This is a genomic window from Acidovorax sp. T1 (assembly GCF_002176815.1).
Classification (GTDB): domain Bacteria; phylum Pseudomonadota; class Gammaproteobacteria; order Burkholderiales; family Burkholderiaceae_C; genus Acidovorax.
The window spans coordinates 1-56,955 of the sequence record NZ_CP021648.1 but is presented as its reverse complement, the minus strand read 5'-3'; the positions used below and the strand labels follow the sequence as shown (position 1 = coordinate 56,955).

Sequence of the window (56,955 nt, the reverse complement as noted above, 5' to 3'; positions counted from 1 at the left end):
CGCCGGCCATGCTGCTGATCGCTCCGGTGGTCATCATTCTGGTGGCCGAGAACCTGGGCCACATCAAGGCCGTCACGGCCATGACCGGCAAGAACCTGGACCAGTACATGGGCCGCGCCTTCATTGGCGACGGCATTGCCACCATGGTCAGCGGCAGCGCCGGCGGCACCGGGGTGACCACCTATGCCGAGAACATCGGCGTGATGGCGGCCACCAAGATCTATTCCACCGCCGTGTTCCTGGTGGCGGCGCTGATCGCCATCGTGCTGGGTTTCAGCCCCAAGTTCGGTGCCGTGATCCAGGCCATTCCGTTACCAGTGATGGGCGGCGTCTCCATCGTGGTGTTCGGCCTGATTGCCGTGGCCGGCGCCAAGATCTGGGTGGACAACAAGGTCGATTTTTCGCAGAACAAGAACCTGATCGTGGCCGCGATCACGCTCATCCTGGGCACGGGCGACTTCACGCTGAAGTTCGGCCAGTTCGCGCTGGGCGGCATCGGCACCGCCACGTTTGGCGCCATCCTGCTGTACGCGCTGCTCAACCGCAAGGGCTGATGGCACAAGGCCGGCACCACGGGTAAACCCTGATAATCCGAGACGGCCCGGCTAAAATCAGCGGGTTTACCTGGCGCGCCGTGCGCGCCGGCGCCCATTCACCGTTGCGGAGTTTCCCCCATGTCCCTGGCCGATCGGGTACGCCACCCTGCCTTTCTTCAACGTGTCATGTCGGCCGAAGAGGCGGCGGCGCTGATTCCCACGGGTGCCAACGTCGGCATGAGCGGCTTCACCGGCGCCGGCTACCCCAAGGCAGTGCCCCAGGCCATTGCGACCCGTGCCAAGGCCGAGCACGCGGCCGGAAAGCCCTACAAGATCAACGTCTGGACGGGCGCCTCGACCGCCCCCGAGCTCGACGGAGCCCTGGCCGAGTCTCAGGCCATCGGCCAGCGCCTGCCTTTCAACACCGACCCCATCGCGCGCAAGGCCATCAACGCGGGTGAGATCGACTTCATCGACATGCACCTGTCACATGTTGCCCAGCATGCATGGTTTGGCTTTCTCGGCCCACTGCACATTGCGGTGATCGAGGTGCTGGGCGTGACGGCCGACGGCCTGCTGATCCCCGCAGCGGCCGTGGGCAACAACAAGACCTGGCTGGAGATTGCCGACCAGGTGATCCTCGAAGTCAACACCAAGCCCTCGGCCAAGATGGAAGGCATGCACGACATCTACTACGGCACGGCCATTCCGCCGCGCCGCGTGCCCATCAACATGACCCATGCGGACGACCGCATCGGCCAGCCCTACCTGCGCGTGGACCCGGCCAAGGTGATTGCCGTGGTGGAAACCCACAAGGGCGACCGCGACAACGTGTTTGCCACGCCGGACGAGAGCTCCAACAAGATTGCCAGCTACATCATCGACTTTCTCGCGCACGAGATGAAGATGGGCCGCTTACCGAAGGAAATGCTGCCCATCCAGTCGGGCGTGGGCAACGTGGCCAACGCCGTGCTGGCCGGCCTGCTGCATGGGCCGTTCGAGAACCTGCTGGGCTTTACCGAGGTGCTGCAGGACGGCATGCTAGACCTGCTGCGCGCCGGCAAGATGAGCAAGGCATCGGCCACCGCGATCTCGCTGTCCAAAGGCGCCTATGAGGACTTCGAGAAGAACATCGATTTTTACCGCGAGCGCATCATCCTGCGCCCGCAAGAAATCAGCAACCACCCCGAGCTGGTGCGCCGCCTGGGCATCATCGCCATGAACTCGATGATCGAGGCAGACATCTACGGCAACATCAACTCCACCCACCTGATGGGCACGGGCATGATGAACGGCATTGGCGGCTCGGGCGACTTTGCGCGCAACGGCTACCTGTCGTTCTTTGTGACGCCCTCGGTGGCCAAGGACGGTGCCATCAGCTGCATCGTGCCCATGGTCTCGCATGTGGACCACACCGAGCACGACACACAGATCATCGTCACCGAACAAGGCCTGGCCGACCTGCGCGGCCTGTCGCCGCGCCAGCGCGCAAAGGTCATCATCGACCGCTGCGCGCACCCCGATTTCCGCGCGCAGCTGCAGGACTACTTCGACCGCGCACGCGCCCAGGGGCCGCAGCACACGCCGCACATCCTCAGCGAGGCACTGTCGTGGCATGAACGCTTCGTCCAAACCGGTAGCATGCACCCGGCCTGACCCTGGGGCGGCAGGCGGCGCCAGACCCCTGGAACTTGTTTACGCTCGCTCTACGGAATCACACCCGCGCCACCCCCGCATCAAGGAGCCCCATGTCCATCTGGAAAAAACCCATTTCGCTGTCTCTGCTCAACGAGACCAACGCCAACACCGCCGCCACGCACCCGGGCATCGAAATCACCGCGGTGGGCGACGATTACCTGTGCGGCCGCGTGCCGGTGGACGAGCGCACGCGCCAGCCCTTTGGCATCCTGCACGGCGGCGTGAGCGTGGTGCTGGCGGAAACGCTGGGGTCGATTGGCGCCTTTTATGCCTGCCCCGAAGGCCACCGCGGCGTGGGGCTGGACATCAATGCCAACCATATCCGCGCAGCCAGCAGCGGCTGGGTCACCGGCACAGCGCGTGCCGTGCACATTGGCCGCACCACGCAGGTGTGGCAGATCGACATGGTCAACGACGCGGGTGAGCTGACCTGCGTGTCCCGCATCACCATGGCCATCCTGGCGCCACGCTGAGCGGCGGACTGACTGGCGCGCTGCCGCGTTAACCCTATTCAGTGGCAGCGCGCGCGAGGCGCTCGCTCTTCCAGTACACGTCGTCGCCACCATCCATGCGGTTGAGCACGCGCGACAGCACGAACAGCAAATCGGACAGCCGGTTGAGGTAGTGGCGCGGGGTTTCGCGCACGGCCTCCTGCTTGCCCAGCGCCACCACGGCGCGCTCGGCGCGGCGTGCCACGGTGCGGCACACATGGGCCTGGGCGGCGGCGCGCGTGCCGGCAGGCAGGATGAATTCCTGCAGGCGCGGCAACGCGGCGTTGTAGTGCGCCAGCGCCTCATCGAGCTGCAGCACGGCCTCGTCCTTGAGCAGCTCGAAGCCCGGAATCGACAGCTCGCCCCCGAGGTTGAACAGCTGGTGCTGCACATCGATCAGCAGCTCGCGCACATCCTGCGGCATCGGCTCGCACAGCAGCAGGCCCAGGTGCGAGTTGAGTTCGTCCACATCCCCCATGGCATGCGGACGTGGGCTGTCTTTGGACACGCGCGTGTTGTCGCCCAGGCCCGTCGAGCCGTCGTCGCCGGTGCGCGTGGCGATCTGTGTAAGTCGGTTGCCCATAGGTGCTCCTTGTTCTCCAGCGCGCATTGTCCATGAGAGCCTGTTTACGCTCTTACACCAGGCTGGCAAATGTTGGCTGGGGCAACAGCAGGCAAAACTGCTGGCCACGCCCGGCGTGCTGCGGTGCAATGAAACCCTGTTCAACTTTGACGGAGTTCTACATCCCATGAAAGCCATTCAACGCCGCACCTTTGCCTTTGAAGCCCGCAGCGTCATGCTGTTCACAGCACTCACGCTGGGCGGCGCCGCTGCCCTGCAGGCCCAGACCGCACCGGCCGCAGCGCCCAAGGCACAAGGGGGGCCCTCCTACGGACCCGCCACGTCTTCCCTCAACCCCGGCACGCCCACCGCCACGGGCTCTGCCGCCGCCGCAGCCTTTGACCGCGCCGACGCCAATCGCGACGGCAAACTCAGCGCCGATGAAGCCGCCATGCTGCCGGCCATTGGCAACCGCTTCGAGCAGCTCGACACCGACCGTGACGGCAGCCTGTCGCGCACCGAGTTCGACAAGGGCGCCAGGTAACGGATAACGGCCCGAGAAACGCCGGCGGCGCGATCGCCGCCACTCCCTTCGATAGCGTGAAAGCGTAGCGCCGTGGTGAGGCTTCCTGCCCCATCACGGCGCCCGGACGGGTGCCCGGTGGTATTCTTTTGCGTTACCCGGAGATCGCCCATGAACGCCCCCACCGCCGCCTCGCACCTGCTGCCCACCATCCATCTGCGCGACGTGCCGCAAGCGCTGATTGACGCGCTGCAAAGCCGCTTTGGCGCGCAGTGCTCGCTGGCCCAGGCCGTGCGCGAGCAGCATGGGCGCGACGAAGGCTCGCTGCAGGCCCCACCGCCCTCGGCCGTGGTGTTTGCCGAAAGCACGCGCGACGTGCAGGACGCCGTGGCGCTGGCCAGCCAGTACGAAGTGCCGGTGATTCCCTACGGCGCGGGCTCGTCGCTCGAAGGCCACCTGCTGGCCGTGCAGGGCGGCATCAGCATCGACCTGGGCCGCATGAACCGGGTGCTCAGCGTCAACGCCGACGACCTTACCGTGACGGTGCAGCCTGGCATCACGCGCAAAGCATTGAACGAGGCCATCAAGGACACCGGCCTGTTCTTCCCCATCGACCCCGGCGCCGACGCCAGCATTGGCGGCATGTGCGCCACGCGCGCCAGCGGCACCAACGCCGTGCGCTACGGCACCATGCGCGAAAACGTGCTGGCGCTCGAAGTGGTCACCGCCAGCGGCGAAGTCATCCGCACCGGCACGCGCGCCAAGAAAAGCGCCGCCGGCTACGACCTCACGCGCCTGATGGTGGGCAGCGAAGGCACGCTGGGCGTGATCACCGAAGTGACGGTGCGCCTGTACCCGCTGCCCGAGGCCGTCAGCGCCGCGATCTGCTCGTTCCCGAGCATCGAGGCCGCCGTGCGCACCACCATCCAGACCATCCAGCTCGGTGTGCCGATTGCGCGCGTGGAGCTTATCGACCGCCACAGCGTGCGCATGGTCAACGCGCACAGCAAGCTCAGCCTGCGCGAAGAGCCCATGCTGCTGATGGAGTTCCACGGCTCGCCCGCCAGCGTGAAAGAACAGGCCGAAACCGTGCAGGAGATCGCCGCGGAATGGGGTGGCAATGCCTTTGAATGGGCCAGCACGCCCGAAGAGCGCACGCGCCTGTGGACCGCGCGGCACAACGCGCTGTTTGCCGCCCTGCAAAGCCGGCCCGGCTGCAAGGCCCTCAGCACCGACACCTGCGTGCCCATCAGCCGCCTGGCCGACTGCCTGCTCGACTCGGTGGCAGAAGCCGAGGCCAGCGGCATCCCCTACTTTCTCGTCGGCCATGTGGGCGACGGCAACTTCCACTTCGGCTACCTGCTCGACCCCAACATCCCACAAGAGCGCGTCACCGCCGAGGCCCTGAACCACCAGCTGGTGGCGCGCGCGCTCAGCATGGGCGGCACCTGCACCGGCGAGCACGGCGTGGGCCTGCACAAAATGGGCTTTCTGCTCGACGAAACCGGCGCCGGCGCGGTGGACATGATGCGCGCCATCAAACGCGCGCTGGACCCGAAGAACATCCTGAATCCGGGCAAGATTTTTGCGCTGTGAGCGCAAGCCAAAGCATCCGCCGGTTACTCATCTTTTGATAGCTATTAGCGCTTTATACACAAGCGTTTCAGTCACTTTTGGCACTTAAAATCAGGCATTACCAAGGCGCACGATGGCCCTGCGGTCCTTGCGCCATGCTGGCCCCCGTTTGCAGCGCCCAACGCAGTCAAAACCATGCCAGAAACAAAAACCGTTCTGCTCTTTCTTGTGACTGCGCTGGCAGAAATTGTGGGCTGCTATCTGCCCGGCCTTTGGCTCAGCCACGGCAAAAGCGCATGGTTGCTCGTGCCTGGCGCGTTGAGCCTGGCGGCCTTCGCCTGGCTTTTGTCGCTGCACCCCACGGCGTCCGGGCGGGTGTATGCAGCCTATGGCGGCGTCTATGTCTTCGTGGCCATTGTCTGGCTGTGGGTGGTGGACGGAGTTCGCCCCACGCCATGGGACATTGCCGGCGCGGCACTGGCGCTTGCGGGCATGGGGGTCATCATGTTCGCCCCCCGAGGCGCCTGAACATCGAGGGCCATCTGTGGGGTGGCGCCACGGCGGCCAAACCCGCGACAATCACCGGCCCATCGGCCCCACATTCTGGAAACCCCCATGACCTGTTCTTCTCCTTCGACCCGCACCTTCATCAAAGCAGTGCTGGCCGGCGCCGCCATGGCCCTGGCCGGCCTGGCGCAGGCCCAGGCGGTGTTCAAGATCACGGCGATTCCCGACGAATCGCCCACCGAGCTGGCGCGCAAGGCCGCGCCGCTGGTGAAATACCTGGAGCAGAAACTGGGCACCAAGGTGGAGTTCACCCCGGTGTCCGACTACGCCGCCGCCGTGGAGGCGCTGGCCAACAAACAGGTGGACATGGCCTGGTACGGTGGCTTCACCTTTGTGCAGGCCAGCATCCGCTCGGGCGGCAAGGTGGTGCCGCTGGTGCAGCGCGAAGAGGATGAAAAATTCCGTTCGGTCTTCATCACCAGCGACCCGGCCATCCAGTCGCTGGCCGACCTGAAGGGCAAGACCGTGAGCTTTGGCTCGCAGTCCAGCACCTCGGGCCACCTGATGCCGCGCAGCTATCTGCTGCAGGCCCAGATCGACGCCGACAAGGACTTCCGGCGCGTGGCCTACTCGGGCGCGCACGACGCCACCATTGCCGCCGTCGCCTCGGGCAAGGTGGACGCGGGGGCGCTCAACATCTCGGTGTGGGAAAAGTTCGTGGCCGACAAGAAGGTGGACACCGGCAAGGTGAAGGTGATCTTCACCACCCCGGCCTACTTTGACTACAACTGGACCGTGCACAGCGACATGCCCGCGGCTCAGCGCGAAAAGCTCACCAAGGCGTTTCTGGACCTGAACCGCAACACCCCCGAAGGCAAGGACATTCTGGACCTGCAGCGCGCCACGCGCTTCATTCCCACCCAGGCCAGCAACTACAAGGGCATCGAAACCGCAGCGCGCAGCGCGGGCCTGATCAAGTGAAGGTGATTGCTCTGCTTTTGATAGCTACTAGCGCTTATCAATCAAGCGCTACAGCCTGATTTGACTATGAAACTGGTGCTGCACAACTCCACCGTGCGCCACCCGGCCGCACGCGCCGGTGCACCAGCAGCGCTGCGCGGCCTGGATCTGGTGGTGGCGCAGGGCGAGCAACTGGCCGTGATCGGCCCTTCGGGCGCGGGCAAGACCACGCTGCTGCAGCTGCTGGCCTGCGCACAGCGGCCCGATCAGGGCAGCTTGCAGCTCGATGGGATCGACCCCTGGGCATTGCCGCGCCGCGCATTGCAGCGCCTGCGCGGCCGCCTGTTTCTCGCGCCCCAGGTGCCGCCGCTGCCACCCCGGCAGCGCGTCGTCACGGCGGTGCTGGCGGGGCGCCTGCCGCATGAGAGCCTGTGGGCCAGTGTGCGCAGCCTGGTCTATCCCACCGGCATCGCGCTGGCCGAGGCTGCGCTGGCGCATTTTGACGTGGCCGACAAGCTGTTCGACCGGGTGGACCGGCTCTCGGGCGGCGAGCGCCAGCGGGTGGGCCTGGCCCGGGCGCTGGCCTCGCAGGCCAGCCTGTTGCTGGTGGACGAGCCCCTGTCCGCGCTCGACCCGGCGCGCGCGCAGCAGGCGCTGGCCTCGCTCACGCAGGCGGCCCATGAGCGCGGGGCCACGCTGGTCGCCACGCTGCACCATGTGGACATGGCCTTGGCGCATTTCCCGCGCGTGATCGGGCTGCGCGACGGCGCGCTGGCCTTTGACCTGCCTGCAGCGCAGGTGACGCCCGCGCACCTGCACCAGCTGTATGCGCAGCACCTGGACGAGCTGGCAGCAACGGCGCCGCCCGCCCCGGATGCGCCCGTGCCTGCGGCACCCGTGCCCATGCAGTGCCGCTAGCGCATGGTGCATTTCGTCTGCCATGTCGTCTGATCTGCCTGCACCCCACGGCACAAGCCGCCCGCCCGAACGGCGTGACCCGGCCTGGCGCGGCCGCGTGGCCGGGGCCGTGGTGGCGCTGGTGCTGCTGTGGCCGATGCTGGTGCTCACCGAGTTCAAGCCCTGGCTGCTGCTGGCGCCGGATGCGCTGAAACCCTCGTTGCGCTTTCTGGCCGATTTCGTGCCGCCCCGGTGGGACGCCGAGTTTCTGGCCCTGGTGGCGCGCGAGACCTGGCGCACCGTGGCCATTGCCACCGCAGGCCTCACGCTGGCGCTGGTGCTGGCCGTGCCGCTGGCGCTGCTGTCGGTTCGGGTGCTGTCCCTCTCGGCGCTGACCGGCCCCATGGCGCCGCTGCCGGCGCTGGTGCGGCTGTTGGTGCGCTGGCTGCTGGTGGTGCTGCGCAGCGTGCCCGAGCTGATCTGGGCCCTGGTGTTTGTGCGCGTGGTGGGGCTGGGCCCCACGGCTGGCGTGCTGGCCATTGCGCTCACCTTTGCCGGCATGCTGGGCAAGGTGTATGCCGAAATTCTGGACAGTGCCGAGCCCCATGCCGCCGCCAGCCTGCTGCGCAATGGCAGCGGCCGGCTGCAGGCCTTTTTGTATGCACTGCTGCCGCAAAACGCCGCCGAGCTGACCAGCTACACGGTGTACCGCTGGGAATGCGCGATCCGCTCGTCGGCCGTGCTGGGCTTTGTGGGCGCGGGCGGGCTGGGCCAGCAGATGGATGCCTCGATGAAGATGTTCGAGGGCGCCGAGGTGGCCACCATGCTGCTGGTGTTCATGGCGCTGGTCTGGCTGGCAGACCGCATCAGCGCCTGGTTGCGGCAAAGGCTGGCATGAACACGCACCGCGCTCCAGCGCCCCGGCCCTTCGCCAACCGCTGCCTGGCCTGCTGGTGCGTGGCCGCCGCGGCGCTGGCGCTGGTGGGCCTGAGTTTTTGGTCACTCGATCTGCAGTGGGCGCAGTTTGTATCCGCCCCGGCGCTGGCCAAGATGGGCCGGTTTCTGGCCGAGCTGCTTCAGCCCGAAACCAGCCCGGTGTTTCTGCAAAAACTGCTGTGGGCCACGCTGGAGACGCTGGCCATGTCGGCGCTGGGCACCTTGCTGGCGGTGCTGCTGGGCCTGGGGCTGGCCCTGCCCGCCAGCAAGACGTTTGAGGGTGACCCGGCACGCTGGCGCGGCCCCACGCGGCTCGTGCTCAACGCCCTGCGCAGCATTCCCGAACTGGTGTGGGCCACATTGCTGCTGATCGCGGCCGGGCTGGGGCCGTTTGCCGGCACACTGGCGCTGGCGCTGCACACCTCGGGCGTGCTGGGCCGCCTGTTTGCCGAAGCCATCGAAAACGCCCCGCCGGGCCCGGGCTTTGCCCTGCGCGTGCGCGGGGTGGCCAGCAGCCGCGTGTTCCTGTACGCCACCCTGCCCCAGGTGCTGCCGCAGTTGCTGAGTTACACGCTGTACCGCTGGGAAAACAACATCCGCGCCGCCGCCGTGCTGGGCGTGGTGGGGGCCGGCGGGCTGGGGCAGATGCTGGCGTTCCACATGGGGCTGTTCCAGATGGGTGAAACCAGCAGCGTGCTGGTCGCCATGCTGGCGCTGGTGGCGCTGGTGGATGCACTGAGCTTTGCCAGCCGGCGCTGGCTGGCTATCTGACACAAATTTGCTATTATTTTAATAGCTTGTTGCGCTTGATGGGCGTGCGCCAGAGCCACTTTTCATTCAAATCCCTGCCGGTACGGTTTGCGTTCAATCGGATAACCAGGCGGGGCGCCGCAGACAGTGCTGTCGTACGTGCAGCACGGCAAGGCGACCCAACGACTTTAGACGTTTGAAGGCCCTACCGCATCAGGCCGCCACTGCGGCAGAGCGCCGCAGCCGTGCCGCCACGCCCACGCCCACCAGCGCGGCAGACACCACGCTCAGCGCCAGCGTGATGGCCGAGCCGTAAAAGATGCCCGAGGTCATGCCCCGGTCGAGCAGGGCGCCAAACACCGGCGCGGCCAGGCAAAAGCCCAGGTCCAGCCCCGAATACACCGTGCCATACACGCGGCCGGTGGCGCCCGGCGGGGCGGCGCGCTTGATGAGCATGTCGCGCGACGGGCTTGCCAGGCCGGTGCCGACGCCGGCCAGCGCCGCCACCACCACCGCCGCCATGCCGGGCAGCCAGCCCGTGCCCACCAGCACCAGCAGGGCGGCCGAGGCCAGCAGGCACACCGAGATCACCTTCTCCAGCCGCTGCACGCGGCCCACCAGAAAGCCGCCCACCACCATGCCCGCCGCGCCGCACAGCATGTAGCCGGTGACCACCAGGGCCGTCACGCTCAGCGGCAGGCCATACATGCTCTGCAGCGCGGGGCTGGCAAAGCTCTGGATGGCGCTCAGCGCGCAGGTGCTCCAGAAAAAGAACGAAAAGCACAGCCACACCGAGGGCAGCTTGAGGAAGGCCATCGGATGCTCGTCGGCCACGGCCTTGGCGCCGGGGGCCTGGTGCGCCCAGCTGCCCTGGCGGTCGTCCAGCGCGTCGCGCTGCCACACCATGACGGCCAGCACCACCAGCGCCAGCAGCGCGCCGCACAGGCAGGCCGCCCGCCACGAGCCCGTGGCCGTGGCAATGCCGGCCATGAACACCGGCGCCGTGGCCCAGCCCAGGTTGCCGCTGATGCCGTGCACCGAAAAACCATGGCCCAGGCGCTGCGGCGACACGCGCTTGTTGAGGATGGTGAAGTCCACCGGGTGGAACGGCGCATTGCCCAGCCCCGCCAGCGCCGCCGCCAGCAGCAGCCCCGCATAGCCCTGCGCCGTGCCCGCCGCCAGGCCGGCGGCGGCAAAGCTCGACAGCGCAAAAAACAGCACCGGGCGCGCGCCCACGCGGTCCACCAGAAAGCCCGACAGCGCCTGGCCCACGCCCGAGATCACAAAAAACACCGACACCAGCAGGCCCAGCTCGGAATAGCTGTAGCCAAACTCGCCAATCAGCCACGGAAACAGCGGCGGCAGCAGCATGTGAAAAAAATGCGAACTGCCATGCGCCAGGCCAATCAGGCCGATGGTGCGGGCGTCCTGCCGCAGGGGAACGGCGCTGGGTGCGCCAGGGGATGCTTGGGTCATGGCTGTGATCTTAGGCAAGCCGGCCACGGCAGGTTTACGATAGCCTGCCAACTTCTATCGCCAACATGCCAAAAGCAGCCCCGCCCGCAGACACCGCACCGCCATCGCGCCCCCGGCGGGCGCTGTCGTATGTGGATTCGCTCACGCCGCACCTGTTTGTGCCCAGCGCCGAGCGCCCGGTGCGCGCCAAGGTGCGCCAGCTGGCGGCCGACACGCAGGTGATGCCGCACAGCCACCCGTGGGCGCAGGTGGCCATCTCGACCACGGGCGTGATCCGGCTCACGGTGGACCGCGGCACCTACATCGTTCCGCCCTCGCGCGCGCTGTGGATTCCGCCCGGCGTGGAACATGCCGTGACCATGGTGGAAGACGCCGATCTGCGCACGCTGTATTTCCACCAGCCGCGCGGCCGCTGCGGGCCGGACGTGCCGCGCCACGAAGAGGCCGCCTGGCGCCAGTGCCGCGTGCTGGAGGTGTCCGACCTGCTGCGCGCCCTGGTGCGCGAACTGCCCACCACGCCCGACGATGGCCCCGCCCCCAGCGCCGACGAACGCACGCGCGAACGCCACCTCAACGCCCTGGTGCTGGGCGAGTTGCGCCGCGCCGCCGCCGTGAAGCTGGGCGTGGACCTGCCCCACGACAAGCGCCTGCGCCACCTGTGCGAGGCGGTGCTGGCCGACCCCACGCGCCACGCCACCTTGAGCGCGTGGGCGCAAGACACCGGCGCCAGCCCGCGCACCGTGGCGCGCCTGTTTCGCACCGAGCTCTCGAGCACCTTCACGCAGTGGCGCCAGCAGGTGATATTGGCCAAGGCCGTGTCGCTGGCCGCCGGCCGCATGCCCATGGGGCAAATCGCCGCCGAGCTGGGCTACAGCGCGAGCGCCTTCAGCGCCATGGTGCGCAAATCAGTGGGCCAGCCGCCAGGGCGATTTCTGGGGGCGGCGCGCTGATGCGTATGGCGCAGCTGGCCGGCATCACCCGGCCATGCTGCGCAGGCAATTCGGTGCTTTTTGCCCTTTAGCGCTTATGAATAAAGCGCCAACAGCTATCTAATTAATAGCAAACCATTCTCCGCATCCGGCGCTGCTGCAGAGTTTCCGGCGCCCGGGTATCGTCACCCCCTGCCCCCAACCAACGCCTCTGGCCCATGACCGCTGAAATCCACACCTACGACCCCCGCTTGGGCCACGGCCTGCCGCACGATCCGTTCAATGCCATCGTCGGCCCGCGCCCCATTGGCTGGATCTCCACGCAAGATGCCACCGGCGCGCTGAACCTGGCGCCCTACAGCTTCTTCAACGCCTTCAACTACGTGCCGCCCATCGTGGGCTTTGCCAGCATCGGCTACAAAGACACGCTGCGCAACATCGAGGCCACGGGCGAGTTTGTGTGGAACCTGGCCACGCGCGACCTGGCCGAAGCCATGAACCAGAGCTGCGCCGCCGTGCCGCCCGAGGTGAGCGAGTTCGCGCTGGCGGGGCTCACGCCCCTGCCCTCCGACAAAGTACGCCCGCCGCGCGTGGCCGAAAGCCCGGTCACCTTTGAATGCCGCAGCACGCAGATCCTGCAGCTGCAGGGCATCGACGGCGAAAAGGTGCCCACCTGGCTGGTGCTGGGCGAGGTGGTGGCCGTGCACATCGCCCGGGCGCTGCTGAAAGACGGCGTGTACGACACGGCGGGCGCCGGGCATATCCTGCGCGGCGGCGGACTGGCGGACTATTTCGCGGTGGGGCCGGAGCAGTTGTTCAAGATGTACCGGCCGCGCTGAGCGGCTGCCCCGCCCCGGCGGGGGCCGCAGGCATGCGGTACACCCACACCGGCCGGCCATCCGGTGCGTGCATTTGCGCATGGGGCAGCACGCCGGGCACGGCGAATTCCAGGCTCACCAGCCATGCGCCGGGTGCCATCTCGGCCTGGGCCTTGGCGGCGGCGCGGGCCATGCTCTCGGGGCGCTGGAACAGGTAAACCAGCTGGTAGCCGCTCCAGTCGGCCCGCCAGATATCGCCCTGCGCTACCCGCGCCCAGGGGCAGCGGCGGGCGCACAGCCAGCGCAGCGGGCGGCTCCACTCCAGCCCCTCCAGTCGGGCCAGGGGGTAGGCCTGGCGCAGCGCAATCAGGCCATCGCCCAGGCCGCAGCCCGCGTCGAGCACGCGCGCGCCAGGCGCCAGCGGGGCACTGTCGGGCAGGTCATTGAGCGCGTCGGGCGGGGTGGGGAACAGCGGGGCGTCGCGCCAGGCATTCAGGGGATAAACCAGCAGCAGCAGGGTCAGCGGCACCAGCCAGGCCCAGGCGGGCAGGCCCGCCGCCCCCGTGAGGGCCAGCGACAGCGGAAACCCCGCCGCAATCAACCCCCGCCGCCACCAGGTGTCGCCCAGCAGGCTGGCCGCCGTGCCCAGGCCGCAGGCCAGCACCAGCGCCCATGCCGCAGGCAGGTGCGCGCGCTGCAAGGCCCCAAACAGCAGCCACGCCGCCGCCCAGGCCGCCAGTGCGGGCAAGGGCCAGGGGAAAAACCGGCGAGCCATCGGAGGCACGGGCCCTGCGCCGGGCCGGTCAGGCGTTGTTGCCGCGCAGCCGGTCGATGAGGCCGTTCAGGGCCTCCAGCGAGCCGAACTGGATGGACAGCTCGCCCATGTCTTCCATGCGGCCATTGCGTTTCACGCGTTTTTTCACGCGCACCTCGACCTCGGCCATGAGCAGGTCGGACAGCTCCTCTTCCACCCGCTTGAGGTCGCGCGATTTTTCCTGCTTGGGCCGCGTGGCAACCAGGTTGAACTCGGCGCCGATCTTTTTGACCAGGGCCTCGGCCTCGCGCACCGAGAGTTTTTTCGCCGCAATCTGGTTGCCCGCCGTGATCTGCGCGGCGCGGTCCAGCGCCAGCAGCGCGCGGGCGTGGCCCATGTCGATATCGCCGGCCATCAGCATGGTCTGCACGGGATCGGCCAGGTTCAAGAGGCGCAGCAGGTTGCTGGCGGCGCTGCGCGAGCGGCCCACGGCCTGCGCGGCCTGCTCGTGGGTGAGGCCGAACTCGCGCACCAGGCGCTGCAGGCCCTGGGCTTCTTCGAGCGGGTTGAGGTCTTCGCGCTGGATGTTCTCGATGAGCGCCATGGCGGCGGCCGACTCGTCGGGCACGTCGCGCACCAGCACCGGAACGGCATCGAGGCCCGCCAGCCGCGACGCCCGAAAACGCCGCTCGCCCGCGATGATTTCGTACAACGGCCCGTCTGGGCTGAGGGCGCCCAGCGCCGGCGATGGCCCCTGCGCTGCCCGCTCCTGGCGGCGCAGCAGGGCTTGTTCGTCGCTCAGGCGCCGAACCAAAATGGGCTGCATGATGCCCTGCGCCTTGATGCTTTCGGCCAGCTCGTACAACGCACCCTCGTCCATGCGCGTGCGCGGCTGGTAGGCGCCGGGCACCAGCGCGCTCAGGGGCAGGCTGCTGGGCAGGCCGGCATCGGCCGCCTGGGCCTTTTCAACCACTTCGGCAACCTTGGGGCCCAGCAGGGCTTCGAGTCCGCGGCCGAGGCCCTTGGGTTTTTTGGTGACCATGTTCGTCAATCTTTCAAAAGGGTGCGCAGCAGGTGGTGGCCCTCGGGCCAGTCGCCCAGGCCGGATTCGGCGTTGAGGTGGCCCCGCTCGCCGCAATCGACAAAGCGCGCGCCCCAGGCCTGTGCCAGGCCTTGCGCGCGCTCAAAGCTGCAATACGGGTCGTTGCGGCTGCCGACCAGCACGGTGGGGAACGGCAGCGCCTGGCGCGCGATGGGCGACCAGCCGTGGATTTGCGCGGCCAGGTCGGGCCGCTCCACATCGCCAGGGGCCACCAGCAGCGCGCCCTGCACGCGGTGGGCGTTGGGCGAATGCGCCGCCCACCAGGCGGTGAGAATGCAGCCCAGGCTGTGCGCCACCAGCACCACGGGGCCGTCAGCATCGACCACGGTTTCTTCGAGCCGCGCCGACCAGTCGCCACGCAGCGGGCGCATCCAGTCGTGCTGCTCCACGCGGTGGTAGCCGTGGCAGGCCTCCCACAGGCTTTGCCAATGGTCGGGGCCGGAGTTCTGCCAGCCGGGCAGCAGCAGGATGTTGGAGGACTTCATTACTATTGATTTGATAGCTTCTAGCGCTTATCCATCAAGCTCTAGGCGTCGTTTTGGCTATGGAAGTTGTCGCAGCAGGCATGGTCCGCGCACGCTCGACCATCTCTTGCGCAAATTCGACAAACGCCTGGCTGCCCTTGGCCGCCGGGTCAAACACCACGCCCGGCAGGCCGTAGCTGGGCGCCTCGGCCAGGCGCACGTTGCGCGGGATCACGCTGTTGAACACCTTGTCGCCAAAGTGGCCCTTGAGCTGCTCGCTGACCTGCTGCTGCAGCGTGATGCGCGGGTCGAACATCACGCGCAGCAGGCCGATGATCTGCAGATCGGTGTTGAGGTTGGCGTGCACCTGCTTGATGGTGTTGACCAGATCGGTCAGGCCTTCGAGCGCGAAGTATTCGCACTGCATGGGCACGACCACGCCATGCGCGCTGCACAGGCCGTTGAGGGTGAGCATCGACAGAGACGGCGGGCAGTCGATGAGCACGAAGTCGTAGTCGGCATCCACCTCGGCCAGCGCGGCCTTGAGGCGCTTTTCGCGGTGCTCCAGCGCCACCAGCTCCACCTCGGCGCCGGCCAGCTCGCGGTTGGCGCCCAGCACCCAGTAACCGCATTTTTCCGCCAGCACCGCCGCCTCTTTGACCGAGGCGGATTCGAGCAGCACGTCGTACACCGAAAGCTCCAGGCTGCGCTTGTCCACGCCCGAACCCATGGTGGCATTGCCCTGGGGGTCCAGGTCCACCATCAGCACGCGCTGGCCGATCTTGGCCAAGCCGGCGGCGAGGTTGACGGTGGTGGTGGTCTTGCCAACGCCACCCTTCTGGTTGGCAACGCAAAAAATCTTGGCCATGTGGATGCTGTGGTGGTGGGGGTTGATGTGGAAATGGCCCGTTCGAAGCCCAAGCCGGCGCGCAAGGCGCTTGCCACATTCCAGCCTCAGTGCAATGGCTGCGGCGGCGGCGCCTCCCGGAGAACGATGCGGCGAGTTTAAGCCACGGGCGCTGTGGCCGGTTGCATCCAGACGATGCAGCGCTCGGCATCCAGCCCCGGCACGGTAAGCTGTTCCACGTGAAACACCTGCACGGCGGCGGGCAAGGCGGCGATTTCATCCGAAGGGTGCTTGCCCTTCATGGCCAGCCAGACACCGTGCGGCGCCATCAGCGCAGCCCGCGACCAGCCCACGAAGTCGGGCAGCGAAGCAAAGGCGCGGCAGCTGATGATGTCGAACGGTGTGGTCAAGGTCTCGACCCGAGCGTGCAGGCCGTGCAGGTTGCGCAGCTTCAGCGCCACCGCCGCCTGCTGGATGAACGCAGCTTTCTTGCCCACGGTATCCACACAGCTCACATCCACATCCGGGCAGCAGATGGAAAACACCACGCCGGGCAGGCCGCCACCCGAGCCCACGTCGAGCAAGCGCACGGGAGCAGGTGTGGGCACGCCGCCCTGCCGCAATGCCGCCACCTGGCGGCGCAGCGGCGCCACCGCCGCCAGGCTGTCGAGCAAATGGTGCGTCAGCATCTCCTGCGGGTCGCGCACGGCCGTCAGGTTGTAGACCTTGTTCCACTTTTGCAGCAGGGCCAGAAAGTCGAGCAGCTGGGTGATTTGCGCCTCGGCCAGGCCCAAGCCCAGCGCGTCCGCGCCCGCCTGCAGTTGCTGGCGCAAGGCATCGTTGTGCACTGCCATCGTCATGCCGCTATTTCCCCTTCTGCCTTCGCAGGGGTGTCCGGGACAACTGGGGCCACCGCAAACTCCTTGAACCCACCTTTCTTCAAATGCACCATCAGCAGCGAGATCGCCGCCGGCGTGATGCCCGTGATGCGGGAGGCATGGCCCAGGGTTTCGGGGCGGTGTCGGCTGAGCACCTGGCGCGCCTCGATGCTCAGCGCCGTGACCTGCATGTAGTCCAGCTCGGCCGGCAGGCGCAGTTTCTCGAAATGCGCGGCGCGCTCCACCTCGCCCTTCTGGCGGTCGATGTAACCCGCATACTTGGCGGCGATTTCCACCTGCTCCACCACCGGCTCGCTCAGGTCACCCAGCGTTTCACGTGAAACGTCCTTGGTCGCGTACTTGCCGCCATCCATCGACACCAGGTTGGCATAGTTCACATCGGGGCGGCGCAGCAACTCGAACAGGTTGTATTCATGCTCGATGCGCTTGCCCAGCACGCGCTCGGATTCCGCCGCTGGCAGGTTGCGCGGGTTCACCCAGGTGGCCTTGAGGCGCTCTGTTTCACGTGAAACCGCATCGCGTTTGCGGCTGAAGGCGTCCCAACGCGCATCGTCCACCAGCCCCATGCGGCGCCCCGCTTCGGTCAGGCGCATGTCGGCGTTGTCCTCGCGCAGCTGCAGGCGAAACTCGGCCCGGCTGGTGAACATGCGATAGGGCTCAGTCACGCCCTTGGTGATCAGGTCGTCCGCCAGCACACCCAGGTAGGCCTCGTCGCGGCCGGGCAGCCAGGCGCCGCCGAACGCATTGGGTTCGCCCTTGATCTCCCGGCACTGCAGCGCGGCGTTGATGCCGGCGAACAAGCCCTGGGCCGCCGCCTCTTCATAGCCTGTGGTGCCGTTGATCTGGCCGGCAAAGAACAGGCCCTGGATCTGGCGCGTCTCGAAGCTGCTCTTGAGCGAGCGCGGGTCGAAGTAGTCGTATTCGATGGCGTAGCCGGGGCGCAGGATGTGCGCATTCTCCAGCCCGGGCATGCTGCGCACCAGGTCGTACTGGATGTCGAACGGCAGGCTGGTGCTGATGCCATTGGGGTAGAACTCGTGCGTGGTCAGCCCCTCGGGCTCCAGAAAGATCTGGTGGCTGTCCTTGTCGGCAAAGCGGTTGATCTTGTCTTCCACGCTGGGGCAATAGCGCGGGCCCACGCCCTCGATCTTGCCGGTGAACATGGGGCTGCGGTCAAAGCCGCTGCGGATGATGTCGTGCGTGCGCTCGTTGGTGTGGGTCACCCAGCAAGGCACCTGCTTCGGATGCATCTGCGAATTGCCCATGAAACTGAACACGGGCACCGTGCCCTCGTTCACGCCGCCGGGCATGCCGTCGCCGGGCTGCTCGGTGCACTTCGAAAAGTCGATGCTGCGCCCGTCAATGCGCGGCGGCGTGCCGGTCTTCAGGCGGCCCTGGGGCAACTTCAGCTCCTTGAGGCGTGCCGACAGCGACACGGCGGGCGGGTCCCCTGCCCGGCCGGCGGCGTAATTGTTCAGGCCCACATGGATCTTGCCGTCCAGGAAAGTGCCCGCCGTCAGCACCACGGTGCGGCTGCGAAAGCGGATGCCCACCTGCGTGACGGCGCCCACCACGCGGTCGCCAGAACCGGTGGATTCCACCATCAGGTCGTCCACCGCCTGCTGGAACAGCCACAGATTGGGCTGGTTCTCCAACATGCGGCGGATGGCGGCCTTGTACAGAATGCGGTCGGCCTGCGCCCGCGTGGCGCGCACGGCCGGGCCCTTGCTGCTGTTGAGGATGCGGAACTGGATACCGCCCTCGTCGGTCGCCAGCGCCATGGCGCCACCCAGCGCGTCCACCTCTTTGACCAGGTGGCCCTTGCCGATGCCGCCGATGCTGGGGTTGCAGCTCATCTGCCCCAGCGTCTCGATGTTGTGGGTGAGCAGCAGCGTGCGTTGCCCCATGCGCGCAGCGGCCAGCGCGGCCTCGGTGCCTGCATGGCCACCGCCGACCACGATCACATCAAATTCCTGGGGATACAACATGGGACAACTCCAGGGCCACCGGCCCATAACCACACACGCACCAAACACCGACGCTCCTGCGCCCACCCCGCGCCGGCCTTGTGGGCCGTGCAGCGGAAAGCCTGCAATTTTCCCACCTTTGGCTGGCGCACGCCCAAGGGCCATGCCGACACCCTTGCGGCGCATGTGCGCTCCAGCCTGCCCGGCCTTGTTTCACGTGAAACAGGGCCTTCTGCACCAAGGCCTGCGTCGCACGCTCATCCAAGGGCCGCACCCGCAGGAATCCTGCCCCGGGTCTGTGCTCCAATGCCGGGCATGCACCACCCACTCCTCGTCTTTGCCGGCAGCACCCGCCAGCAATCGTTCAACCGGCGCCTCGCCCAGGCCACTGCCGCCATGGCCCGCGAAGCCGGTGCCCAGGTCACGCTGCTGGAACTGTCCGAGTTCGACATCCCGATGTACAGCGCCGATCTGGAAGCCCAAGGCACGCCCGCCGATGTGTTGCGGCTCAAGCAGATCCTGTGGGAACACCCGGCCTGGATCATCTGCGCCCCCGAATACAACGGCAGCTACACCGCCCTGCTCAAGAACACCATCGACTGGGCCTCCAGCCCCGTCAAAAACCACCCCGACTGGCAAGACGGCACCCGGTCCTTTCGCGACAAGGTCGTGGGCATGCTCAGCGCCTCGCCGGGCGCTTTGGGCGGCCTGCGCTCGCAAAGCCACCTGGCGCCCTTGCTGATCAATCTGAAATGCTGGCTGGCACCCCAAGCCTTTGCGCTGGGCCATGCAGACAGCGCCTTCGACGACCACGGCGCCCTGGTCCACCCGGCGCACCGCGATCGCGTGCGCGCCGTGGTCGATCAGGTGCTGTGGGCGGCCGGGCGGCTGCATCCGGCAGCGGGCTGAGTATTTCAAGCAAAAACGGCCTGCAGCGCCCAATGGGCAAGCGCAGACAGCTATCAAAATCACCTCTTCCATGAACTGCCGGCCGGGCTGCGGCGCCTGCTGCACCGCCCCTTCCATCAGCTCGCCCATCCCCGGCATGCCACGGGGCAAGCCTGCCGGCGTGCGCTGCGTTCAGCTGGGCGACGACGCCCGCTGCCTGGTATTTGGGCAGCCCGGGCGCCCGGCCGTGTGCGCCGGGCTGATGCCATCGGCCGACATGTGCGGCACCGACCGGGAGCACGCCATGCTGTACCTGGTGCAGCTGGAAGAGCAAACCCGCCCCGCGTAAAAATCGCCCCCCGAAGACGCCTGCAACATGCCCGCTACCGCTGCCAGCGCAAGTGCCCCGGCGCCAGCAAAAAACACCTGCAGCGCATAGCATCCGGCTTCTCCCTTTCCATCGCTCAAGAGGATTTTTTTCATGAAGCTCTACTACTCGCCCGGCGCCTGCTCCCTGTCGCCCCACATTGCCCTGCACGAAGCCGGCCTGGCGTTCACGCCCGTGCTGGCCAGCACCAAGAGCCACAAGCTGCAGGACGGCACCGACTACTACGGCATCAACCCGCTGGGCTATGTGCCCCTGCTGGAGCTGGACAACGGCGAACGCCTGCGCGAAGGCCCGGCCATCGTGCAATACATCGCCGACCAGGTCCCCGACAAGCAACTGGCCCCGGCCAACGGCACCATGGAGCGCTACCGCCAGCAAGAGTGGCTGACCTTCATCGGCACCGAGGTGCACAAGGGCTTCGGCCCCCTGTTCAACCCCGCCACGCCCGAGGAATACAAGGCCACCGCGCGCGAACAGTTGCTCAAGCGCCTGCAGTGGGTGGACAGCCAGCTCGCCAGCAAGCAATACCTCATGGGCGATCAGTTCACCGTGGCCGATGGCTATCTGTTCACCGTGACCAACTGGGCGGGCTTCGTCGGACTCGACCTCTCAGGCCTGGCCCATCTGGCAGCCTACCGCGAACGCGTGGGTGCCCGCCCCGCCGTGCAAGCAGCGATGAAGGCCGAAGGCCTGCTCAAATAAGCGCCACGCCCGCGTGCGCCGCTGCGGTCCGCCCGCACCGGCGCACGGAAATAAAACAGCGCGCAGCCTTTGCCCCATCAGCGCTGACTGCTATTGTTTTAATTAAGCCAGTTTCTTCTGCGATAGCGCAACTAGCACACAATGGCTTGACCGTGCTGCCCGCTGCATACTGCAGCCAGTGCCGCACTGCAGTACACTTGGGGGAAAATCTGCCCTCGGGCATATCCCCTCTTCCCCCTTGCGACGAAAGCCCTTCATGCCCTCTTTGTTCGAACCCGTCCAGGCCGGTGACCTGCACCTGGCCAACCGCATCGCCATGGCGCCGCTCACGCGCAACCGCGCGCCCGACGCCATCCCCACGCCGCTCATGGCCACCTACTACCAGCAGCGCGCCAGCGCCGGCCTGCTGATCACCGAGGCCACGGCCATCAGCCCCCAGGGCCAGGGCTATGCCGACGTGCCCGGGCTGTATGGCACCGAGCAGCTTGACGGCTGGAAGCGCGTGACCCGCGCCGTGCACGCCGAAGGCGGCAAGATCGTCGTGCAGCTGTGGCATGTGGGCCGTATCTCGCACACCGACCTGCAGCCAGGCAACGCCGCGCCCGTGGCGCCCTCGGCCATTCGCGCCAAGACCAAGACGGTGCTGATCAAGGACGGCGTGCCCACCTTCACCGACACCTCCATGCCGCGCGCACTTGAACTGGACGAGCTGCCCGGCATCGTGCAGGACTACCGCCACGCCGCGCGCAACGCCATCGCCTGCGGGTTTGACGGCGTAGAGATCCACGGCGCCAACGGCTACCTGCTCGACCAGTTCCTGAAAACCGGCGCCAACCAGCGCACCGACGACTACGGCGGCAGCATCAAGAACCGCACCCGGCTCACGCTCGAAGTGGTGCGCGCCATCGTCGATGAAGTCGGTGGCGGCCGCACCGGCATCCGCCTGTCGCCCGTGACGCCCGCCAACGACATCGTGGACGAGAACCCTCAGCAGCTCTTTGACTACCTGGTGGCCCAGCTCGCCCCGCTGGGGCTGGCCTATGTGCACATCATCGAAGGCGCCACCGGCGGCCCCCGGGAGTTGGCCGACCGACCTTTCGACTACGCCGCCCTCAAGGCCGTGTACCGCAAGGCCGGCGGCAAGGGTGCCTGGATGGTGAACAACGCCTACGACCGCCCCCTGGCCGAAGCCGCCGTGGCAGCGGGCGCCGACATCGTGGCCTTTGGCCGGCCCTTCATTGCCAACCCCGATCTGGTCACCCGGCTGGAAAAGAACGCGCCCCTGAACGAGCCCGACCGCGCCACCTTTTATGGCGGCGGGGCCAAAGGCTACACAGACTACCCCACCTTGTTCTGAGGGCGGGCGTTTTAAGCCAAAAGTGGCTCCAGCCCTTTTGTACAAAGCGCTGGCAGCTATTTAATTAATAGCATCTCCACACCAGGCGATGCACGAATGCCCGCTTCAGCCCGCCAGCTGGGGCGTGGCGCGGCCAACCAATGCGCGGCGCTCCGGCCCGGCGGCGGCGGCGTGGGACAGGGCCGCCATGCCACGGCCTTCATCGGCCAGATGAAACTGCTGCACCACCTGCGACAAGCGCGCAGCCTGCTCGCGCAGCGATTCGGCGGCGGCGGCCGATTCTTCCACCAGCGCCGCATTCTGTTGCGTCATGCGGTCAATATCGCCCACCGACTGGTTCACCTGGCCAATGCCGGCCGACTGCTCGGAGGCAGCGGCGGTGATCTCGCCAATGATGTCGCCCACACGCTGCACGCTGGCCACGATTTCCTGCATCGCGGCGCCGGCTTCTTCCACATGGCGCACGCCACCGTCCACGGCGGTCACGCTGTTGCTGATCAGGCCCTTGATGTCGCTGGCCGCCGCCGCCGAGCGCTGCGCCAGGCTGCGCACTTCGCTGGCCACCACGGCAAAGCCCCGGCCCTGCTCACCCGCGCGGGCGGCTTCCACAGCGGCGTTCAGCGCCAGGATGTTGGTCTGAAAGGCAATCGAATCGATCAGGCCGATGATGTCGCCGATCTTGCGGCTCGATGCCGAAATCTCGTGCATGCTGGCCACGGCCTGCTCGACCACCGAACCACCGCGCTGGGCCGTGCTGGAGGCCGAGCTGGCCAGCTGGTTGGCCAGCTGCGACGACGAAGCAGTCTGCTGCACATTGGATGTGATTTGCGACAGCGAGGCCACCGCTTCCTGGGCATTGCTGGCCGTCTGCTCGGTGCGCGCGGACAGGTCCTGGTTGCCCGTGGCAATCTCCTGGCTGGCCGTGGCAATGCTGCCGCTGGCATCGCGCACCTGCGCCACCAGCGCCCCCAGGCCCTGCTGCATGTCGGCCAGCGCGCGCTGCAGGTCGGCCACTTCGTCCTTGCCATCGGCAACGATGCGCTGCGACAGGTCGCCGCCGGCAATCGCCAGCGCCATACGGCGGGCCTCGGCCAGCGGGCGGCAGATGGACAGCATGTTCATCAGCGTGGTGGGCACCACCACCAACACGGTGATCAGCACCGCCAGGGCAAACAGCCACAGGGTCTGGTTGGCCACATTTTTCTGGTCGGCAACGGCCGCCGTCACCTCGGCACGCAGCACGCCGTCGAGCTCCTTGAGCAGCTTGTCGGCCTCGTCGAACTCGGCCACGGCCTTGCTGCTCATGCGGTTGGCAATGGTGGCCGTGTCGTAGCCACCCGCTTCGAGCTGGCGCGCCACATGCGCGAACTGGTCGCGGTAGCTGTCCAGGCGCTTGGCGATGGCCTGCGCGATGGCGTTGTCGCTGTCCTGCGGGCCTTCCAAAAAGCGGGCTGCGACTTTTTTGGACTGCTCCACGCTGGCCAGCCAACGGGTGTGCGCCGCCTTCACGTCCTCGGGCTTCTCATACGAGATGATCATGTCCTTTTCGTGCTGGCGGATCGCGCCCATCTCACCGCGCAACTCGGCCATGTGGCTCACCTCGGAGAACGAACGCGCCACAAAGTCCTCGCTCATGTCGTGGATGCGGAACATGCCCAGCATGCCGGCGCCCCCCAACATGCCCAACAGCACCAGCACCACGGCAATGGCGCCCAACATCCGAAAGCGGATGGTGAACAGCCGCATGAGCGATAAGAGATTCATGATGTGTCTTCCTCCAAGTCTGAACGCACCCCGGCCGCCGGTCGCAGCCACGGATATGCAACAAAACGTTGCAGTTTGCCAGACATTGGCGACAGCGCTCTAGGTATTTGTCACATGCGCCAGCGTTTGAGCAACAGCGCATTGGCCATCACGCTCACCGAACTCAAGGCCATGGCTGCGCCAGCGACCACCGGGCTCAGATACCCCAGCGCCGCCAGCGGAATGCCGGCCACGTTGTAGAAAAAGGCCCAGAACAGGTTCTGCCGGATTTTCGCCACGGTGCGCCGCGAGATATCCAGCGCCGCGGCCACCAGCTTCGGGTCGCCGCGCATCAGCGTGATGCCGGCGGCATGCATGGCCACATCGGTGCCGTTGCCCATGGCCATGCCGACATCGGCGGCCGCCAGCGCGGGGGCGTCGTTGACGCCATCGCCCACCATGGCCACCACATGGCCCCCACGCTTGCCACTGCGTGTGCTTCGCTGCCCCCCGAGGGGTCCTTCGCGCCCTGGGGCGGCCCGGCGGTGCTCATCGCTCCCCGCCTGCAGCGCCTGCACGCGCGCCGCCTTCTCGCCGGGCAGCACCTCGGCCATCACCTCGCCGGCATCGGGGTCCAGCCCCAGGCGCCGGGCCATGGCCTCGGCGGCGCCCCGGTTGTCGCCCGAGATCATCACCGTGCGCACGCCCAGCGCCCGCAGCGCCGCCAGCGCCTCGCGCGCGCCGGCCTTGGGCTCGTCGCCAAAGGCCAGGATGGCGCGCAAGGCCAGGCCGTCGGTGGTGCGCTCGGCCACGGCCGACACCGTGGCGCCATCGCTTTGCAAGGCGGTCGCCCGCGCGGCCAGCGCGCCCTCCTTCAGTTCTTTCACGCCCAGCTCGTCCATCCAGCGCAGGCTGCCCACCAGGTAGCTGCGGGCCTGCACCTCGCCCTCGGTGCCGCGCCCCGGCACGGCGCGCACGCCGTCGGGCGCCACGGTCTGCAGGCCGCGCTCTTGCGCAGCCGCCACCACGGCACGCGCCAGCGGGTGTTCGCTGCCGCTTTGCACGCTGGCCACGGCCGCCAGCACGGCCGCCTCGTCCTGGCCCGGCACCACCTCGAAGGCGGTCAGCCGGGGCCGGCCCACCGTCAACGTGCCGGTCTTGTCGAACGCCACCACATCCACCTGGTGGGCCAGCTCCAGCGCCTGCGCGTCCTTGATCAGGATGCCGTGCTTGGCCGCCACGCCGGTGCCCGCCATGATGGCCGCCGGTGTGGCCAGCCCCAGCGCGCAAGGGCAGGCAATCACCAGCACCGCCACGGCGTGGATCACCGCCACCTCGAAGCCCGCGCCCGTCCACAGCCAGGCCAGCAGCGTGGCCAGCGCCACCAGCAGCACCACCGGCACGAAAACCGCCGACACCTGATCGACCAGGCGCTGAATGGGCGCCTTGGCGGCCTGCGCGTCCTCGACCAGGCGGATGATGCGCGCCAGCACCGTCTCGGCGCCCACGGCCGACACCTGCATCACCACGCGGCCATCGCCATTGATGGAGCCGCCGGTCAGGGGCGCGCCCACCTCGCGCGTCACAGGCAAGGGCTCGCCGGTGAGCATGGACTCGTCCACCTGGGTGTGGCCCTCCAGAACGCTGCCGTCCACCGGAATGCGCTCGCCGGGGCGCACCACCAGCCGGTCGCCCGCCATCACCTCGGCCACCGGCACATCCACCTCGCCATCACGCCCGAGCATGTGGGCCACATCGGGGCGCAGCGCATGCAGTGCGCGGATGGCCGCCGTGGTCTGGCGCTTGGCGCGCGCCTCCAGCCACTTGCCCAGCAACACCAGCGTCACCACCACCGCCGAGGCCTCGAAATACAGGTGCGGCGCATGCCCCTCTGGCGCCGTCAGCCACAGCCACACCGACAACCCCCAGCCCGCCGATGTGCCAATGGCCACCAGCAAATCCATGTTGCCCGTCAGGGCCTTGAGCGCATGCCAGCCCGCCTTGTAAAAGCGCGCCCCCAGAATGAACTGCACCGGCGTGGCCAGCGCAAACTGCACCCAGGCGGGCAGCATCCAGTGGTAGCCCAGCAGATCGCCCAGCATGGGCAGCACCAGCGGGGCCGACAGCAGCAGGCCCACGCCCACCGGCAAAAAACCGGCCCAGGGCGACAGGTTCCCGGGCGCATCGTCCTGCCCTGCCGCGCGCGGCTCGTAACCGGCATTGCGCACCGCGCGGCGCAGCACGGCGTCCATGGCCGGGCCTTGCGCACCCGGCGGCTGCACATAGGCGATGCGCGCCGACTCGGTGGCCAGGTTCACGGTGGCAGCCTGCACGCCGGGCACTTTGCGCAGCGCCCGCTCCACACGGCCCACGCAGCTGGCGCAGGTCATGCCGCCAATGCCAAGGTCGATGGTTTCCGGGGATTCCAGGGATTCGGGGGGGGTGGCAGAAGTGTTCATGGTGGGTACGGTAATCCTTGCCATGATGGCAAGGTCAAGAACGGATGCCCCATCAACCTTGCAGACGCCAGTGCCTTTGCGGGCGCTTGACTATGCCACCATGTCAAGGTTCATTATTCCTGTGTCATCACTTTTTCACCGGAGAAATCGCATGCAATACACCCTTCAAGTCCAGGGCATGACCTGCGGCCACTGCGAGCGCGCCGTCACCCAGGCCGTGCAGCAGATCGACCCCGCTGCCACCGTGCGCATCGACCGCGCGCACAACCGTGTCGATATCGACAGCACCCAGCCCCGCGAGGCCCTGGCCGCCGCCATTGCCGAAGAGGGCTACCAGGTCGCCGCATGAGCACGCGCACGCCGGCACAGGGCTGGCCCGTGCCCATCGGCGAGGCCGCCCGGCGCGCCGGGGTGTCGGCGCGCATGGTGCGCCACTACGAATCGCTGAGCCTGCTGCCCCCCGTGGGCCGCACCGACAGCGGCTACCGCCAGTACACCGAGGCCGACGTGCACGCGCTGCGCTTCATCGGCCGCGCGCGCACGCTGGGTTTTTCGATGGAAGAAATCCGCGAATTGCTGGGCCTGTGGCAAGACAAGAGCCGCGCCAGCGGCCATGTCAAACGCATCGCCCAGGCGCACATCGACGACCTGGGCGCACGCATCGCCGCCATGCAGGCCATGCAGCGCACACTGCAAACCTTGGTGTCCTGCTGCCAGGGTAACGACCGGCCCGATTGCCCCATCCTGGACGACCTGGCCACCGCCCATGGCAACCCTGCCACAGCGCCCAAAATGCTATTGCATTCATAGCTGCTTGCGCTGACCCAGTAAGCGATTGGGGCCATTCTTGCTGGATGACATGCCTGAGAACAGGCTCCCGATCTCAGAACGGCGCTGATTCGGGGTCGGTGTCTTCCGGGGGCGTCACCGGCCCGGTCACCACGCCACCGCCCGCACTTTTGCGCGCGGGTGCGGACGGCGCGGACGATGGCGCAGACTGTGGCACTGGTGCGGCTGCGGGCGCGGCGCCAGCGCCCATTGCCTGCGCTGCACTGGCCACGCCGCTCTCGGCCACGCCACTCTCGGCCTCGCCGCCCAGCGCCTCGATCAGGTCGGGAATCAGCTTGACCAGCTCGCCCGTGGCAATCGCCACGTCGGTATCAAAGCCGCCGTCGTCGGCCTTGGTGCCTTCAAACACCGTGTCCAGAAACGCCACCTTCTTGATCTGCAGGCCCTCGGTCAGCATGAACGAGACGCGGTCGTCCCAGGTCATGGCCAGCTTGGTGGGCAGCTTGCCGGCGGCGATGTGGGCCTGCACTTCCTCGATGTCGAGCGGGTGGCGGGCGTAGCGCACCACGGCCTTGGCTTCGTCGGCGCTTTTGAGCTCGCATTCGCGGTCCACGGTGAAGCCCACGGGCGGCTCTTGCGTGCTCAGCCAGTGCGACATCGCGGCCTGCGGGCTGGTCTGGGTGTTGATGAGCGAGACCGACAAACCCGGCAGTGATTCGACCAGCAGCGTCACCACCTCGTCGGCGCGGCCTTGGGCTGAGGTGTCGAGCACCAGCAGGCGCGATGCGGTGTCAATCCACACCCACATCGAGCCCTGCTTGGTGAAGGCCATGGGCAGCAAGTCCAGCTTGGCCTCGTCTTTCAGCTCCCGGCTTTCCTTCTTGCCAGGCTTGCGGCCGGTTTCCTGCTCGATGCGTTCGGCTTTTTCCTTGACGCGGCGGGCCAGCACGCTGCCGGGCAGCACCTTGGATTCGACCATGAAGCGCAGGATCCACTGCCCGCCCACCGACTCGGCCAGCGGGCCATGCGCATCACCGCGCGGCGGCACCCAGCCGAGCGACTTTTCCTGCGTGGCACCACATTCCAGGAAGGGCGCCTTGGCCAGGGCCTCTTCCACCTGCGTCAATTCCACCTGCCATTGCGGCGCAATGCGGTACACGATCATGTTCTTGAACACGGACAACCTTTGTTTCTTCTGGCCATTTCCAGCCATTGCGGAGTACAGCCGACATTGTCGGGGGTCGGCTGGCCCCCTTGCGGGTCCAACGCCCGCTTTCACTCTGTTTTTGATAGCTGTTAGCACTTTACCTAAAAGCGCTTCATGCCATTTTTATGCGGAATGCATTCCGACCAGGCACCGGACTTCTTGTTGCAACTTTACACAGGCGCATCAATCCCACACGGGCGGGTTACACGGGCCGCGCACACTGACCCTCAACCGCTGGAACGGTCGTACCAGCGGACCAACCCCTTGAAAAGGACCCACACCATGTCTTTCTTCCAACGCCGTATCGCCGCCGCCGCCATGATGGCCGCCTTCGCTCTGCCCGTGCTGGCCCAGCCAGCCCCTTCTGCGCCGCCCGCCGCAGGCGCCTCGGCCGAGCAGGCCCGCAAGCCGGGCGACCGGCAGGAGCGCCGCCAGGCCCACATGGCCCAACGCATCGACGCCCTCAAGGCGCAACTGAAACTGACGCCGGCGCAGGAGCCCGCCTGGACCGCGTTCACCGCCGCCATGCAACCCGGCGAGCGCCCCGCCCGCCTGGACCGCACGATGGACCGCAGCGAAATGGAAAAGCTCACCACCCCGGAACGCATCGACCGCATGCGCGCCCAGCGCGCCCAGCACGCAGCCGAAGCCGACCGCCGCGGTGAAGCCACCAAGACCTTCTACGCCGCCCTGACACCAGAGCAGCAAAAGACCTTCGACGCCCAGGCCCAGCCAATGCGCGGCAAGGGCGGTCACCGCGGTGACTGGGGCCATGGCCATGGCGAACATGGCCACCACGGCGGCATGCGCGGTGGCGACATGCCCATGGGCGGCATGGGTGGCCCCGCCCGTTAAAGCCCCAGGCAGGGGCGCCATGCCCTGACCTGCTTTCTCACCCCCCAAGCCCGGCACCTACCAAGGTGCCGGGTTTTTTTGCGCTTGTGGATAACGCTGGGGGCATTACTGGCACAACCGGGCAGTTATCCACAGACAAAGCAGAAACCCGAAAGTTGTTATCTGCCGGCCGCAAAGTTCAAGGGCCTCGCCACACATACTTTCAGGCAACGCAACTGCGCGCCAGCATTGGGGAAAAAGACCTTGTCCACAAAAAATGGCGCCCTCTACTACTACTACTATTTATATATAGAACCATAGAAGAACAACCAAAACCTTCTTTGCGCCCCTGAGGCCGCCCTGAATGCTCTAAAAATGGCGCGCGGCCTGCCCCGTACCCCCACCGGAAAAACCTGTGCACCTTGCGAACCACCTGAAAACCTGGGCCAGAACTGTCAAGCGGGACGGCGTCACGCTGTGGTTCGCCGCGCGGCACCCACAGGCGCCCTGGTATGCCAAGGCGCTGGGTGTTTTTGTCGTGGCTTACGCCCTCAGTCCCATCGACCTGATTCCGGACTTCATCCCCGTGCTGGGCTACCTGGACGACGTGTTGCTGCTGCCAGGGCTGATCTGGCTGGTGATCCGGCTGATTCCGGCGCCCGTGCTGCAGGAATGCCGCGAACAGGCCGACCAGTGGATCAAGACCGAGGGCGGCAAGCCCGTCAGCCGCATCGGCGTCGTGCTGATCGTGGCCTGCTGGATCGGCGCCGGCCTGGCGCTGTGGCACTGGTGGGTCAGGCCCTGGCTGGCTGCATAGCGCCTGCTGGGGATCCCTGGTCCTGTTTGCTATTGAATAAATAGCTCATGGCGCTTACTACACAGGCGCTACCACCTGATTTCTATCCAAACCTGCCCGAACCCCCGTCCATGTGCACAAAACGGGGGATAGATCTGGCACAACCGGGCAGTTATCCACAGAAGTGGGCGCTGGTCCGGTTTTATCCCCGGGTGGCAGACAGCGGCAGCCGGGCTGCGTCCACAGGGTTGGGCGCAGCGCAAGTGGCTGTCGTGGCAAGGCAAAAGGCAGTTGTCCACAGAGAAAGCCGCCCTCTACTACTACGACTATGTATTTATAGAAACCTTTAATCAATAACAGCAGAACAACCCGTCGCCGTTTTCAGCCCATGTCCCGGTGTCATGGCAAAACGCTGGGCGGAAAAAAAAGGGCAAAAAAAACCGCAGGCCAGGCTGCGGTGGGTGGGAAAAACCGGGGAGTGAATCTGCCTCAGGGCATATCGGGGCGCAGGAAGGCCTCCAGGAGGTCCGTGGGCAGGGGGCGGCTGAACAGGTAGCCCTGGTAGAGGTGGCAGCCCGCGCGGGCCAGCAGATCGCGTTGCTCGGGGGTTTCGACGCCCTCGGCGATGACTTCCAGGCCCAGGCTGCGCGACAGGGCAATGATGGTGTCCACAATCGCGGCGTCGTTGGGGTCGGTGAGCAGGTCGCGCACAAAGCTCTGGTCGATCTTGAGCTGATCGAGCGGCATGCGTTTGAGGTAGCTCAGGCTCGAGTATCCGGTGCCGAAGTCGTCCAGCGAAAAGCCCACGCCATACGAGCGCAATGCTGCCATGGTGGCGATGGTGGTTTCCATGTCTTCCACCAGCAGGCTTTCGGTCAGCTCCAGCTTGAGTTTCCCCGACGGTGCGCCGGTGATGGCCAGTACCCGGGCCACATCGTCCACAAAACTGGCATGGCGAAACTGGCGCGAGCTCACGTTGACGGCCATGGTCAGGTGCGCCAGCTGCGGCTCGTCCTGCCAGCGCGCCAGCAATGTGCACGCGTGGTGCAGCACCCAGCGGCCCAGTGGCAATATCAGCCCGGTTTCTTCGGCCAGGGGAATGAACTGTGCGGGCGACACCATGCCGCGCTGCGGGTGGGCCCAGCGCACCAGCGCCTCCACCCCCACGCACTGGCCCGTCTGGTTGACCTGCGGCTGGTAGTGCAGCAGGAATTCGTCCTGCACCAGGGCCGAGCGCAGGTCTTCCTCGAGTGCGGCGCGGGCGGTCACCACGGCCTGCATTTCGGGGCTGAAGAAGCGCAGGGTGTTGCGCCCGGCGGTCTTGGCCTGGTACATGGCCAGGTCGGCCTGTTTGAGCAGCTCGCCCACGCTGGTCTGGTCGCCCTCAAACGGCGCGATGCCGATGCTGGGGGTGCTGCGGTACTGGTAGCCCTTGAGCGCATAGGGCACGGCCAGCATGGCCAGGATTTTTTCGCCCACACCCATGGCATCCCGGGCCAGTTCTTGGGGGTTTTGGCTGAGCTCTTCGAGCATCACCACGAACTCGTCGCCACCCAGGCGCGCCACGGTGTCCACGCTGCGCACGCAGCTGTTCAGGCGCTGCGCCACCAGCTGCAGCAACAGATCGCCCTGGTCGTGGCCCAGGGTGTCGTTGAGGGTCTTGAAGTTGTCCAGGTCGATGAACAGCAGCGCTCCGCCCTGCTGGCGCCGTTGGGCGCTGGCCAGCGCCTGGCCCATGCGGTCCATCAGCAGCATGCGGTTGGGCAGGCCGGTGAGCGCGTCGTAGAACGCCAGGCGCTGGATCTCGCGCTCGGTGGCCTTGCGCGCACGGATGTCGGTGTTGATGGCCAGCACCGAATGGCCCTCGCCGGCATCGTCTTTCACCAGTGTCCAGCGCCCTTCCACATCGATGGGGCTGCCGTCGCGGTGCCGCTGCACGATTTCGCCGGTCCACTCGCCATGTTCCAGGGTGGCCCGGGTGGCGCGGCGAAACTGCGTGGGGTCGTCGTACAGCAGGGTCTCGATGGACTGGCCCAGCGCCTGCAGTTGCGACCAGCCATACAGCCGCTCGGCACTCTTGTTCCAGTAGATGATGCGGTGCTCGAGATCGCGCACGATGATGGCGTCCTGGGCCTTGTCGAGCAGCGAGGCCTGGTGGCGTATACGCTTGTCCGACATCTGCCGGTCGATCTCGGCCGAGGCGCGGCTGGCAAAGATGCGCAGGGTCGAGGTGACGAAGTCGGTGTTGGTGAGCGGCTCGCGGAACACCACGAAGATCATGCCCACCACTTCGCCATCGGCGTTGCACAGCTGTTGCCCGGCATAGCCTTGCGCCGCGATCTGGCGCAATATGGGCGCTTCGGGATACTGCTGCGCCACGTTGTCCTGCACCACCACCTGTTGCTGGCTGAGCAGCAGCAGGCTGGGTGTGCCGGCCAGCGCGTATTCGCTGGTGGGCAGTTTCTCGCCATCCAGCACCGCCGCCAGTGCCACCGCGCGCGGCGCCTGCCCTTGCTGCGGTGGCAGCAGGCGGCCCACGCAGCCCACCTGTGCACCCAGGGCCTCGGCCATGTTCTTGGCCAGCTGCACAAAGAACTCTGTGCCCGTGCTGGCCGACACGGCGGCCGCCATCTTGAGCACCGCGGCCTGCAGGCGCTGTTGTTCCATCCGGGCGCGCAGGCTCATGATGCCGAAGGCCAGGTCGTTGGCCAGTTGCTGCAGTAGCGTGGCCTCTTCGGCGCTGATGTGCAGGATCTCGGGGGCATACAGGTACAGCAGACCAAAGCTGTGCTCGCGTTCGCGCAGGGGCAGGCAGATCACGCCATGAAAGCCGTGCTCCAGCATGCGCTCGGTCAAGTCGGCAAAGCTGCCGTCGGTGCGGATGTCCTGCACGATCACGGGTGCGCCGCTGCGCACCGCCACCCCGGCGGGCCCGTGGCCGTAGGGGCTGTCTTCGGACCAGCTCAGTTGCAGTTCTTCGAGATACCGGTCGTTGTAGCCCGCATGCGCCACGGATTGGATGGTCCTGGCTTCGTCGTTCAGCGCAAAGCCCACCCAGCCCAAGCGGTAGCCGCCAATGTCCACGGCGATCTGGCAGATTTCCTTTAGCAGTGAGGCCTCGGACGTGGCGCGCACCAGCGCCTCATTGCAGGCGCTGAGCAGGCGTTGCGCCCGGCCCATGCGGCGCAGCTCGTCTTCGGTGCGCAGCCGCTCGGTGACATCAATGGCCAGCACCTGGCGGGCGGCCACCCCGTTGAAACTGATGTTGCCCGCGGAAATCTCCATCTGCATCAGCCTGCCGTCCTTGCGGACATGGCGGCGCACCACAAACTTGTCGCGTGGCAACTGAAAAACGGCCTGCAGCCGCTCTTTGAGTCCGGGGCGGTCTTCGGGGGCGCACAGCGCCGGCAGCTCCAGCTGCAGCAGCTCGGCCTCGGTGTAGCCATAGTGCGCCACCATGGCCTGGTTGACCGCCAGCAGGCGCAAACTGTCCTGTGCATACACCCACATGGGGTGTGGGTGCTCGTCAAACAGCAAGCGGTATTGCAGTTCGGAGGCGTGCAGCTGGCTGGCCACGTGGCGCAGCTGCACCATGGTGCCCAGGGACTCGGTCAGGATCTCCAGGTGGGCCACGTCGCGCGCCGAAAAGGCGTGGGGCCGGTCGGAGGTGAGCATGAGCAATCCGACCACGGCATCGCCCGCCCGCAAGGGCGCTGCAGCCACCGAGCGCAGGCCGCGCCAGTGGGGTTTGGACGCCAGGTCCCAGCCTTCGAGCTCGGTGTCATGGCAGGCCACGGTGCGCCCCTGGCAGAGCGCGGGCCACAGCAGGCTTTGCTCCACCGGCAGCCGCAAGCCCTGGGGGCGCACCATGTCGCCAGCGGATGCATGGGTTACCAGGTGACTGCCCTCGAGCAGATCCACCATGGCACCGCGCGCGCCGGTCTGCTCCAGCACCGTTTGGGCCACCAGGGCCAGCACCTCGGGCAACGGCAGGTCCATGGACGACATGCGCTGCTGCAGTTGCAGCAGTTGGGCGTGGTTGTGCGCATCGCGCCGCGTTTCCATCTCGGCGAGCTTGTGGGCGCTGATGTCGGTCATGCCGCCAACCATGCGCACCGCCCGGCCATCGCCATCGCGGATCAGGAAACCGCGGTCCAGCACCCAGGCATAGCTGTCGTCCTGGCGGCGAAAGCGGTATTCGGCCGACCAGTGGCTGGCGTTGCCATCGATGGCAGCATGGATGCTGTGCAGCAGGTCGGCGCTTTCATCGGGATGCAGGCGCTCGGTCCACGAGCGGCTGTCGGGCGGCAACTCGCCGGGTGGAACGCCGAAAAGGTGCTGCATGCCCTCGTTCCACCACATCGCATCGGTGACCAGGTTCCAGTCCCAGATGGTGTCGGCCGTGGCACGCGCCACCAGGTGAAAGCGTTCTTCGTTGATGCGTGCAGTGCGGGCGGCCTCGCCCAGGGTTTCGCTCTTTTCCACCAGATTGGCATGTATCTGGTCGCGTTCCTGCACCAGTTGCGACAACTGGCGTTGCTGGCGGCGCAGCGCAAGCAGCACCATGGCCTGGCCGGCCAAAATCTTCAGGCCCTCCAGCTGCTCATCGGCCAACGGGCGGGGCACCGTGTCCAGCACCGCCAGCGTGCCCAGCGCCGCGCCTTCAGGGGTGACCAGCGGGAAGCAGGCATACAGCCGGATATGCGGCTCGCCCAGCACCAGCGGGTTGTTGGCAAACAGCGGGTGCTGGCGCGCATCGGCCACCACCAGGGGTTCACGGCTACCGCTCAGTGCATGGTTGCAAAACGCAATGGCCCGGTCGGTCTGCCTGAAGGGCACGCCTACAGCCGCCTTGAACCACTGGCGCTCGCTGTCCAGAAAATTCACCACCGCCATCGGCGTGTTGCAGATGCGTGCGGCCAGAACAGCCAGCTGGTCAAACGCTTCTTCGGCGGGCGTGTCCAGGATGGCGTATGACTGCAACGCACGCAGGCGCGCGGCTTCCCGGGGGGCGTTTTGCGCAGGCGGCATGCCCACTAGCCCCATGGGCCACCAAGGCGGCACGGTGAGGCGGACAGCGAAATCGGCATTGCCTGCATGGAGTGACCAGAACGCAAAGAACGGGAAACAGGTTGAACGATGAAAGGCCAGGGAGGTGGGCAGAGGCTCGCTTTACGGCCGGGCACCAGGCGCTGGTGCGGCATGCCCAAAGGGGTGTTTCTGCAATGGGATGTTAATGCTACACCGCAGTGCCCTGTTCAGGCACCCTGCCCGGGCATCCACTAGGCGGTCTGTCTCTGGCGCCGGGCCCGCACCGCGGCGGCCAGGCCTTCGAGCACCGGCACCGTCTGCGCCAGGCTGATGCAGGCGTCGGTCACCGAAACCCCGTGCTGCAGCGGCTGGCCGGGCACGATGTCCTGGCGGCCTTCCTGCAGGTGGCTTTCGATCATCAGGCCGGTGATGCGGGCGTCGCCGCCAGCAATCTGCTGGGCCACCTCGGCGGCCACGGTGATCTGGCGCTGGTGCTGCTTGCTGCTGTTGGCGTGGCTCACGTCGATCATCACCTGCTCGCGCAGGCCGGCGGCCTGGAGCACGGCGCAGGTGGCATCCACATCGGCCTTTTGGTAGTTGGGCTGCTTGCCGCCGCGCAGGATGACGTGGCAGTCGTGGTTGCCGCGCGTTTCAAAAATGGCGGCCTGGCCCATCTTGGTCATGCCCATGAAAGCGTGCGGCGCCTGCGCGGCCTGGATGGCGTCGCTGGCCACCTTCACGCCACCATCGGTGCCGTTCTTGAAGCCCACGGGGCACGACAGGCCCGATGCGAGCTGCCGGTGGCTCTGGCTCTCGGTGGTGCGTGCGCCAATGGCGCCCCAGCTCACCAGGTCGCTGATGAACTGCGGGCTGAGCAGGTCGAGGAACTCGGTGCCCACCGGCAGGCCCACGGCCAGCACATCCAGCAGCAACTGGCGGGCCAGCTCCAGCCCTTCGTTGATGGCAAAACTGCCGTCCATGCGTGGATCGTTGATGTAGCCCTTCCAGCCCACGGTGGTGCGGGGTTTTTCAAAATAGACGCGCATCACGATGAGCAGATCCTGGCCCAGCGCATCGGCCTGGGCCTTGAGTGCGTGCGCGTATTCCAGCGCCTGGCCATGGTCGTGGATGGAGCACGGCCCCACCACCACGATCAGCCGGTCGTCCTGCCCGTGCAGCACGCGCGAGATGGCGGTGCGGCTGGCTTCCACCAGCGCCTGCGCGGCGTCGGGCGCGGGCAGCCATTCCTGCAGCAGCGCAGGGGTGATGAGCGGGCGCACGGCCTTGATGCGTGTGTCATCTATGCGTGTGGCGTCGTGGGTGGAAACGGGGTGGGCAGAGTGTTGGGCGTGGGTCATGGTGGCACCGATTGTCGCGCGGCACGCCCACCGCACCGTGACAGGGCCGCCCGGCCCTTCAGAGTCGGCGAAACGATGCGTTCTGGCGGGACCAGTAGCGCGACTGCAGGTGGTCCAGTCGCACTGTTCCACCCGAGGATGGCGCATGCACAAAGCGCCCTTCGCCCACGTAGATGCCCGCATGGGTGGGTGCGCGCCCTGTGCCAAACACCACCATGTCGCCGCTGCGCAGTTCGCCATTGGCCACCTGCTGCCCCCAGCCGCTGAGCTGCGCCACCGTGCGCGGTGGCGCCGTGCCCACGCGGTGGCGATAGACATAGCCGATCAGCCCGCTGCAGTCAAAGCCCGAATCCGGCGTGTTGCCGCCATAGCGATAGGGCGTGCCCACCAGCCCCAGTGCGTGAATGGCGATGTCGTGCGCCTGCTCGTCCGACAGTTGCGATGCCGCGCTGCGCCACGGGGCGGGCGGTGACGGGGAAGACGGCGGCGGCGTGCTGCAGCCGCCCAGCCCCAGCAGGACGACAGCGCAGGCCACGCAGGCCAGAGGGGGAAATGCGCGCATGGGCCGAAGGGTAATGCAAGGGCGGGGCCACGGCCCATAGCCCGATGGTGCCGTAGGGATTTGCATCAAAAACAGTTGCTGGCGCACAACCCATCAGCGCGGGAAGCTATCTTTTATGAAGCGCCGCAATATGCAGGTTCAGCCCCACCGCCGCGCGGCGGCGGGTGGGGGCAGCGGCCCAGTGGCGCCACACCGATCAGCCAGGCATGGGCCCACAGCGCAACATAGACGGCCTTTCGGTGGAGGCAGTGGCGCGATTATGGGCAAGCGCGATGACTGGTTACGTTTTCAAGCCAAAAAGGCCTGTTGCGCTTGATGGATAAGCGCTTAAAGCTATAAAAAAAGGAGTAAAAATTGCGTGCGCGCTTCACGCGTTGGCAGCGTGCTGCGCCAGCAGCTTGCCCACCGCAGGCTTGGCGCAGCGCTGCAGCGCCATCAGCAGGGCATGGTCTGGCTGGGCCACGCGCCATTGCGTGCGCAGGTCGTGCTGCATGCGCGCCAGCAGGGCGGCTGCCATTTCGGCGTCGGCCAGCGCCCGGTGGGCCTGACCGGTACGCGGCAGGCCGTGGTAATCAACCAGCACACCAAGTTTGTGGCTGGGCGCTTGCGGGTATAGGCGCCGCGACAGCAGCACGGTGCACGCAAACGGCTGCGGCGCGGGCTGCCCGGCCAGGGCCAGCTCGGCCTGCCAGAACTTGCTGTCAAACGACGCGTTGTGCGCCACCATGGGCGCGTTGCCCACAAAACGCGCGGCTTGCGCCATCACGGTGGCCGCGTCGGGCGCGGCGTTCACCATGGCATTGGTGATGCCGGTGAGCTGGGTGATGAAGGAAGGAATCCACGCGCCGGTTTTCATCAGGCTCTGGAACCGGTCCACCACCTGCCCTTTTTCCAGCAGCACGATGGCCACCTCGGTGGCGCGCGCGCCCTGGCCGGGCGAGATGCCGGTGGTTTCAAAGTCGATGACGGCGATGGGGTGGGACATGGATTGCTTGAATGGTGGGCATGTCATATTTCCACACATTTTTTGGCTGCAGCGCTTATGTATCAAGCGCTACCAGCTATCAATAACAAAGCATCAAGCCTTCTTCAAAAACTCCGACTTCAGCAGCATGCTGCCCAGGTCGGTCTTGCAGTCCACGTTGTGGCCATCGGCGCCATCGACCAGGCGAATGCTTTTGATCTTGGTGCCCTTCTTGAGCGTGGACGACGAGCCCTTGACCTTGAGGTCTTTCACCAGGATCACCGCATCGCCATCGGCCAGCGGGTTGCCATTCGCGTCGCGCACGATGCCGTCGCCTGCATCGGCGTCGGTGTCTGCTGTATCAGCCACTTGCGGCCATTCAAACGCGCAGTCGGGGCACACGTAGCTGCTGCCGTCGGGGTAGGTGTTCTCCAGGCCACATTGGGGGCAGGCGGGCACGGTGTGGGGCATGGGGTTCTTTCTGGTTGCAGTGGTGGTGACAAGGGCTGGCGACTGTACAGCGGCTACAGCGGCGCGCGTTGCTCCAGCGCAAACGGCGGCAGCCCTTTGAGCAGGCGCTGCCCGTAGCTGGTGCGCGTCAGGCGCTTGTCGTAGCAATAGACATGCGCCATGTCTTCTTCGGTGCGGATCGCGCGGCCCACCCATTGCGCCAGGCGGATGGCGGTGGCGGGCACCACCAGTTCGCTGAAGGGGTCGCGGCCCACGGCACGCAGCCATTCGGCGCGGGCCTCGCCCACCGGGTCGTCGGGCGGGGCAAAGGGCAGCTTGGTGATGAAGACCGACTCGCACAGGCGCCCGGGCAGGTCCAGCCCCTCGCCAAACGACTGCATGCCGAAGATGACCGAGGGCTCACCGTTGTCCACCCGCTCGCGGTGGCGGCGCAGCAGCTGCGTGCGCGGCAGTGCGTTCTGCACCAGCACCACGCTGCGCATGGCGGTGGGCAGCGCATCGACGGCCTGGCGCATCTGCTCGCGCGAGGTGAACAGCACCAGCGCGCCATATTCCACGCGGGCAATGTCGTGCAGCAGCGCATCGACCATTTCGGCGGTGAACTGCGCGGCGTTCTTGGGGTCGGCGCGGGTCTCGGCGGCAATCAGCGTGCCCTGCGCGGCGTAGTTGAAGGGGCTGGGCACTTCGAGCGTGGTGGCGGCCTCGTCGCTGTGCAAGCCGGCCTCGCGCAAAAAGAAGTCAAAGTGCCCGCAGCTGGTGAGCGTGGCCGAGGTCAGCACCGCGCCGCGCACCGCGCTCCACAGGTGGTTGCGCAGCATGGTGCCGGGCAGGATGGGGCTGGCGTGCGCCTTGACGACGATGAAGTCGCCGTCCGTCTCCAGCGTGAACCATTTGGCGGCGGGCACAAAGGTGTGATCTGCGCCCTCGGGCGCGTCCTGCAGCAGCAGTTGCGCGGTGGCGTGCAGCGCTTCCAGGCGCGGCGCCAGCATGCCGATCTGCGCATACAGCGTGGACAGGCGCCTGGCCTCGTCGGGCTTGTCGCGCATCTCGGCGCGCAGCGCTTTGCTGATGGCGCGCAGCGCTTCCAGAAAGCCGTCCGCACTGGCGGCCAGCAGGCCCAGCGGGGCGATCAGTTGCTCGGGCAGCTCGCCACGCGGCGCCCGCACGCGCGCCGGGCCCCAGGTGTCTTTCTGGCTCTTGAGCGCGGGGCCATACACATCCATCACGATGCGCGCCAGGTCCTGCAATGTCTGCCGCAGCTGGGCCGCGTGTTTGGGGATGTCGGCAATCTCTTCCACCTCCAGCAGCGCGCCAATGCGCAGGCCGCGGCTGGAGAGGCGCTCGATCCAGGTGATGCGCGACAAATCCATGCTGCACGCGAACTGGTCGAGCGCCGTGGCGGGCAGGTGGTGGGCTTCGTCCAGCACCAAGAGGCAGTTGTCCAGCTCGGGCAGCACGCGTGCGCCCAGCGACGACAGCAGCAGATCATGGTTGGCCACGATCACCTGCGCGCCCACCAGCTCCTTGCGTTTTTCGTAATAAGTGCACTGGCTGAAGGCCGGGCAGTGCTTGCCCGTGCACGACGCGCCCTCGGCCGCCACGGGGCTCCACACCTCGGGCTCGGGCGGGTTATCGAGGCTGTCGCGGTCGCCATCCCACGCGCCCTTGGCCAGGGTTTGCGCCATGGTCGAATAAAACTGCATGCGCGCCTCGGTCTCTTGGTGCGAGCGTTTGTGGCGGGCGCTGGCGGCCTCTTCGGGGAACAGGTCGTCATCGTCCTCGCCATGCGCCTCGCCCGTGCCCGCCAGCCGGTCGAGCTTGAGCTTGCACACATAGCGCCCACGCCCCTTGGCCAGCGCAAACTTGAACGGCTGGGGCATGCGCGCGGCCAGCGCGGGCAGGTCCTTGTTCACCAATTGCTCCTGCAGCGCCACCGTGGCAGTCGAGATCAGCACCCGCGTGCCGCGTGCCAGCGCCAGCGCAATGGCGGGCGCGCAATACGCCAGCGACTTGCCCACGCCCGTGCCCGCCTGGATGACGGCAATGGCGCGCGTGGGCGCGGCCTCGCCACCCTCCTCATCCACCTTGCCCAGCGTGGCCGTACTGAACGTGCGCGCCACCTGCTCGGCCATCAACCGCTGGCCAGCGCGGCTGCGAAACCCTGCCGTGGCCTGCACCACCGCATCAAACGACTGCAGGGCCGCCTGGGCCCACTCTGTAGAAGACATAGGGGGGAGAGTGTGGCACAGGGTGTGGGCGGAAAGAATCACTGATAAAAATGGCGTATGGCGCTTTATGGATAAGCGCTGTTAGCTATATATTCAATAGCAATCAGGATGGGTGAAGGCGCTTTGGCGCCAGGTCGATACCGTGTGTGCACCAAGGGCCTGACACGACTGCGGCAGCGCTAGATGAAAGAGCATAGGCTGATAATATATACAGTATTTTTGGGCCTGGGAAGGCATGCCAACTTCCATGGCCCCAGCGTTTTGCCCCTTAGTCTCTGGCCTCTTTCAGAGGCCGATGAAACAGGTTCTTGAAAGGCGTTCGGTATGAAAATCCTGCCCACCCAGTTGGACGGCCAATCCATTCGCCGCGTGTACGACGAAAGCACGGAAACCTGGTGGTTCTCTGTGATCGATGTCGTGCAGGTGCTGACGCAGCAGCCGGACTACCAGACGGCACGCAAATACTGGAACAAGCTGAAAGAGCGCCTGAGCAAGGAGGGCAGCGAGTCGGTGACAAGCTGTCACCGACTGAAATTGCCTGCTGCCGACGGCAAAAACTATCTCACCGACGTAGCCACCGCCGAAACCCTGCTGCGGCTCGTGCAATCCATCCCCAGCCCCAAAGCCGAACCGATCAAGCTCTGGCTGGCCAAGGTGGGTTACGAGCGCATGCAGGAGATGGCCGACCCGGCGTTGTCGCTCGACCGAGCCCGCCAGACCTGGCAGCAGCATGGCCGCAGCGACCAATGGATCCAGCAGCGCATGACCGGGCAGGAAACCCGCAACAAGCTCACCGACTACTGGAGTGAGCACGACATCAAGGCGGGCAGTGAATTCGCCATCCTCACCAACATCATTCACCAGGAGTGGGCGGGCGTGAGCGTGGCACAGCACAAAGACATGAAGGGCCTCAGCAGCCACAACCTGCGTGACCACATGAGCGAGGCCGAGCTGATCTTCACCGCCCTGGCCGAACTATCGACCCGCCAGATTGCCGAAAGCGTGCAAGCCACCGGCATGGCCGAAAACAAGACGGCCGCCCAAACCGGTGGCCGCATCGCGCGCCAGGCCCGTAACCAGCTGGAAAGCCAGACCGGCAAGTCGGTGGTGACAGGGGCCAACTACCTGCCGCCTGTTGCGCCCAAGGCCGACAAGAAAGACAAGCCCTCCAAAGCCATCAAGGCACCCAGGAAGTCGTAAGGCACGGGCACAACGAAATCACCTGGAGCAGATGACTTCAGGGCCATATCCGCTCCACAGCAGTTTCAAACCCCATCACCTCGCCGCGGCGCCACATCCACTGTGCGCACCATGCGGATCGCATCAAACGGGCACCGCAGTGCACACAGCGCGCACCCCGTGCAGCCCGCCGCATCATGCAATTGCGCCCGCTTGGGCCCCCATGCCGAAACTCCTTCAACCTGCAGCGACAGCACATGCGGCGGGCACACCGCCACGCACCAGCCGCAGCCGGTGCAGCGGGCGGGGTCGATGCTGGGCAGGGCTTTGGCGGGCATGGTGCGGGCGTTGCGTGGTCAGACAGCGCCATTGGAAGAATCAGCCGCCGCAGCCACCCATGCCGTCAGGCCGTGCGGCGGCCATAGGCACAGAACCCCGGCTTGGGGCTTTTCTTTTGCGGGTGCAGGCGGCAGGTGTCGGGGCGCTGGTCGTACACCGTGCACAGCCGCGTGGTGGGGTGCAAAAAGTTGCAATCCCCACTGGCCCGCCGCGCCATCGTGAAGACCACGTTCTTGTGGTTGAAGTGGTCAATCAGCCGCGCCTTCTGCAGGCGCTTGGCAATGTGCCGGGGCTCCTCATGCTCGGCCTCGAACGCATCCACCAAGCCGAGCCGCACCAGGTCAGACAACTGCACCTCCAGCGGCATGGTGCAGCAGTTGGCGGCGCAGGTGTCGCACAGGCCAGCGCGGTAGCGGGACCAGGTGTCGAGGCGGTCGACGTTGACGATGGAGATGGGAGAGCGCATGGGGGTGGGATTGTGCCTAATCTCCAGCCGCCCAGGCGCGCACGGCGCGGTGCACGGTGTCTGTGGGCAAGAACTCCTGCTCCAGCCGCCCTTTTTCCTGCGCGCGCAGGTGTCCGTCCAGCCCAGCTTCATCGGGCCCCAACGGGCCGCAGGCGGATGCGGGCGCGTGCACCGGCTCGGCCACGGCCAGTGGCTGGTGGGCGTTGAAGGTGGCGCGGTCCATCAGCAGTGCCCGCAGGTGCGGCACATGGCCACGCGCGATGGCGAGCATGTGCAGGCCCCAGGTGTCCAGGTCGCCCCAGTAGGCCACTTGGCGCTCTTGCAGCCATGGCGTTGCAAGCCACCCCAGGTTGAGCCCCGCGCCCAGCACGGCGATGGTGCCCGCCAGGGGCTGGGGCAGTTGGTGCAGGCTGCGTTCGTTTTCTACCAGCAGGATGCGGCGGGCGGGCAGCGGTGTGGTCAGCAGCTCGCTGGCGCGCACGCGCTGGCGTGCAAAAGGCAGCAGGCCGGGGGCCAGTGGGGTGATGAGCAGCCAGTGGTCATCCTCCGGCAGCGCGCCCAAAAAGCCGAGCAGCCCTTGGCGGCTGGCCTCGCCGTCAAAGCGCTCGTCCAGCAAGGCGGTGAGCAGGCTGGCGTGGCGCTCGAAGAATTTGCTGTCGTTGCCCTGCACGGCCAATGCACGCAGGGGCTTGCCCTGGGCGCAGCCGGGCTCCAGTTGCAGCGCCATGCGTGCGGCGGTGATGACGGCTTCGGTCGGTGTGTCGCGCCACTGCACCAGGCGGCGCACCAGCAGGCGCTGAAAGCCGCTGCGCTCCACCGCCGCGATGAGCGTGCTGAGCCGGGCATAGTCCTTGTGGACCTGTGCATGCCCCGGCACCTTGAAGTGGCCGATGGCCGCCACGCACTGCGAGGGCTTGGCCAGCTGCCAGTGCGTGGGCACGGCGATGGCGTCGCTGCTGCCACGGTAGCGACGCTCTTGCCACTGCACGTTGCCCACGCTGCCCAGGCCGTGCTGCTCCACCGCGCGCCACTGTTGCAGATGGCTGCGCAGCGCGGCGGCGTCACCGATGAAGACAGAGGAGTCGGGTTGGCCGATGGAAAGGGTCAGCGGCCACGCGGCGCCACCGCCCAGAAGCTGGCGCTCGCGCCAATCGGCGCTGTGCCATTGCTGGGCCAGCTTGGCCGCCAGGGTTTGGGGTGATTTCATGCCGGTGATGCATCGTCCAGCGCATCGCCCGTCACCGTTGAAACGGGCGCCGCAGGCGACTCAGGGGGTGCTTTTCTGAATGCATCAATCTCCTCCCAGCGCAACGATGCCAGCGTGGCCTGCGCACCCCGCCGGTGCACCACCACGGCGCTGCGCGTGTGGTTGCGCAGCAGGCGCACTTCCTTGTTGGGCGTGACGAACAGCGCGTGCAAGCCAAACTCACGCAGCGCCTGGATGATGCGCGCGGCCACGGCCTGCGAGCTTTTGGAGAACGCTTCGTCCAGCACGATGGTGCCGAACACGGGGCGGCTGGCGCCGTCGGGGCACAGCGCGTAACTCAGTGATGCGGTGAGCACGTAGCTGGCGATGATTTCTTTCTCGCCCCCACTGCCGCCTTGCGAGCCGGTGCGCCGCTCCAGCATCTGGCCGCTGCCCCGCTCCAGCACCAGCACGGCAAACTGCAGGCGGTAGCGGGCGTCCAGCAGCGCCTGCGCGGCCTTGCTGCGGCGGTTGGTGGCGTGGGTTTGCAGCATCTCCACGATGGCGCGCAGCGCGCGGTAGTGGCTTTGGCCGCCATCGTCGCGCAGGCTTTCGGTGCGCAGCTGGGCCTGGGCGCGGTTGAGCTCTTGCAGGCTCTGGTGCACGACGGCGCGGGGCTCCAGTTGCAGGTAGCGGCCGGGCTGAAAATCCACGCGCCGCAATGTGGCGTTGAGCTGGGCAATGCGCTCTTCAATGTCTGCCACCTGCGCGGCAATGCCATTGAGCAAGGTGTCCACGCCCTGCTGCGAGGTGTTGTTGAGGTATTCCTGAAACCGCTGGCGCTTGTGCGGCAGGGCTTCTTCCTCCAGCACCTGCAGGCGCTGCAGGTAGTGGGGCAGCGCATCCACCTCTTGCCCGTGGTCGGCCAGCGCGCCCCGGTCTTCGGCCTTGGCTTTGCCCATCTGGCGCACGATGTCGGTGTGCAGGGTGTTGAGCTTCTTGCTGGCCTCGGTGGTTTTGGCTTGCACGGCATTGCCTGCGTCGCGCTCCTGGGCTTCGAGGTTGTCGCCATCGAGCGGGGGCAGGCGGTGGCCGGTACTGGTCAGCTGTGCAGCAAAGTCGGCGGCGATCACTGGCGCGTCAGCGCTGCGTGCCTGGTAAGCGCTGTGCTTCGTCTGTGCAGCAGCCTGCAAGGTCTCGTCTTGCGTCTGCGCTGTTTGCAGGTGGCGCAGCTGTTCATCGGCGGTGCGGGTCTGGGCCTGTGCGGCCTCCCAGCGCTGCTGGGCTTGGGCGGTGTCTGAGTCGGGGTGGAGCAGCGCCTGCAGTTGCTGCTCTTTGTGCTGCAACTGCGCATCGGCGGCAGTGGTGTCCAGGTCGTCGTGCTGCAGCGCTTGCAGTGCCGCCCACAGTTGGCGCTGCTCCTGCGCGCGGCGCTGGGTGGCAAGGATTCGGGTCTTTTCGGCCTCCAGCGCTTGATAGTCAATCGCGAGCAGCTCCTTTTGTTGTAGCAAATGCGCGAGCCGGTCGCGGTTGTCAAAGCCTGTCATCCAGTCCTGGTCCAGCCGCTTTTGGTCCTGCTTGTCAAAGTGGCCGGAGTGGCTGGACATCAGCCCCTGCGCCGTCATGGCGTGGGGTGTGCGCTCCAGGGTTTGCACGTCGGGCACGCAGTGGCGGTCCAGGCCAGACAGCAATTGGCGCAGCGTGTTCAGGTGCGCTGTGGGTGTGGCGGGCTTGAGGTTGAGCTTGCGTGCAAAGCCGTCGGCAAGGAACGCCGCAGGCGTGGCATCGCGCACTTCCAGCAGGCGGACATGCAGCTTGTTGTGCCGCTGGTTCACCCATTGCAGCGCGGCGTGCATCGCCGCCTGGGGCACCAGGATGCGCAGGCGGTGGCTGCCCAGCGCACGCTCGATGGCGCCGCGCCACGCCTGCTCTGCTTGGCGCACCTCGAGCAGCTCGGCGGCAAAGGGCAAGTCGCTCTCTGGCAAGCCCAGATGGTCGGCCAGATCGGTGCGAAAGCGCTGGAACTCCATCGGCAGGTTGGAGCCGGGGCGCTGGCGCACAGCGTCGTATTCGGCCTGGGTCTCGGTCAGGCGGGTGTGGGCGTTGTGGGCCTGGGCGATGGCGTGTTCGGCGCTGGCCTGCAGTGCAGTCTGGCGCGCGTCGATCTCTTCCATCGCAGCCTGCGCCTGGGCTTGGTGGCTGGCAAGGTCGCCGGCCCCTGCGTTATCCCCCAGCCCCAGGTTGCGTGCCAGCGCCTGGTACTGCACGAGGTGGTGCTGGATACGCGCCAAGGCCTTGCGTGCGTGGTCGATGTTCTCGCGCAGCACATTGATATTGGCACCGCCCGCTTGCAGGTACAGGCCGTGCAGATCCTGCTCATGCTTGCGCGCCGTGTGGACGCGCTCTTGCGCTTCCAGCAACTCGCCACTGCGGGCAGCGATCTGTGCCTGCAACTGCGCCGCGCGCTGGCCCCACCATTGCACGCCCTGCGCTGCAAACCAGTGCGGCAGTTGCTGCTGCAGCGCCTGCAAGTGCGCCAGGTGCTGGGCCTGCTGCTGCTCGCGTGCGGCCAAATCGCGCAAGGGCAGCAGCGACACCCACTGCGCGTTGGCCAGCTCCAGGTCGGCATGGATGGAGGCCAGCTCGGCAAACCCATCCACCACCTTCTGCGCATCGTCAAAGGCCGAATGGTCGTCCAGCACCAGCTCGCGAAAAATCTCGTCAATGCTGTTGAGCTGCTTGAGGCCTGCCGCACGGTTGAGCAGCGTGAAGGCGTTGGGGCCGACCTCAAAAAAACTGTGCAGCTTGGCCAGGTACGGCGCCTTGCTGCTGAACATCTGCAAGCCGTCGCTGTCCTTGGCCAGCCGCGTCAGTGCCTTGGCACCACCGCTGTGCTGCTCTTCCAGCCACAGGTCCAGGCTGTGGCCCTGCCCCTGCGCAAAGAACCAGCGCTTTTGCATGTCGCCCGCCGACTGGCTGCTGCCGTCAAACCACAGCAGCGCGCCCAGCCAGACGGATTCCTGCCCCGCCGCGCCCTCGCGCACCAGCCGTGCTGCCACGCCGGTGGCGCAGCGGCCGGGCCGCGCAATGTGGTCACCGCTGTCGTTGCCCTGGCCGCTGGCCCCGCGCACATAGCTCACCAAGTCGCGGTCGCTTTCGTGCCCGCCGGTGGAGGCCAGGTTGTAGCGCGGGCTGGCGCACAGCAGCGTCATCAGCGCATCCACCAGCGTGGTCTTGCCGCTGCCCGTGGGCCCGATGATGGCGCTGTTGCCCGGGTCGATGGCCACCTGGTGGCGGCCCGCAAACGCGCCCCAGTTGTACAGGTGCAGCTCTTGCAGGATGAAGGAGGCGTCGGCGCTCATGGCGTGCCCTCGGCGTTGGCTTTGCTGCCATGGGCGCTGCCCTGTTCGGCCACCTCGCGCAGGCGCAGCAGCAGCGTTTGCAGGTTCTCGGGGTTGAGCAGGCGCACGATCATGGGGCGGATGGTGATGCAGTCTTGCGCATCCACCTCCGTCACCATGCCGTGCGTGCGCAGGTTCTCCAGCAACTGGCCCAGGCGCTTGCGCTCTTGCATGTCGCTGCCCGTGCTGCCAAGGTAGGTTTCCAGCTGCGGCAGCAGGCTGTCCACGGTAACGCGCACCACCGCGCCGGTGCCGCTTTCTTGCTCGCGCTGCAAAAACTCGCGCCGCAAAATGGCCAGCAGCAGCGATTGTTCCAGCGTCAGCCGCTGGCGCTTCATCAGCGGGTGCGTCCAGTCGTCCTGCTCGCTTTCGTCGGTGTCGTCGCCCGCGTAGTCGGGCACCACGGCCAAGAAGGCCAGGCCGCGCACGTCGTCCACCACCACGCGCAAGTCCAGGGGCTCCAGCAGCGCATCGAGCAGCGTCGTTTGCGCCGCAATCACGCTGAACAGTTTGGGCTTGGCCGCAGATTCGAGCCAGCCATGGGCCAGCAAAAACTGTAGCGCCTGGCGCACGTTGGACGGGGTTTTTGAAGGGTTTTGTGCTGCTAGCGGGCTTTCAGAAAGCGCGGGCAGCTCTTCTTTTGATAGTGGCTGTGGAGCCTGTTTGTCCACCGCCTGCGCGGCCATGCGGTCAAAAATATCCGGCTCTTGCTCCATCACAGCTCCCACTCCCTGTGCGCCAGTTGCGCGCCATCCAGCGCCACGCGTGGCACCGTAAAGCGCCAGCGCTGGCTGTCGTCTTGTGTGTCGATGTGCTCCTCGCCCGGCTGCAGATCGATACCCGCCTCGCGCGCCATGGCCAGCCACAGCGCAAAGGTCTCCAGGTCGTGCTCTCCCGGGGGCAGTGCCGCGGCCAGTTCGGCCAAGGTCATCGGTTGGCCCCGGTCTGCCAGCGTTTGCAAGGTGCGCTGCACCAGCGCGTCGCGGTCCAGCCCTTCAAACGCCTGCCAGAACTCGACGTCCATCTGGCCCAGGTCGGCGTATTCGGTGGTCAGCAGCAGCGCGGCCTGCTCGCCGCCGTCCAGCGATTTGGCGCGCAGCCGCTCCACCAGCGGCACGCTGCCCAGGGTCACGCCCAGCGGCGGCAGCGGCGCGCTTTGGCGGCGCACGGCCTGGCGTTGCCAGTCGATGCGCAGGGCCTGCTCCAGCACGTCGTTGAGCAACTGGCCCACGCGCTGGTTCTCGGCCGCCTGGCCGGTTTTCATGAACTGGCTGACCTCGCGCTCGCTGCGCGCGCGCACGGCCTGCACCACCTTGGCTTCCTTGATGAGCTGTTGCACCAGCAGGTGCAGCGTGCTGCGCTGCAGGCCATCGAGCGCATGGTCTGTTGCCGGGTGCGCCAGGATCTGGCGGATGCGTTGGCGCATCTCGGTCAGTTCGGTTTGGTTGGACAGCTGTTGGTGGAAGCTGTCGAACACGCGGCCCTCTTGCGTGTTCAGCAAGTTGGCGTGGCCGTCCAGCAGCTGGTCCATCACGGCGCCCCGGTGGTGGCGGGCGCTGATGATGGCCTCGCGCAGCGCACGGTCGGCATCGCGCCACGAATCCTCCACCCGCCGAAAGTCGGCCCGCAGGCTGACCGAGAGCGCATACACCTCGCGAATGCCTTCCACGGCCTGCTCCGCCGTCAACGTGGCGATGCGGCCCGCCTGCACGTCATCAAGCTGCTGCTGCAGGTCCGCGATGCGGCGCTGCAGATGCTCGGTGCGGCTTTGCGGGTCGGGGTTGAGCGCGGCCGCCAGGTTGTCGATTTCGCGCTGCACCACGGCCAAGCGTGACGCGGTGGAAGTCATCATCCGACCATCGAGTTGCGCGATGAAACGCAGCGCGGTCTTGAGCGCATCGGTCTCAAAAACACGCCCCTCACGCTCTACCACCAGCCCGCGCCGTATCCACTCGCGCACCTCGCGCCGGGCCTGGCTCAGGGTGTCGGTGCTGTCGATTTCGAAGTCCACTTCGTTGGCATGAGCGGCCAGCATGTCCGCCAGCGCCTGCACGGCGGCATCAAACGGCACGCCATCGCGCTGGTGTTCAAACAGCGCATCCAGGCAACTCAGCACCAGCGGCGCCCGCCGCGACGCCAGCAGCAGCCAGGCCGGGTGCTGCTGGCGGGTTGCGATGTATTTGTGGGTGCGCTGCTGGTTGAGGGTGGGCATGGGCGACGCCGGAGGTATTCCAATGGCTTCCGCCAAGTATTCATCACTTTTAGAGCGGGAGGACATACACGATGGCAAATCACACGAGCGATGCCGATTCGCGTGTACCCGTTACTGACCGAGCTCACCCAGTTGCTTGAGGAAGCTCGTGCTGAAACCTTTCAGATACTGGGTATACCTCTGCTCGTCTTCGCGGCTGTGCGATACCGCTTTCGCGCGGACGATTTGGTCGATCAGCTCCTGTTGCAGCACCTTGTTTTCAAGGATGGCTTTGGCGATAGCCGCTGTGTCGTTTCCCGACTGCAAAGCCGCATCCTTGCCAAGCAAGTAGGCACCTGCCAATTCAGGGTTGTAGTCGGCGGCTTCCATCAGTTTCGACTCCCTTTCGTAGAGCCGATCCATGTTGTCGGCGGCGGCGTAGTTCTGTGCGATGAACAGCAGATCGGTGGCGTCCTTGTTGGAATATTTCCGACGGTCATGCCATGCGATGAGTTTGAGCACAGCCAAGGATGGAAGGGCGCATGTCTTGATGACTAGCCCCGCGCCAAGGTCTACCACCAGCGCACTGCGAAACGCGTCCTCGAACCCGGCCACGTTGAGCACTACGTCATTGCCTGGAGGCCACGCAATCTCGCCCGCAGGGTGCTCTATACGGCCAAACGGGATCAGATCCAGAGGGATACCTTTTGGAGATCCATAGTGCAGCCGGTGGGGCTTGCCATCCACCGCGTGGAACAAGCCCGTGTCAACCAGCGCATTCTTCAGGTGTTGAAAGCGGTCCCAGTTGTCAAGGTAGAGCCCGAGGTCCACGTCGCGTGTTGCGCGTTTCACCTCCTGCCCGAAGACGTGGGTCAAGGTAATGTCCCGAGCCATGGCGCCGCCCACAAAGAACGGGATGTCCAGAGCTTCGGTGGCGGTGCGCGCCTCTTCCAGGATCGCGCGCAGGGCAGGATCTATGTCGCGGTCAGGAAGCCGTTTCAGCATCGAAGATCTCCTTTCTCAGCAGGCTTGCCACCTCGCGATTGCGGCCATCCAGGCTGGTCATGAGGTCTGCGTAGATCAGCAACAACGGTGCGATGGGCTCAGCGCTAGAACTGGGAGGCGTCCAGAAGGCATCGAGGATTTCAACGGTGCCGTTGGGTTCGGGCCGCAGGCGATGCTGCATCAACAGCCCTCCTCGGTCCTTCCAGCAATAGATGGTGGCCAGCTCGGGCTGGAGATAGGAGGTCTTGAGGGCGGCGCCCACCTCGCCCCCCCAAGCCGCCTCTTCCGGCTGCAGCTTGGCGTCCTTCCACCACCGTCCATTCTGCGGTGCGTACCGCTGAGGCTTGAGCTTGTTGCGCAGTGCGATGGGGTAATTGCGGGCCCACTCCGTTCGCAGGGTGTCAACGGCGAGAAGTCTGCGGCTTTGGGTGTCACCGGGGCTCAAGTGGCCCAGGCGTCGAAGGCCTTCCATAGCCTTTGCTGCGGAGCCAAGTGAGACCCCCGCCTTTGTGGCGATGTCGCGTAGCGGGCTTTCCGGCATGCCGGGTTCAGTCAGCAAAGTGAAGATGACCCGTAAGGCGCTTGCAGACCCCATGACCTCATGGCCAGATCCAACGGGCTCTTGTTCAAGCCGTTGCTTGCCAGTGATGAAGACGTAGCAACCGGGAACGTCGATGAAGGCGTTTCCTGCGGTGTCTATGAAGTTCAACCCGGCCTCCCGGCAAAGTGCGGAATTTTTCTTCGACATGTAGGGAACAACAACAAGCCAACTCGGGTGACGAGAGATTGCTGAACTACGGGTTACCTGTGCTCTCAGGGTTTCAATACGCACAACGGTTTTTACTTCCACCGCGAACCGGTGAGCTGGGCCTTCCTTAAGGCGCAGTGCAAGGATGGCATCCGCATCGCCCGGTGATGAAGGAGCCTCTTCTTCAAGAACCTCCCAGTTCAAAGGGGGGCTGGTGGCCTCAATCGCCTTAGTGAGAATACCGCTGTTGTTCATTTGTACATCGTGTTCATTTCGAATGAACGTGAATAATAAATGAACAAAGGCTCCGCAGAAACTCACCTACGAAAGGTTTACAAAACCTTCCAGCCACCCATTCGTTCAAGTAAGCTGGTGCGTCGCCTGTCTGAGATACACCAGCGGTTGATCTGTTGAGGTTCCCGAAGATACCCGGCCCACACATACTTATCCAAAGAAAAAGGCGCTCAATTTGAGCGCCTTTTTCTTTTCTCTGGCAGTACTTTTGCACTAACTTGGCAAAGTTTGCATGTTCTCTATCGTTTGACAACAAGATCAGACGTCAATATTCCCCGCCCGCAGCGCATTCGTTTCAATGAAATCCCGCCGCGGCTCCACCTCATCGCCCATCAGCATCGTGAACACGCGATCTGCCTCGATCGCGTCGTCGATCTGCACGCGCAGCAGGCGGCGCACGGTGGGGTCCATGGTGGTTTCCCACAGCTGCTCGGGGTTCATTTCGCCCAGGCCTTTGTAGCGCTGGCGGCTGGTGGAGCGTTCGGCTTCGCTGATGAGCCACTTCATGGCCTGGCGGAAGTCGCCCACTTTTTCTTCCTTGCGCTTGTCGCCTTCACCGCGCATCACTTTGGCGCCTTCGCCCAGCAGGCCGCGGAAGGTTTCGGCGGCTTCGGCCAGGGCGGCGTAGTCGGCGCCCTGCACGAAGTCTTGCGTGATGACGCTGCTCTTGATGTTGCCGTGGTGGCGGCGGCTGATGCGCAGCAGGGGCTTGTCGGTGCGGGCGTCAAATTCGCCGGCCACTTCGGCGGGGGCGCCGGTGGTGTTGAGTTCGCGCAGCTTGGCCTGGAGCTGCACGGCGCTGGCTTCGGCTTCGGCCACGGTGTCGAGCTGGAGCGAGACGCCGTCGGCAATCGCGCGCAGGGCTTCCGCGTCCATGAAGTTGCCCAGACGGGCGATGACGCTCTCGGCGATCTGGTGCTTGCGCGCCAGTTCGCCCAGGGTGTCGCCGCTCAGGGTCTGCTCGCCGGCGCTGCCGGTGAACACGCTGGCATGGTTCAGGGCAATGCGCAGCAAAAAGCCGTCGAGCGCGGGTGCGTCCTTCAGGTACAACTCTTCCTTGCCGGCCTTCACTTTGTACAGCGGTGGCTGGGCGATGTAGATGTGGCCGCGCTCGACCAGCTCGGGCATCTGGCGGTAGAAGAAGGTCAGCAGCAGGGTGCGGATGTGGGCGCCGTCCACGTCGGCGTCGGTCATGATGATGATGCGGTGGTAGCGCAGCTTGGCGACGTCGAAATCGTCGTTGCCGGTGCTGCCGCCGGCCTTGCCGATGCCGGTGCCCAGGGCGGTGATCAGCGTCAGGATTTCATTGCTGGTCAGCAGCTTTTCGTAGCGCGCTTTTTCCACGTTCAGGATCTTGCCGCGCAGCGGCAGGATGGCCTGGAACTTGCGGTCGCGGCCCTGCTTGGCAGAGCCGCCGGCGGAGTCGCCCTCGACGATGTAGATCTCGCACAGCGCCGGGTCTTTTTCCTGGCAGTCGGCCAGCTTGCCGGGCAGGCCCATGCCGTCGAGCACGCCCTTGCGGCGCGTCATTTCGCGCGCCTTGCGGGCGGCCTCGCGGGCGCGGGCGGCTTCCACGATCTTGCCGCAGATGATCTTGGCGTCGGCCGGGCGCTCCTGCAGATAGTCGGTGAGCAGCTTGCCCACGATGTCTTCCACGGGCGCGCGCACTTCGCTGCTGACGAGCTTGTCCTTGGTCTGGCTGCTGAACTTGGGCTCGGGCACCTTCACGCTCAGCACGCAACAGAGCCCTTCGCGCATGTCGTCGCCGCTCACTTCAACCTTGGCCTTCTTGGCGAACTCGTTTTCTTCGATGTATTTGTTGATGACGCGTGTCATCGCGGCGCGCAGGCCGGTCAGGTGGGTGCCGCCGTCGCGCTGCGGGATGTTGTTGGTGAAGCACAGCACCTGCTCGGTGTAGCCGCTGTTCCACTGCATGGCCACTTCCACGCCGATGTGCGTGCCGGGGATGCCGCCATAGGTTTCGGCCGGGCGCTCGCCCGCCGCGTAGAACGAGGTGGGGTGCAGAACGGTCTTGCCCTTGTTGATGAACTCGACAAAGCCGCGCACGCCGCCGGCGCCCGAAAAGTCGTCTTCCTTGCCGCTGCGTTCGTCTTTCAGGCGAATGCGCACGCCGTTGTTCAGAAAACTCAGCTCGCGCAGGCGCTTGGCCAGGATTTCATAATGGAAATCGCTGTTTTCCTTGAAGATTTCGGTGTCGGGCAAAAAGTGCACTTCGGTGCCGCGCTTTTCGGTGTCGCCGATGACCTTCATGGGCGAGACGTCGACGCCGTCCACCTGGTTGATGATGCGGTTTTGCACAAAGCCCTGGCTGAAGTCCAGCACATGCACCTTGCCTTCGCGGCGTACTGTGAGGCGCAGTTTTTTGGAGAGCGCGTTCACGCAGCTCACGCCCACGCCGTGCAGGCCGCCCGAGACCTTGTAGCTGTTCTGGTTGAACTTGCCGCCGGCGTGCAGCTCGGTCAGCGCGATTTCAGCCGCCGAGCGCTTGGGCTCGTGCTTGTCGTCCATCTTCACGCCGGTGGGAATGCCGCGGCCGTTGTCGGTGACGGAAATCGAGTTGTCGGAGTGGATGGTGACCACGATGTCGTCGCAGTGGCCGGCCAGCGCTTCGTCGATGGAGTTGTCCACCACCTCGAACACCAGGTGGTGCAGCCCCGTGCCGTCGCTCGTGTCGCCGATGTACATGCCGGGGCGCTTGCGCACGGCCTCCAGCCCTTCCAGGATGGTGATGGCGCCTTCGCCGTAGCTTTCGCTGGCGCCGGCCTGGTTGGTGTCGATCTTTTGCACAACGGGCTCACCATTGCCGGTGGAGCCGTTTTCGGTGGGCTCGGGTTGCGTGTTGTCAGCGGTCATGGTGGGCCTTGGGATCCGTGGAAACCGGCGGTTTCCAATGTGTTCAATGATAAAAACGGGCTCTAGCGCTTATCCAATAAGCGCTAACAGCTATCAAAACAATAGTGTTTTGTGGTAATGGTGCGTCAGATGCGCATGGGCATGACGACGTACTTGAAGTGGGCGTTGTCGGGGATGGTCATCAGCGCCGAGCTGTTGCCGTCCGACAGCTCCACCTTCACCATGTCCTGGTCCATGTTGGCCAGGGCGTCGATGAGGTAGGTGACGTTGAAGCCGATTTCGATGGAGTCGCCGCCGTAGTCGATGTCGAGCTCGTCCACGGCCTCTTCCTGCTCGGCGTTGTTGCTGGCCACGCGCAGGGTGCCGGGCTCCAGGTTCAGGCGCACGCCCTTGAACTTGTCGCTGGTCATGATGGCGGTGCGCTGCAGGCTGGCCAGCAGCGGCGCGCGGCCCAGGGTCACGCTGTTGGTGTGGTTGCGCGGAATTACGCGGTTGTAGTCGGGGAACTTGCCTTCGACCAGCTTGGTGACGAACTCCATGCCACCAAAGGTGAACTTGGCCTGGTTGTTGGCAAACTGCATTTCGATGTGGGGCTGGTTGTCGCCGCCCGCATCCGACAGCAGGCGCTGCAGCTCGATCACCGTCTTGCGCGGCAAAATCACTTCTTGTTTGGGCACTTCCACATCCAGCGTGGCGCTGGCAAAGGCCAGGCGGTGGCCGTCGGTGGCCACCAAGCTCAGTTGCTTGCCTTCGGCGACGAACAGAATGCCGTTGAGGTAATAGCGAATGTCCTGCACCGCCATGGCAAACGAGACCTGGCTGAGCAGGTCCTTCAGCGTCTTTTGCGGCACGCTGAACACGGGGCCAAACGCCGCCGATTCCTGCACTAGCGGAAAGTCTTCGGCGGGCAGCGTCTGCAGCGTGAAGCGGCTCTTGCCGCCCTTCAAGATGAGCTTGGACTGGGCCGATTCCAGGCTCACGGTCTGGTCGCCGGGCATGGTGCGCAGGATGTCGATGAGCTTGCGCGCGCCCACGGTGGTGGTGAAGTCGCCGGTGTCGCCACCCAGCTCGGCCGTGGTGCGGATCTGGATTTCGAGGTCGCTGGTCGTCAGTTGCAGGGCGTTGCCCGTCTTGCGGATCAGCACATTGGCCAGGATGGGCAGGGTATGCCGGCGCTCCACGATGCCGGAGACCGATTGCAATACCGCGAGAACCTTGTCTTGTGTTGCCTTCAAAACGATCATGTCAACCTCTTGTGGTTTTGGGGACGGTGTGTGGACAGCAGCACAGATCGTGCCTCCTCCCTGCCGCATAAACCGCCATTTTGCCTGTTAACCGGGGCGCCCCCGCTGGGGTTGCACCACCTGCATCAACCCTTGAGCGTTTGCTCCAGCACATGCAGCTGCTGGTTCAGTTCGGTGAGTTGCTGGCGCTCGCCAGAAATCTTGCGCACCGCATGCAGCACCGTGGTGTGGTCGCGGCCGCCAAACAATTCGCCGATTTCCGGAAGACTCTTTTGCGTCAGCTCCTTGGCCAGGTACATGGCAATCTGGCGCGGCCGGGCAATGCTGGCCGGGCGCTTCTTGCTGTACATGTCGGCGACCTTGATCTTGTAATAGTCGGCCACCGTTTTCTGGATGTTTTCCACAGAAATCTGCCGGTTCTGGATGGACAGCAGATCGCGCAGCGCCTCGCGGGCCAGCTGGATGGAGATTTCTTTCTGGTTGAAGCGCGAATAGGCCAGGATCTTGCGCAGCGCGCCTTCGAGCTCGCGCACGTTGGAGCGCACGTTCTTGGCCACGAAGAAGGCCACTTCCTCGGGCATTTCGGTGCTTTCGGCGCGGGCCTTGTTGATCAGGATGGCCACGCGCATTTCGAGCTCGGGCGGCTCGATGGCCACCGTCAGGCCCGAATCAAAGCGCGAAACCAGCCGCTCGTGGATGTTGGGCAGTCCCTTGGGATAGGTGTCGCTGGTCATCACGATGTGGCTCTTTTTGGCCAGCAGGGCTTCGAACGCGTTGAAGAACTCTTCCTGCGTGCGGTCCTTGTTGGCAAAAAACTGCACATCGTCGATCAGCAGCAGATCGAGCGAGTGGTAGCGCTCCTTGAACTCGTCAAAGGTGCGGCGCTGGTAGGCCTTAACCACATCCGACACGAACTGCTCGGCGTGGATGTAGAGAACTTTGGCGTCGGGCTTGTCCTGCAGCAGGCGGTTGCCCACGGCGTGCACCAGGTGGGTCTTGCCCAGGCCGACACCGCCGTAGATGAACAACGGGTTGTACAGATGCCCCGGCATGCCCGCCACATGCATGGCGGCCGAGCGCGCCATGCGGTTGGCCGTGCCTTCCACCAGGGTTTCGAAGGTCAGGGCCGGATTGAGCCGGGTGCGAAAGGCGCCCGCCGGGGCTTCATCGCTGCTGTGGGTGGACGCGTCAGAAGGGGCAGCGGCTGGGGAGGCTGCAGGCCGGATGTAAGTGCGAGCAACAGCTTCCCGCTGAGCAAGCGCTAACTCCAGCGTGACGGGCTGGCCATAGATGGCTTCCAGCAGGGCGGCGATGCGGCCCGCATACTGGGCGCGAATCCAGTCGAGCTTGAAGCGGTTGCCCACCAGCAGCGTGACCTTGGAAAAGTCTTCGGCCACTTGCGCTACCAGGGGCTTGATCCAGGTGTTGAATTGCTGCTCGGGCAGGTCTTGGGCGAGCTGCTCTACGCAGGCCTGCCAGAGGCCCTGGCCGGCATCGGCGCCGGGCTGGCCCATGGGGCTGCGATGGGATTCCTCGGTCATTTCAGGGGGCATTCTTATT

Annotated in this window: 49 protein-coding genes (1 of these 49 only partly in view); 21 read left to right on the top strand and 28 right to left on the bottom strand. The window is 66.0% G+C overall.

All coding sequences use genetic code 11. The features are described 5' to 3' along the window. From CCX87_RS00245 to CCX87_RS00235, 3 genes are all read left to right on the top strand, one after another. Window positions 1–554: the final stretch of a solute carrier family 23 protein gene (locus tag CCX87_RS00245; RefSeq protein ID WP_087742920.1), read on the top strand. The gene continues 733 nt to the left of window position 1, outside the view; 554 of the gene's 1,287 nt are visible here — the last part of the coding sequence; the start codon falls outside the window, past its left edge; its stop codon occupies window positions 552–554. Window positions 555–674: 120 nt separating this feature from the next. Beyond that, window positions 675–2,192, top strand: coding sequence for an acetyl-CoA hydrolase/transferase family protein (locus CCX87_RS00240; RefSeq protein ID WP_087742919.1), 1,518 nt, complete (start codon window positions 675–677; stop codon window positions 2,190–2,192). Between the two features lie 92 nt (window positions 2,193–2,284). Continuing rightward, window positions 2,285–2,707 (top strand): hotdog fold thioesterase, encoded by a 423-nt coding sequence (locus tag CCX87_RS00235; protein WP_087742918.1) that lies wholly within the window; start codon window positions 2,285–2,287, stop codon window positions 2,705–2,707. Window positions 2,708–2,741: 34 nt separating this feature from the next. Here the strand turns inward: CCX87_RS00235 and CCX87_RS00230 are convergent, their stop codons facing one another. Beyond that, a complete protein-coding gene (locus CCX87_RS00230; protein ID WP_086910900.1) occupies window positions 2,742–3,308 on the bottom strand; it encodes a cob(I)yrinic acid a,c-diamide adenosyltransferase in 567 nt (188 codons plus the stop codon). Window positions 3,309–3,474: 166 nt separating this feature from the next. Between CCX87_RS00230 and CCX87_RS00225 the strand changes: the two genes are divergently transcribed. The 7 genes from CCX87_RS00225 (at window position 3,475) to phnE (ending at window position 9,456) form a co-directional block, all read left to right on the top strand. Continuing rightward, entirely contained in the window at window positions 3,475–3,831 is a 357-nt protein-coding gene (locus tag CCX87_RS00225) for a calcium-binding protein (RefSeq protein WP_087742917.1), read from the top strand. Window positions 3,832–3,981: 150 nt separating this feature from the next. Further along, entirely contained in the window at window positions 3,982–5,406 is a 1,425-nt protein-coding gene (locus CCX87_RS00220; RefSeq protein ID WP_087742916.1) for an FAD-binding oxidoreductase, read from the top strand. Between the two features lie 174 nt (window positions 5,407–5,580). After that, window positions 5,581–5,913 carry a YnfA family protein gene (locus CCX87_RS00215; RefSeq protein ID WP_087742915.1) on the top strand — a complete coding sequence of 111 codons (333 nt, stop codon included), beginning with the start codon at window positions 5,581–5,583 and terminating at the stop codon, window positions 5,911–5,913. A gap of 87 nt (window positions 5,914–6,000) precedes the next feature. Then, window positions 6,001–6,873 carry a putative selenate ABC transporter substrate-binding protein gene (locus tag CCX87_RS00210; RefSeq protein WP_087742914.1) on the top strand — a complete coding sequence of 291 codons (873 nt, stop codon included), beginning with the start codon at window positions 6,001–6,003 and terminating at the stop codon, window positions 6,871–6,873. A gap of 66 nt (window positions 6,874–6,939) precedes the next feature. Further along, complete coding sequence (locus CCX87_RS00205; protein ID WP_087742913.1) at window positions 6,940–7,770, top strand: phosphonate ABC transporter ATP-binding protein; 831 nt, start codon at window positions 6,940–6,942, stop codon at window positions 7,768–7,770. A gap of 22 nt (window positions 7,771–7,792) precedes the next feature. Next, window positions 7,793–8,647: a PhnE/PtxC family ABC transporter permease gene (locus CCX87_RS00200; protein WP_087742912.1), complete on the top strand. Its 855-nt coding sequence runs from the start codon at window positions 7,793–7,795 to the stop codon at window positions 8,645–8,647. After that, window positions 8,644–9,456 carry a phosphonate ABC transporter, permease protein PhnE gene (gene phnE, locus CCX87_RS00195; protein WP_087742911.1) on the top strand — a complete coding sequence of 271 codons (813 nt, stop codon included), beginning with the start codon at window positions 8,644–8,646 and terminating at the stop codon, window positions 9,454–9,456. The genes CCX87_RS00200 and phnE overlap by 4 nt, the downstream gene beginning before the upstream one ends. 192 nt (window positions 9,457–9,648) lie before the next feature. Here phnE and CCX87_RS00190 read toward each other — a convergent pair whose 3' ends face one another. After that, window positions 9,649–10,911, bottom strand: a complete 1,263-nt coding sequence (locus CCX87_RS00190) for an MFS transporter (protein ID WP_087742910.1) — start codon at window positions 10,909–10,911, stop codon at window positions 9,649–9,651. A 65-nt stretch (window positions 10,912–10,976) separates the two neighbouring features. On the opposite strand from CCX87_RS00190, the gene CCX87_RS00185 reads away from it, so the two are divergent. Further along, window positions 10,977–11,861, top strand: a complete 885-nt coding sequence (locus tag CCX87_RS00185; RefSeq protein ID WP_087742909.1) for an AraC family transcriptional regulator — start codon at window positions 10,977–10,979, stop codon at window positions 11,859–11,861. Window positions 11,862–12,058: 197 nt separating this feature from the next. Further along, complete coding sequence (locus CCX87_RS00180) at window positions 12,059–12,679, top strand: flavin reductase family protein (protein WP_087742908.1); 621 nt, start codon at window positions 12,059–12,061, stop codon at window positions 12,677–12,679. Here the strand turns inward: CCX87_RS00180 and CCX87_RS00175 are convergent. The 6 genes from CCX87_RS00175 to mnmG all read right to left on the bottom strand — a co-directional run bounded on the left by CCX87_RS00175 (window position 12,657) and on the right by mnmG (window position 18,712). Continuing rightward, window positions 12,657–13,433: a class I SAM-dependent methyltransferase gene (locus CCX87_RS00175; protein ID WP_087742907.1), complete on the bottom strand. Its 777-nt coding sequence runs from the start codon at window positions 13,431–13,433 to the stop codon at window positions 12,657–12,659. The genes CCX87_RS00180 and CCX87_RS00175 overlap by 23 nt on opposite strands. A gap of 28 nt (window positions 13,434–13,461) precedes the next feature. After that, window positions 13,462–14,454 (bottom strand): ParB/RepB/Spo0J family partition protein, encoded by a 993-nt coding sequence (locus CCX87_RS00170; RefSeq protein WP_087742906.1) that lies wholly within the window; start codon window positions 14,452–14,454, stop codon window positions 13,462–13,464. A 5-nt stretch (window positions 14,455–14,459) separates the two neighbouring features. Next, window positions 14,460–14,999 (bottom strand): RBBP9/YdeN family alpha/beta hydrolase, encoded by a 540-nt coding sequence (locus CCX87_RS00165; protein WP_087742905.1) that lies wholly within the window; start codon window positions 14,997–14,999, stop codon window positions 14,460–14,462. Window positions 15,000–15,033: 34 nt separating this feature from the next. Then, window positions 15,034–15,846: a ParA family protein gene (locus tag CCX87_RS00160; RefSeq protein WP_087742904.1), complete on the bottom strand. Its 813-nt coding sequence runs from the start codon at window positions 15,844–15,846 to the stop codon at window positions 15,034–15,036. A gap of 137 nt (window positions 15,847–15,983) precedes the next feature. Then, window positions 15,984–16,679: a 16S rRNA (guanine(527)-N(7))-methyltransferase RsmG gene (gene rsmG, locus CCX87_RS00155; protein WP_369825281.1), complete on the bottom strand. Its 696-nt coding sequence runs from the start codon at window positions 16,677–16,679 to the stop codon at window positions 15,984–15,986. Window positions 16,680–16,681: 2 nt separating this feature from the next. Beyond that, window positions 16,682–18,712, bottom strand: a complete 2,031-nt coding sequence (gene mnmG, locus CCX87_RS00150; RefSeq protein WP_087742902.1) for a tRNA uridine-5-carboxymethylaminomethyl(34) synthesis enzyme MnmG — start codon at window positions 18,710–18,712, stop codon at window positions 16,682–16,684. Between the two features lie 294 nt (window positions 18,713–19,006). Between mnmG and CCX87_RS00145 the strand changes: the two genes are divergently transcribed. From CCX87_RS00145 to CCX87_RS00130, 4 genes are all read left to right on the top strand, one after another. Next, window positions 19,007–19,600: an NADPH-dependent FMN reductase gene (locus CCX87_RS00145; RefSeq protein ID WP_087748089.1), complete on the top strand. Its 594-nt coding sequence runs from the start codon at window positions 19,007–19,009 to the stop codon at window positions 19,598–19,600. A 70-nt stretch (window positions 19,601–19,670) separates the two neighbouring features. Continuing rightward, window positions 19,671–19,928, top strand: coding sequence for a YkgJ family cysteine cluster protein (locus CCX87_RS00140; protein ID WP_087742901.1), 258 nt, complete (start codon window positions 19,671–19,673; stop codon window positions 19,926–19,928). A 132-nt stretch (window positions 19,929–20,060) separates the two neighbouring features. Next, on the top strand, window positions 20,061–20,669 hold the full coding sequence (gene gstA / locus CCX87_RS00135) for a glutathione transferase GstA (RefSeq protein WP_087742900.1): 609 nt from the start codon (window positions 20,061–20,063) through the stop codon (window positions 20,667–20,669). Between the two features lie 256 nt (window positions 20,670–20,925). Continuing rightward, a complete protein-coding gene (locus CCX87_RS00130; RefSeq protein WP_087742899.1) occupies window positions 20,926–22,026 on the top strand; it encodes an alkene reductase in 1,101 nt (366 codons plus the stop codon). 105 nt (window positions 22,027–22,131) lie between these two features. Here the strand turns inward: CCX87_RS00130 and CCX87_RS00125 are convergent, their stop codons facing one another. Both CCX87_RS00125 and CCX87_RS00120 read right to left on the bottom strand, forming a co-directional pair. Next, entirely contained in the window at window positions 22,132–23,790 is a 1,659-nt protein-coding gene (locus CCX87_RS00125; protein ID WP_087742898.1) for a methyl-accepting chemotaxis protein, read from the bottom strand. 110 nt (window positions 23,791–23,900) lie between these two features. Beyond that, window positions 23,901–26,228, bottom strand: a complete 2,328-nt coding sequence (locus tag CCX87_RS00120) for a heavy metal translocating P-type ATPase (protein WP_087742897.1) — start codon at window positions 26,226–26,228, stop codon at window positions 23,901–23,903. A 151-nt stretch (window positions 26,229–26,379) separates the two neighbouring features. Between CCX87_RS00120 and CCX87_RS00115 the strand changes: the two genes are divergently transcribed. Beyond that, the gene (locus tag CCX87_RS00115) at window positions 26,380–26,577 is read left to right on the top strand and encodes a heavy-metal-associated domain-containing protein (protein ID WP_086926139.1); all 198 of its coding nucleotides are present in this window, start codon (window positions 26,380–26,382) and stop codon (window positions 26,575–26,577) included. Continuing rightward, on the top strand, window positions 26,574–27,038 hold the full coding sequence (gene cueR, locus CCX87_RS00110; RefSeq protein WP_087742896.1) for a Cu(I)-responsive transcriptional regulator: 465 nt from the start codon (window positions 26,574–26,576) through the stop codon (window positions 27,036–27,038). The genes CCX87_RS00115 and cueR overlap by 4 nt, the downstream gene beginning before the upstream one ends. A 73-nt stretch (window positions 27,039–27,111) precedes the next feature. Here cueR and CCX87_RS00105 read toward each other — a convergent pair whose 3' ends face one another. Beyond that, window positions 27,112–28,194, bottom strand: a complete 1,083-nt coding sequence (locus CCX87_RS00105; RefSeq protein WP_087748088.1) for a recombination-associated protein RdgC — start codon at window positions 28,192–28,194, stop codon at window positions 27,112–27,114. Between the two features lie 312 nt (window positions 28,195–28,506). Between CCX87_RS00105 and CCX87_RS00100 the strand changes: the two genes are divergently transcribed. Further along, complete coding sequence (locus tag CCX87_RS00100) at window positions 28,507–29,079, top strand: Spy/CpxP family protein refolding chaperone (protein WP_086910863.1); 573 nt, start codon at window positions 28,507–28,509, stop codon at window positions 29,077–29,079. A 394-nt stretch (window positions 29,080–29,473) separates the two neighbouring features. After that, window positions 29,474–29,875: a YkvA family protein gene (locus CCX87_RS00095; RefSeq protein WP_087742895.1), complete on the top strand. Its 402-nt coding sequence runs from the start codon at window positions 29,474–29,476 to the stop codon at window positions 29,873–29,875. Between the two features lie 468 nt (window positions 29,876–30,343). Here the strand turns inward: CCX87_RS00095 and CCX87_RS00090 are convergent, their stop codons facing one another. From CCX87_RS00090 to dinG, 6 genes are all read right to left on the bottom strand, one after another. Next, window positions 30,344–34,885 (bottom strand): EAL domain-containing protein, encoded by a 4,542-nt coding sequence (locus CCX87_RS00090; protein ID WP_087748087.1) that lies wholly within the window; start codon window positions 34,883–34,885, stop codon window positions 30,344–30,346. Window positions 34,886–35,136: 251 nt separating this feature from the next. Beyond that, a complete protein-coding gene (locus tag CCX87_RS00085) occupies window positions 35,137–36,243 on the bottom strand; it encodes a 3-deoxy-7-phosphoheptulonate synthase (protein ID WP_087742894.1) in 1,107 nt (368 codons plus the stop codon). Window positions 36,244–36,301: 58 nt separating this feature from the next. Beyond that, entirely contained in the window at window positions 36,302–36,805 is a 504-nt protein-coding gene (locus CCX87_RS00080) for a C40 family peptidase (RefSeq protein WP_087742893.1), read from the bottom strand. A 367-nt stretch (window positions 36,806–37,172) separates the two neighbouring features. Beyond that, a complete protein-coding gene (locus tag CCX87_RS00075; protein ID WP_087742892.1) occupies window positions 37,173–37,790 on the bottom strand; it encodes a 3'-5' exonuclease in 618 nt (205 codons plus the stop codon). Between the two features lie 93 nt (window positions 37,791–37,883). Then, window positions 37,884–38,240 carry a zinc ribbon domain-containing protein YjdM gene (locus CCX87_RS00070; RefSeq protein ID WP_087742891.1) on the bottom strand — a complete coding sequence of 119 codons (357 nt, stop codon included), beginning with the start codon at window positions 38,238–38,240 and terminating at the stop codon, window positions 37,884–37,886. Between the two features lie 53 nt (window positions 38,241–38,293). Continuing rightward, on the bottom strand, window positions 38,294–40,468 hold the full coding sequence (gene dinG, locus CCX87_RS00065) for an ATP-dependent DNA helicase DinG (protein WP_087742890.1): 2,175 nt from the start codon (window positions 40,466–40,468) through the stop codon (window positions 38,294–38,296). 324 nt (window positions 40,469–40,792) lie between these two features. Here dinG and CCX87_RS00060 point away from each other — a divergent pair, with 324 nt between their 5' ends. Next, window positions 40,793–41,668 (top strand): BRO-N domain-containing protein, encoded by an 876-nt coding sequence (locus CCX87_RS00060; RefSeq protein WP_087742889.1) that lies wholly within the window; start codon window positions 40,793–40,795, stop codon window positions 41,666–41,668. Between the two features lie 65 nt (window positions 41,669–41,733). On the opposite strand, the gene CCX87_RS00055 is transcribed toward CCX87_RS00060, so the two are convergent. The 11 genes from CCX87_RS00055 to dnaA all read right to left on the bottom strand — a co-directional run bounded on the left by CCX87_RS00055 (window position 41,734) and on the right by dnaA (window position 56,936). Continuing rightward, window positions 41,734–41,985, bottom strand: a complete 252-nt coding sequence (locus CCX87_RS00055) for an ATP-binding protein (RefSeq protein WP_087742888.1) — start codon at window positions 41,983–41,985, stop codon at window positions 41,734–41,736. A gap of 65 nt (window positions 41,986–42,050) precedes the next feature. After that, window positions 42,051–42,452, bottom strand: a complete 402-nt coding sequence (locus CCX87_RS00050) for a YkgJ family cysteine cluster protein (protein ID WP_087742887.1) — start codon at window positions 42,450–42,452, stop codon at window positions 42,051–42,053. Between the two features lie 16 nt (window positions 42,453–42,468). After that, window positions 42,469–43,659 carry a Wadjet anti-phage system protein JetD domain-containing protein gene (locus CCX87_RS00045; RefSeq protein ID WP_087742886.1) on the bottom strand — a complete coding sequence of 397 codons (1,191 nt, stop codon included), beginning with the start codon at window positions 43,657–43,659 and terminating at the stop codon, window positions 42,469–42,471. Beyond that, window positions 43,656–47,000 carry an ATP-binding protein gene (locus tag CCX87_RS00040; protein ID WP_087742885.1) on the bottom strand — a complete coding sequence of 1,115 codons (3,345 nt, stop codon included), beginning with the start codon at window positions 46,998–47,000 and terminating at the stop codon, window positions 43,656–43,658. The genes CCX87_RS00045 and CCX87_RS00040 overlap by 4 nt, the downstream gene beginning before the upstream one ends. Next, the gene (locus CCX87_RS00035; RefSeq protein ID WP_198948150.1) at window positions 46,997–47,755 is read right to left on the bottom strand and encodes a DUF4194 domain-containing protein; all 759 of its coding nucleotides are present in this window, start codon (window positions 47,753–47,755) and stop codon (window positions 46,997–46,999) included. Before CCX87_RS00035 ends, CCX87_RS00040 begins: the two co-directional genes overlap by 4 nt. Continuing rightward, window positions 47,755–49,251 (bottom strand): DUF3375 domain-containing protein, encoded by a 1,497-nt coding sequence (locus CCX87_RS00030; protein WP_087742884.1) that lies wholly within the window; start codon window positions 49,249–49,251, stop codon window positions 47,755–47,757. Before CCX87_RS00030 ends, CCX87_RS00035 begins: the two co-directional genes overlap by 1 nt. A 111-nt stretch (window positions 49,252–49,362) precedes the next feature. Beyond that, window positions 49,363–50,235: a nucleotidyl transferase AbiEii/AbiGii toxin family protein gene (locus CCX87_RS00025; RefSeq protein ID WP_087742883.1), complete on the bottom strand. Its 873-nt coding sequence runs from the start codon at window positions 50,233–50,235 to the stop codon at window positions 49,363–49,365. Next, a complete protein-coding gene (locus CCX87_RS00020) occupies window positions 50,216–51,238 on the bottom strand; it encodes a type IV toxin-antitoxin system AbiEi family antitoxin (RefSeq protein WP_087742882.1) in 1,023 nt (340 codons plus the stop codon). Before CCX87_RS00020 ends, CCX87_RS00025 begins: the two co-directional genes overlap by 20 nt. A gap of 297 nt (window positions 51,239–51,535) precedes the next feature. Next, window positions 51,536–54,151 (bottom strand): DNA topoisomerase (ATP-hydrolyzing) subunit B, encoded by a 2,616-nt coding sequence (gene gyrB / locus CCX87_RS00015; protein WP_087742881.1) that lies wholly within the window; start codon window positions 54,149–54,151, stop codon window positions 51,536–51,538. A gap of 125 nt (window positions 54,152–54,276) precedes the next feature. Continuing rightward, a complete protein-coding gene (gene dnaN / locus CCX87_RS00010) occupies window positions 54,277–55,395 on the bottom strand; it encodes a DNA polymerase III subunit beta (protein WP_087742880.1) in 1,119 nt (372 codons plus the stop codon). Between the two features lie 125 nt (window positions 55,396–55,520). Continuing rightward, complete coding sequence (dnaA, locus tag CCX87_RS00005) at window positions 55,521–56,936, bottom strand: chromosomal replication initiator protein DnaA (protein ID WP_087742879.1); 1,416 nt, start codon at window positions 56,934–56,936, stop codon at window positions 55,521–55,523. Window positions 56,937–56,955 lie beyond the last annotated feature (19 nt).

Coding starts and splice junctions, on each gene's coding strand:
- CCX87_RS00240 (WP_087742919.1), top strand. CDS start 675: ATGTCCCTGGCCGATCGGGTACGCCACCCTGCCTTTCTTCAACGTGTC.
- CCX87_RS00235 (WP_087742918.1), top strand. CDS start 2,285: ATGTCCATCTGGAAAAAACCCATTTCGCTGTCTCTGCTCAACGAGACC.
- CCX87_RS00230 (WP_086910900.1), bottom strand. CDS start 3,308: ATGGGCAACCGACTTACACAGATCGCCACGCGCACCGGCGACGACGGC.
- CCX87_RS00225 (WP_087742917.1), top strand. CDS start 3,475: ATGAAAGCCATTCAACGCCGCACCTTTGCCTTTGAAGCCCGCAGCGTC.
- CCX87_RS00220 (WP_087742916.1), top strand. CDS start 3,982: ATGAACGCCCCCACCGCCGCCTCGCACCTGCTGCCCACCATCCATCTG.
- CCX87_RS00215 (WP_087742915.1), top strand. CDS start 5,581: ATGCCAGAAACAAAAACCGTTCTGCTCTTTCTTGTGACTGCGCTGGCA.
- CCX87_RS00210 (WP_087742914.1), top strand. CDS start 6,001: ATGACCTGTTCTTCTCCTTCGACCCGCACCTTCATCAAAGCAGTGCTG.
- CCX87_RS00205 (WP_087742913.1), top strand. CDS start 6,940: ATGAAACTGGTGCTGCACAACTCCACCGTGCGCCACCCGGCCGCACGC.
- CCX87_RS00200 (WP_087742912.1), top strand. CDS start 7,793: ATGTCGTCTGATCTGCCTGCACCCCACGGCACAAGCCGCCCGCCCGAA.
- phnE (WP_087742911.1), top strand. CDS start 8,644: ATGAACACGCACCGCGCTCCAGCGCCCCGGCCCTTCGCCAACCGCTGC.
- CCX87_RS00190 (WP_087742910.1), bottom strand. CDS start 10,911: ATGACCCAAGCATCCCCTGGCGCACCCAGCGCCGTTCCCCTGCGGCAG.
- CCX87_RS00185 (WP_087742909.1), top strand. CDS start 10,977: ATGCCAAAAGCAGCCCCGCCCGCAGACACCGCACCGCCATCGCGCCCC.
- CCX87_RS00180 (WP_087742908.1), top strand. CDS start 12,059: ATGACCGCTGAAATCCACACCTACGACCCCCGCTTGGGCCACGGCCTG.
- CCX87_RS00175 (WP_087742907.1), bottom strand. CDS start 13,433: ATGGCTCGCCGGTTTTTCCCCTGGCCCTTGCCCGCACTGGCGGCCTGG.
- CCX87_RS00170 (WP_087742906.1), bottom strand. CDS start 14,454: ATGGTCACCAAAAAACCCAAGGGCCTCGGCCGCGGACTCGAAGCCCTG.
- CCX87_RS00165 (WP_087742905.1), bottom strand. CDS start 14,999: ATGAAGTCCTCCAACATCCTGCTGCTGCCCGGCTGGCAGAACTCCGGC.
- CCX87_RS00160 (WP_087742904.1), bottom strand. CDS start 15,846: ATGGCCAAGATTTTTTGCGTTGCCAACCAGAAGGGTGGCGTTGGCAAG.
- rsmG (WP_369825281.1), bottom strand. CDS start 16,679: ATGGCAGTGCACAACGATGCCTTGCGCCAGCAACTGCAGGCGGGCGCG.
- mnmG (WP_087742902.1), bottom strand. CDS start 18,712: ATGTTGTATCCCCAGGAATTTGATGTGATCGTGGTCGGCGGTGGCCAT.
- CCX87_RS00145 (WP_087748089.1), top strand. CDS start 19,007: ATGCACCACCCACTCCTCGTCTTTGCCGGCAGCACCCGCCAGCAATCG.
- CCX87_RS00140 (WP_087742901.1), top strand. CDS start 19,671: ATGAACTGCCGGCCGGGCTGCGGCGCCTGCTGCACCGCCCCTTCCATC.
- gstA (WP_087742900.1), top strand. CDS start 20,061: ATGAAGCTCTACTACTCGCCCGGCGCCTGCTCCCTGTCGCCCCACATT.
- CCX87_RS00130 (WP_087742899.1), top strand. CDS start 20,926: ATGCCCTCTTTGTTCGAACCCGTCCAGGCCGGTGACCTGCACCTGGCC.
- CCX87_RS00125 (WP_087742898.1), bottom strand. CDS start 23,790: ATGAATCTCTTATCGCTCATGCGGCTGTTCACCATCCGCTTTCGGATG.
- CCX87_RS00120 (WP_087742897.1), bottom strand. CDS start 26,228: ATGAACACTTCTGCCACCCCCCCCGAATCCCTGGAATCCCCGGAAACC.
- CCX87_RS00115 (WP_086926139.1), top strand. CDS start 26,380: ATGCAATACACCCTTCAAGTCCAGGGCATGACCTGCGGCCACTGCGAG.
- cueR (WP_087742896.1), top strand. CDS start 26,574: ATGAGCACGCGCACGCCGGCACAGGGCTGGCCCGTGCCCATCGGCGAG.
- CCX87_RS00100 (WP_086910863.1), top strand. CDS start 28,507: ATGTCTTTCTTCCAACGCCGTATCGCCGCCGCCGCCATGATGGCCGCC.
- CCX87_RS00090 (WP_087748087.1), bottom strand. CDS start 34,885: ATGCCGCCTGCGCAAAACGCCCCCCGGGAAGCCGCGCGCCTGCGTGCG.
- CCX87_RS00085 (WP_087742894.1), bottom strand. CDS start 36,243: ATGACCCACGCCCAACACTCTGCCCACCCCGTTTCCACCCACGACGCC.
- CCX87_RS00080 (WP_087742893.1), bottom strand. CDS start 36,805: ATGCGCGCATTTCCCCCTCTGGCCTGCGTGGCCTGCGCTGTCGTCCTG.
- CCX87_RS00075 (WP_087742892.1), bottom strand. CDS start 37,790: ATGTCCCACCCCATCGCCGTCATCGACTTTGAAACCACCGGCATCTCG.
- CCX87_RS00070 (WP_087742891.1), bottom strand. CDS start 38,240: ATGCCCCACACCGTGCCCGCCTGCCCCCAATGTGGCCTGGAGAACACC.
- dinG (WP_087742890.1), bottom strand. CDS start 40,468: ATGTCTTCTACAGAGTGGGCCCAGGCGGCCCTGCAGTCGTTTGATGCG.
- CCX87_RS00060 (WP_087742889.1), top strand. CDS start 40,793: ATGAAAATCCTGCCCACCCAGTTGGACGGCCAATCCATTCGCCGCGTG.
- CCX87_RS00055 (WP_087742888.1), bottom strand. CDS start 41,985: ATGCCCGCCAAAGCCCTGCCCAGCATCGACCCCGCCCGCTGCACCGGC.
- CCX87_RS00050 (WP_087742887.1), bottom strand. CDS start 42,452: ATGCGCTCTCCCATCTCCATCGTCAACGTCGACCGCCTCGACACCTGG.
- CCX87_RS00045 (WP_087742886.1), bottom strand. CDS start 43,659: ATGAAATCACCCCAAACCCTGGCGGCCAAGCTGGCCCAGCAATGGCAC.
- CCX87_RS00040 (WP_087742885.1), bottom strand. CDS start 47,000: ATGAGCGCCGACGCCTCCTTCATCCTGCAAGAGCTGCACCTGTACAAC.
- CCX87_RS00035 (WP_198948150.1), bottom strand. CDS start 47,755: ATGGAGCAAGAGCCGGATATTTTTGACCGCATGGCCGCGCAGGCGGTG.
- CCX87_RS00030 (WP_087742884.1), bottom strand. CDS start 49,251: ATGCCCACCCTCAACCAGCAGCGCACCCACAAATACATCGCAACCCGC.
- CCX87_RS00025 (WP_087742883.1), bottom strand. CDS start 50,235: ATGCTGAAACGGCTTCCTGACCGCGACATAGATCCTGCCCTGCGCGCG.
- CCX87_RS00020 (WP_087742882.1), bottom strand. CDS start 51,238: ATGAACAACAGCGGTATTCTCACTAAGGCGATTGAGGCCACCAGCCCC.
- gyrB (WP_087742881.1), bottom strand. CDS start 54,151: ATGACCGCTGACAACACGCAACCCGAGCCCACCGAAAACGGCTCCACC.
- dnaN (WP_087742880.1), bottom strand. CDS start 55,395: ATGATCGTTTTGAAGGCAACACAAGACAAGGTTCTCGCGGTATTGCAA.
- dnaA (WP_087742879.1), bottom strand. CDS start 56,936: ATGACCGAGGAATCCCATCGCAGCCCCATGGGCCAGCCCGGCGCCGAT.